Annotated in this window: 43 protein-coding genes (1 of these 43 cut by a window edge); 24 read left to right on the top strand and 19 right to left on the bottom strand. The window is 46.8% G+C overall.

Annotated elements, in window-relative coordinates; translation table 11 throughout:
- Nucleotides 1-12: 12 nt before the first annotated feature.
- A complete protein-coding gene (locus GO620_RS02860; protein WP_157522166.1) occupies nucleotides 13-2,535 on the bottom strand; it encodes a hypothetical protein in 2,523 nt (840 codons plus the stop codon).
- Nucleotides 2,536-2,801: 266 nt separating this feature from the next.
- Between GO620_RS02860 and GO620_RS02855 the strand changes: the two genes are divergently transcribed.
- The 4 genes from GO620_RS02855 to msrA all read left to right on the top strand — a co-directional run bounded on the left by GO620_RS02855 (nucleotide 2,802) and on the right by msrA (nucleotide 13,329).
- Nucleotides 2,802-9,776, top strand: coding sequence for a gliding motility-associated C-terminal domain-containing protein (locus tag GO620_RS02855; RefSeq protein ID WP_200230588.1), 6,975 nt, complete (start codon nucleotides 2,802-2,804; stop codon nucleotides 9,774-9,776).
- Nucleotides 9,773-10,765 carry a PorP/SprF family type IX secretion system membrane protein gene (locus GO620_RS02850; RefSeq protein ID WP_157522173.1) on the top strand — a complete coding sequence of 331 codons (993 nt, stop codon included), beginning with the start codon at nucleotides 9,773-9,775 and terminating at the stop codon, nucleotides 10,763-10,765. Before GO620_RS02855 ends, GO620_RS02850 begins: the two co-directional genes overlap by 4 nt.
- 11 nt (nucleotides 10,766-10,776) lie before the next feature.
- The gene (locus tag GO620_RS02845) at nucleotides 10,777-12,729 is read left to right on the top strand and encodes an OmpA family protein (RefSeq protein ID WP_157522176.1); all 1,953 of its coding nucleotides are present in this window, start codon (nucleotides 10,777-10,779) and stop codon (nucleotides 12,727-12,729) included.
- A gap of 108 nt (nucleotides 12,730-12,837) precedes the next feature.
- Nucleotides 12,838-13,329: a peptide-methionine (S)-S-oxide reductase MsrA gene (gene msrA, locus GO620_RS02840; RefSeq protein WP_157522179.1), complete on the top strand. Its 492-nt coding sequence runs from the start codon at nucleotides 12,838-12,840 to the stop codon at nucleotides 13,327-13,329.
- Nucleotides 13,330-13,352: 23 nt separating this feature from the next.
- Here msrA and GO620_RS02835 read toward each other — a convergent pair whose 3' ends face one another.
- A complete protein-coding gene (locus tag GO620_RS02835; protein ID WP_157522183.1) occupies nucleotides 13,353-13,793 on the bottom strand; it encodes a DUF2147 domain-containing protein in 441 nt (146 codons plus the stop codon).
- Nucleotides 13,794-13,962: 169 nt separating this feature from the next.
- Between GO620_RS02835 and GO620_RS02830 the strand changes: the two genes are divergently transcribed.
- A complete protein-coding gene (locus GO620_RS02830) occupies nucleotides 13,963-15,210 on the top strand; it encodes an OmpP1/FadL family transporter (RefSeq protein ID WP_157522186.1) in 1,248 nt (415 codons plus the stop codon).
- A 12-nt stretch (nucleotides 15,211-15,222) separates the two neighbouring features.
- On the top strand, nucleotides 15,223-16,557 hold the full coding sequence (locus tag GO620_RS02825; protein WP_157522189.1) for a G-D-S-L family lipolytic protein: 1,335 nt from the start codon (nucleotides 15,223-15,225) through the stop codon (nucleotides 16,555-16,557).
- A 55-nt stretch (nucleotides 16,558-16,612) separates the two neighbouring features.
- On the opposite strand, the gene GO620_RS02820 is transcribed toward GO620_RS02825, so the two are convergent.
- From GO620_RS02820 to GO620_RS02810, 3 genes are all read right to left on the bottom strand, one after another.
- The gene (locus tag GO620_RS02820; protein WP_157522192.1) at nucleotides 16,613-17,473 is read right to left on the bottom strand and encodes a TIGR02757 family protein; all 861 of its coding nucleotides are present in this window, start codon (nucleotides 17,471-17,473) and stop codon (nucleotides 16,613-16,615) included.
- 3 nt (nucleotides 17,474-17,476) lie between these two features.
- Nucleotides 17,477-20,497, bottom strand: coding sequence for a GH92 family glycosyl hydrolase (locus GO620_RS02815; RefSeq protein ID WP_200230566.1), 3,021 nt, complete (start codon nucleotides 20,495-20,497; stop codon nucleotides 17,477-17,479).
- Between the two features lie 100 nt (nucleotides 20,498-20,597).
- A complete protein-coding gene (locus tag GO620_RS02810) occupies nucleotides 20,598-20,948 on the bottom strand; it encodes a GIY-YIG nuclease family protein (protein WP_157522198.1) in 351 nt (116 codons plus the stop codon).
- An 86-nt stretch (nucleotides 20,949-21,034) separates the two neighbouring features.
- On the opposite strand from GO620_RS02810, the gene GO620_RS02805 reads away from it, so the two are divergent.
- The 6 genes from GO620_RS02805 to GO620_RS02780 all read left to right on the top strand — a co-directional run bounded on the left by GO620_RS02805 (nucleotide 21,035) and on the right by GO620_RS02780 (nucleotide 25,337).
- Entirely contained in the window at nucleotides 21,035-21,805 is a 771-nt protein-coding gene (locus tag GO620_RS02805) for an XRE family transcriptional regulator (RefSeq protein ID WP_157522201.1), read from the top strand.
- 62 nt (nucleotides 21,806-21,867) lie between these two features.
- On the top strand, nucleotides 21,868-22,248 hold the full coding sequence (locus tag GO620_RS02800) for a hypothetical protein (protein WP_157522204.1): 381 nt from the start codon (nucleotides 21,868-21,870) through the stop codon (nucleotides 22,246-22,248).
- 75 nt (nucleotides 22,249-22,323) lie between these two features.
- Nucleotides 22,324-23,433 carry an aminotransferase class I/II-fold pyridoxal phosphate-dependent enzyme gene (locus tag GO620_RS02795; protein ID WP_157522207.1) on the top strand — a complete coding sequence of 370 codons (1,110 nt, stop codon included), beginning with the start codon at nucleotides 22,324-22,326 and terminating at the stop codon, nucleotides 23,431-23,433.
- 5 nt (nucleotides 23,434-23,438) lie between these two features.
- Entirely contained in the window at nucleotides 23,439-24,050 is a 612-nt protein-coding gene (bioD, locus tag GO620_RS02790; RefSeq protein ID WP_157522209.1) for a dethiobiotin synthase, read from the top strand.
- 49 nt (nucleotides 24,051-24,099) lie between these two features.
- Nucleotides 24,100-24,993 (top strand): 3-hydroxyacyl-CoA dehydrogenase family protein, encoded by an 894-nt coding sequence (locus GO620_RS02785; RefSeq protein ID WP_157522212.1) that lies wholly within the window; start codon nucleotides 24,100-24,102, stop codon nucleotides 24,991-24,993.
- Nucleotides 24,994-25,040: 47 nt separating this feature from the next.
- Nucleotides 25,041-25,337: a YXWGXW repeat-containing protein gene (locus tag GO620_RS02780; RefSeq protein ID WP_157522215.1), complete on the top strand. Its 297-nt coding sequence runs from the start codon at nucleotides 25,041-25,043 to the stop codon at nucleotides 25,335-25,337.
- Between the two features lie 331 nt (nucleotides 25,338-25,668).
- On the opposite strand, the gene clpB is transcribed toward GO620_RS02780, so the two are convergent.
- Nucleotides 25,669-28,260, bottom strand: coding sequence for an ATP-dependent chaperone ClpB (gene clpB / locus GO620_RS02775; protein WP_157522218.1), 2,592 nt, complete (start codon nucleotides 28,258-28,260; stop codon nucleotides 25,669-25,671).
- Between the two features lie 1,094 nt (nucleotides 28,261-29,354).
- A complete protein-coding gene (locus GO620_RS02770) occupies nucleotides 29,355-30,776 on the bottom strand; it encodes an ATP-dependent DNA helicase (protein ID WP_157522221.1) in 1,422 nt (473 codons plus the stop codon).
- A gap of 134 nt (nucleotides 30,777-30,910) precedes the next feature.
- Between GO620_RS02770 and GO620_RS02765 the strand changes: the two genes are divergently transcribed.
- From GO620_RS02765 to coaD, 3 genes are all read left to right on the top strand, one after another.
- Nucleotides 30,911-31,714 carry a DUF3822 family protein gene (locus tag GO620_RS02765; protein WP_157522224.1) on the top strand — a complete coding sequence of 268 codons (804 nt, stop codon included), beginning with the start codon at nucleotides 30,911-30,913 and terminating at the stop codon, nucleotides 31,712-31,714.
- Nucleotides 31,705-32,244 carry a 16S rRNA (guanine(966)-N(2))-methyltransferase RsmD gene (rsmD, locus tag GO620_RS02760; protein WP_157522227.1) on the top strand — a complete coding sequence of 180 codons (540 nt, stop codon included), beginning with the start codon at nucleotides 31,705-31,707 and terminating at the stop codon, nucleotides 32,242-32,244. Before GO620_RS02765 ends, rsmD begins: the two co-directional genes overlap by 10 nt.
- Before the next feature lie 268 nt (nucleotides 32,245-32,512).
- A complete protein-coding gene (coaD, locus tag GO620_RS02755; protein ID WP_157522230.1) occupies nucleotides 32,513-32,974 on the top strand; it encodes a pantetheine-phosphate adenylyltransferase in 462 nt (153 codons plus the stop codon).
- Here the strand turns inward: coaD and GO620_RS02750 are convergent.
- Nucleotides 32,943-33,581: an NUDIX hydrolase gene (locus GO620_RS02750; protein WP_157522233.1), complete on the bottom strand. Its 639-nt coding sequence runs from the start codon at nucleotides 33,579-33,581 to the stop codon at nucleotides 32,943-32,945. The genes coaD and GO620_RS02750 overlap by 32 nt on opposite strands.
- Here GO620_RS02750 and pyrE point away from each other — a divergent pair.
- From pyrE to GO620_RS02725, 5 genes are all read left to right on the top strand, one after another.
- A complete protein-coding gene (gene pyrE / locus GO620_RS02745) occupies nucleotides 33,580-34,221 on the top strand; it encodes an orotate phosphoribosyltransferase (RefSeq protein WP_157522237.1) in 642 nt (213 codons plus the stop codon). The genes GO620_RS02750 and pyrE overlap by 2 nt on opposite strands.
- Nucleotides 34,222-34,573: 352 nt before the next feature.
- Nucleotides 34,574-36,196, top strand: a complete 1,623-nt coding sequence (locus tag GO620_RS02740; RefSeq protein WP_157522240.1) for an ABC-F family ATP-binding cassette domain-containing protein — start codon at nucleotides 34,574-34,576, stop codon at nucleotides 36,194-36,196.
- A 180-nt stretch (nucleotides 36,197-36,376) separates the two neighbouring features.
- A complete protein-coding gene (locus GO620_RS02735) occupies nucleotides 36,377-36,802 on the top strand; it encodes a hypothetical protein (RefSeq protein WP_157522243.1) in 426 nt (141 codons plus the stop codon).
- A gap of 108 nt (nucleotides 36,803-36,910) precedes the next feature.
- Nucleotides 36,911-37,408 (top strand): DUF3347 domain-containing protein, encoded by a 498-nt coding sequence (locus GO620_RS02730; RefSeq protein WP_157522246.1) that lies wholly within the window; start codon nucleotides 36,911-36,913, stop codon nucleotides 37,406-37,408.
- 36 nt (nucleotides 37,409-37,444) lie between these two features.
- A complete protein-coding gene (locus tag GO620_RS02725) occupies nucleotides 37,445-39,691 on the top strand; it encodes a multicopper oxidase domain-containing protein (protein ID WP_198173460.1) in 2,247 nt (748 codons plus the stop codon).
- Nucleotides 39,692-39,695: 4 nt separating this feature from the next.
- Here GO620_RS02725 and GO620_RS02720 read toward each other — a convergent pair whose 3' ends face one another.
- On the bottom strand, nucleotides 39,696-41,381 hold the full coding sequence (locus tag GO620_RS02720) for a sodium:solute symporter family transporter (protein ID WP_157522249.1): 1,686 nt from the start codon (nucleotides 41,379-41,381) through the stop codon (nucleotides 39,696-39,698).
- A gap of 106 nt (nucleotides 41,382-41,487) precedes the next feature.
- A complete protein-coding gene (locus GO620_RS02715; protein ID WP_157522252.1) occupies nucleotides 41,488-42,477 on the bottom strand; it encodes a hypothetical protein in 990 nt (329 codons plus the stop codon).
- Nucleotides 42,478-42,583: 106 nt separating this feature from the next.
- Here GO620_RS02715 and GO620_RS02710 point away from each other — a divergent pair, with 106 nt between their 5' ends.
- Nucleotides 42,584-44,245: a ribulokinase gene (locus tag GO620_RS02710; RefSeq protein ID WP_157522255.1), complete on the top strand. Its 1,662-nt coding sequence runs from the start codon at nucleotides 42,584-42,586 to the stop codon at nucleotides 44,243-44,245.
- On the opposite strand, the gene GO620_RS02705 is transcribed toward GO620_RS02710, so the two are convergent.
- The 3 genes from GO620_RS02705 to GO620_RS02695 form a co-directional block, all read right to left on the bottom strand.
- Nucleotides 44,242-46,563 (bottom strand): hybrid sensor histidine kinase/response regulator, encoded by a 2,322-nt coding sequence (locus tag GO620_RS02705; protein ID WP_157522258.1) that lies wholly within the window; start codon nucleotides 46,561-46,563, stop codon nucleotides 44,242-44,244. The genes GO620_RS02710 and GO620_RS02705 overlap by 4 nt on opposite strands.
- Nucleotides 46,564-46,810: 247 nt before the next feature.
- Entirely contained in the window at nucleotides 46,811-48,082 is a 1,272-nt protein-coding gene (locus tag GO620_RS02700; RefSeq protein ID WP_157522261.1) for a DUF1501 domain-containing protein, read from the bottom strand.
- A 67-nt stretch (nucleotides 48,083-48,149) separates the two neighbouring features.
- On the bottom strand, nucleotides 48,150-50,123 hold the full coding sequence (locus GO620_RS02695; protein WP_157522264.1) for a DUF1800 domain-containing protein: 1,974 nt from the start codon (nucleotides 50,121-50,123) through the stop codon (nucleotides 48,150-48,152).
- A gap of 158 nt (nucleotides 50,124-50,281) precedes the next feature.
- Between GO620_RS02695 and GO620_RS02690 the strand changes: the two genes are divergently transcribed.
- Both GO620_RS02690 and GO620_RS02685 read left to right on the top strand, forming a co-directional pair.
- On the top strand, nucleotides 50,282-50,671 hold the full coding sequence (locus GO620_RS02690; RefSeq protein ID WP_157522267.1) for a hypothetical protein: 390 nt from the start codon (nucleotides 50,282-50,284) through the stop codon (nucleotides 50,669-50,671).
- Nucleotides 50,672-50,752: 81 nt separating this feature from the next.
- Nucleotides 50,753-51,049, top strand: a complete 297-nt coding sequence (locus GO620_RS02685; RefSeq protein WP_157522270.1) for a YXWGXW repeat-containing protein — start codon at nucleotides 50,753-50,755, stop codon at nucleotides 51,047-51,049.
- A gap of 81 nt (nucleotides 51,050-51,130) precedes the next feature.
- Here GO620_RS02685 and GO620_RS02680 read toward each other — a convergent pair whose 3' ends face one another.
- The 5 genes from GO620_RS02680 to GO620_RS02660 form a co-directional block, all read right to left on the bottom strand.
- Entirely contained in the window at nucleotides 51,131-52,369 is a 1,239-nt protein-coding gene (locus tag GO620_RS02680; RefSeq protein WP_157522273.1) for an SAM-dependent methyltransferase, read from the bottom strand.
- A gap of 76 nt (nucleotides 52,370-52,445) precedes the next feature.
- The gene (locus GO620_RS02675; RefSeq protein WP_157522276.1) at nucleotides 52,446-53,264 is read right to left on the bottom strand and encodes a DUF1365 domain-containing protein; all 819 of its coding nucleotides are present in this window, start codon (nucleotides 53,262-53,264) and stop codon (nucleotides 52,446-52,448) included.
- A 217-nt stretch (nucleotides 53,265-53,481) separates the two neighbouring features.
- Nucleotides 53,482-54,849, bottom strand: coding sequence for an NAD(P)/FAD-dependent oxidoreductase (locus GO620_RS02670; protein WP_157522280.1), 1,368 nt, complete (start codon nucleotides 54,847-54,849; stop codon nucleotides 53,482-53,484).
- Between the two features lie 57 nt (nucleotides 54,850-54,906).
- On the bottom strand, nucleotides 54,907-56,037 hold the full coding sequence (locus GO620_RS02665) for an alpha/beta hydrolase (RefSeq protein WP_157522283.1): 1,131 nt from the start codon (nucleotides 56,035-56,037) through the stop codon (nucleotides 54,907-54,909).
- Nucleotides 56,034-57,068: an SAM-dependent methyltransferase gene (locus GO620_RS02660; RefSeq protein WP_157522286.1), complete on the bottom strand. Its 1,035-nt coding sequence runs from the start codon at nucleotides 57,066-57,068 to the stop codon at nucleotides 56,034-56,036. The genes GO620_RS02665 and GO620_RS02660 overlap by 4 nt, the downstream gene beginning before the upstream one ends.
- 150 nt (nucleotides 57,069-57,218) lie before the next feature.
- Here GO620_RS02660 and GO620_RS02655 point away from each other — a divergent pair, with 150 nt between their 5' ends.
- Nucleotides 57,219-57,572, top strand: coding sequence for a helix-turn-helix domain-containing protein (locus GO620_RS02655; RefSeq protein ID WP_157522289.1), 354 nt, complete (start codon nucleotides 57,219-57,221; stop codon nucleotides 57,570-57,572).
- Here GO620_RS02655 and GO620_RS02650 read toward each other — a convergent pair.
- Nucleotides 57,569-57,671, bottom strand: partial view of a DUF1295 domain-containing protein gene (locus GO620_RS02650; protein ID WP_157522292.1) — the end only. 692 nt of this gene lie beyond the right edge of the window; 103 of the gene's 795 nt are visible here — the last part of the coding sequence; its start codon lies off the right edge, out of view — the gene reads right to left on this strand; its stop codon occupies nucleotides 57,569-57,571. The two genes, GO620_RS02655 and GO620_RS02650, sit on opposite strands and share 4 nt — an antisense overlap.

The raw sequence follows: 57,671 nt of genomic DNA, 5'->3' as shown, positions 1-57,671 counted from the left end.
AGCCAATCTTACTCAATGTATTTTTGCTTCATAGAAAGACTCTGTGCGGCAACCCGCAGACCTTGCTGTGCGCACCATGTCAAAATAAAAATGTTCCAACACGTCGCCGGTAGTATTTGGCCCGTTGTTAAGTTCTGTCAGCACAAACGCAAGCGTGGTAACTTTCACCAGCTTGTATGAATATTCGTCGCACATTTTAATCAGCGCCCTTATCTGTTGCATCAAAGCCGGCTCGTCAGGTTCCAATGCCTTAATTCTTACCTTCAGGGCCTTAAAACAAACTTTCATCAATGCGGTAAAGCCAATCTGGCGTTCCTCAAACCTCACAGACAACTGCTCATAAATGTTCCTGGCCTCTTCTTTTCTACCGGCTGCAAGCAAAGCCTCTACATTGCTTATCTCCAATAAAAATTGATAAGCTTCTGATCCTGACGGATAAATACGCTTCAGCGTTCTGATGAATCGCAGCGTTTTCAGCGCGCCTTTACAAATAGTTACCGTATGTGTAGCCAGCATAAATAAAACTTCGTTGAAGCTGTTCTTTCTGGTCCCAAATGCGGCAGCCGGCGGATTAAAGTAAAATTTAGTGATCTCTGAGAAGCCCTCACGTTTTACGATGCCGTATTTAAGATGATAATAAACGGTATCGATACATACCAGTGGATCTATCACAAAATCGCTAAAGTCTTCGGGCGAATAGTTCTTCAGGTCTTCCATTAACTTTTCCAGCTTGTTCACGTCAAGTTCTAATATCGCGATAACGCACAGGCTACATTTAAGCAATATTTGTTCTTTAGTTGTAAGCCTGAATTTAAGGATAGTACGAAGCGCCTGTTCATAGTTGACGTTGGCATATTCTAAACCTACAAAGTATTCTGATATCTTACCCTCAAACTTGTTATCAAAAGCAGGGCTCTGCTCATCCGTCAGCCGCTTAAGTAGTTTACTAACGAACGATATCAGGTCAGACTTTCGCGACAGCGTAGTTTCAAAGCCCGCCAGAATGTTAAAGTCTATATGCCTATGGGCGCTGATCGTTTTATAGATACACCATTTCAGCACTGTTATCCTGCGGCACTCCTCGATCATGTTAGTATTAATACTCGTGACAAGTTGCTCATTGAACATTTCGCCGTTATCATAATACAGCTTTTCTGCTACCGAATGATCTAACCAGCGCGAAGAACTGAACCTCACATAATTGTTAAGCTGCGCGTCACAGCTTGCATCTAAATTCTCGAGATACCCTATGTTTACCAGTTCATCATACGCTTGCGGATAACCTTTAATCAAATGTTGAATACGCAATTTACTCACTCCTTCCGCCAGGTTGCTTTGGTCTATAAAACCCAGAAACTCCCTTACGAAAGTGATCATATCGATGCTATGCTTAGATTTATAGACCTTATTTAGCACGTAGGAAGTGATCACATCAAATTCGTTAGCCTCATCGAACTCGGATAGGTTATGGCTTGTATCTGTTTTCTTAAAGTAGTACTGGGTAAGCAACGGCAATCCCAATGTTTTCACCGCACGCTCTGATACATGGTCTTTGACATCAGGATTTAGGTTTTTGGCAAGCTTCAATATCTCATTTACGTCCATTAGCGGAACATTAATGCAATTATTGCTTTCCATTACAAAGCCTTTAAACCAGTGCTGCTTACTTAAAATGTAATGTTCATTGTTGCACCAGGTTGCAGACCGCATTGTAATAACAATTTTGAGCCGCCGCTCTGTGTTATGCAGGGCGATGATGTCGTTCAGCTGTTCAAAAATATTAGCGAAGTGAAAGCCTTTATAATGCACTTCGTCCAGACCGTCAATGATCAGGTAAAATTTGCCGTCGAAACCCGATCCTTCAATAAACATATCGTTTAAGAAATTATCAGCATCGAGGCCTAAAAGCGCCAGCAGCCAATTGTTAAGATTGTGGCCCGTTTCGTAAGCGTTGATCAGTGCCGAACCGCTAAAGAATAATATTACATCGCGCTGGTTAGGAAAATGTGTAAACTTCATCAGGTCCTCTACCCAGTGGCAAAGTGCAATTGTTTTACCATATCCCGATGGTGCCAGCAACGCGGTAGCAATAGCATCTTCGTTAAAAAATGCCTGGAAATGATCATGCATAAAATCGCGGCTTATCGTACGCTCGTAAGGGATGCCGCATTTGTTTTTTAGTATCTGAAGGGTAGTCCAGGTAATGTCATTTGCGCGCTCTATAGTCTGGCGGCATTGCACTTCATTGCCTTGCTGGCTGTTGTTAACAGATACATCTTTCTGAAAAGCATGCCAGCTGTCATAACCGCAATATTCTGCCAGCGCGTTTATGGTAAACGATGATGGCTTAAACTCGGCAAAGGCAAAACCAAAAACTCTTTTTAGCGTAGTTTCGCTTATTCCTTTGTGTACTTTATTAAAGATAGTAAGTGATAAGTACTTGCAATCTGATGGTACGATATCCTTTATGTCTGCTTCTTGTAATACTCTTTTTTTTAGTAAATAATAATGTCTGGGGTCAAAGTGGGGGGTCATAAAGCGATAGATTAGGTAAATGTTAGGACGTGTTGAGCATATACTTTTTCTTATAAAAAGAATTTGTTTCGCCAATTTGGGATATTATTTCAATTTATAAAAACCCTGAACAAAATGAACAAAAATTGTTACAATGAACACTGGTAATAACATGAAGATTTGATGAACAAATTTGTCCTTAAGACAATAAACTGAACTAAATGATGCTTTAAAAGCCGCATACAGCAGGATTAATTTTACGGTACATCCCCTAAAATTTCCTGCTTATGAAAAATTTATCCTTTTATGTTTTATTGCTATGCCTATGCTTTTTCTTCAAATTTAATGATGCATCAGCACAAAGGATTTATGGCAGCAGCCAGCAAACCGGTACATCCGGTACGCTCTGCGTAAACTGTATCGTAAACAATCCTGCGAACGCGGCAGATGGCAATCCGCAGACTTATTCGCAGATCAACGTAGTGCTGGGCGTCGGTCTCTCGGGCACAGGTGTCCAAACCTACCAGGATATAATTTTCTCACCTCCGGCAGTCGCGGCAGGAAAACCTGTACACATTAAGTTGGGAACCGGCGATGACCTCCTTAGTCTGAGTGTTCTTGGCAGTATAATTTTAAGACCTTATAACGGCGCTACAGCAGCCGGTCCGGCAGTGGGCGCTGCAACGCTGGTGACCGCTTTGAGCAATAACAACCAGGTTGAACTTACGCTTACTCCGACACAGGCATATGACCGGGTGCGGGTTACACTCGACGGCGGCCTTGTTGGCGCTTTATCCAGTATCTATTTATATGACGCCTGGTACGAGGGCCCCGGCCCTGTGGCATGCAACACTGCAATAGACGAGTTGCATGGTATATCTTCTGCTATATTAGGCTTAGGTGTCAACGTAGGGGGCGTAGCAAATCCTCAATTAGCGATCGATGGCAACCTCAACACTGCCTCTACGCTTAACGCCGGAATATCAGCGCTAGGCGCCTATGCACAGCAAACCGTGATATATAGTTCGCCGTCTGTTGTGGGCGATTCGGTAAAACTGACCTTGTCTATCCCCCAATCATTGATAGACGCCCAGGTGTTCAATGTAATTGCAGTTTCAACGGCAAACGGCAACACCGATAATAATGATGCGCGGTTTCTAAATTCATCCCTGCTGACAGTTCGCTTGCTTGATCTAACCAATAACCGCAGAAAGGTTACGGTGACTTTTGTCCCTACAAAAGTTTTTGACCGGGTGCAGCTTAGATTAGGCGGTGTGGCTAACGTGCTTAGTTCCCTTGATTTTTACGAAGCGCAGCGGATACTCCCGCAGCCGGTTGTAACATACAATGGTGGCAGCACGGCTAACATTCAGGTGTGTGCAGGTACAACTGCAACATTAAATGTAACAGCCGCGGCCAATACTACTTATAGTTGGTATACCGCGCCTACCGGAGGTACACTTGTAGCTACAGGCACATCATTTACAACGCCAGCGCTTACAGCAACAACAACCTATTATGTTGCAGCAATGCGCAATGGTTGTACCGACGCATCGGCACGTACTCCTGTTACCATCAACGTGCTACCTGCGCCGGCAGCACCTGTCATTGCAACCACCTCGGCAACGGTTTGCGCAGGGCAAACCGCAACATTTACCGCGGCAACCGTAGCGGGTATAACCACTAAATGGTATACAGCGGCTACCGGCGGTACAGCAATTTTTACTGGCAATACATTCACTACCCCTGCGCTTTCACAAACAACAAGTTATTATGCCGAATCTGACAACGCTACCGGTTGTACAAGTTTAACGCGTATTGCGGTAACCGCAACTGTACAGCCTGCTCCGGCTACACCGACAATTACTTTGGCAACACCGGCAATAAATCCGGGGCAAACAAATACACTTACTATTACCAATCCGCAAGCGGGCGTTACTTACACCTGGTATGACGCCGCAACAGGCGGCAACCTGGTATTCACCGGCTTATCATTTACTACACCAGCGCTAAACGCCACCACTACCTATTATGTTATGGCCACAGAGGGCGGATGTAGTTTGCCGGCACGCGCCAGCGTAACGGTAACCGTAAACGCTGCACCTTCTGTTACAGTAACGCCGCCAACACAAACCATCAATAGCGGACAAACAGCCACGCTTACTGCATCGTCAACCACGCCAAATGCTACATTTAATTGGTATACGCAGCCAACAGGTGGCACATCGATCTTCACAGGCGCAACATTTACAACACCTCCTCTCACTACTAATACCACTTATTATGCAGAGGCTGTTGACCCTGTTTCAGGAGCGGTGTCAACCTCACGCGCCAGTGGTGCCGTCATTATTGGCAACTCGCCAACTGTGACTGTTACCCCGCCAACGCAAACGATAAACAGCGGGCAAACAGCCACATTCACAGCGTCTTCGCCTACTGCAGGCGCAACCTTTAATTGGTACACAACACCTACCGGCGGTACACCAATTTTTACAGGCTCAACCTTTACAAGCCCTGCGCTTACTGCAAATACTACTTATTATGCAGAAGCGGTCGATCCGGTAACAAACATCCCATCTGCCACAAGGGCAACAGGTACTGTTACTATCGGCAACGCGCCATCAGTAACTGTCACTCCGCCAACCCAGGCGATTACCAGCGGGCAAACCGCAACGTTTACGGCGTCGTCCACAACACCTAACGCCACCTTTAAGTGGTATTCACAGCCAACAGGCGGCGCACCGATCTTTACCGGACCAACATTTACAACTCCGCCGCTAACGGCTAACACCACCTACTATGCCGAGGCTGTGGACCCGGTAACAAACGCGCCATCTGCTACCCGCGCAACCGGAACGGTAACCATAGCTGCCACACCAACAATAACAGTTACGCCACCGGCACAAACCATTGCCAGCGGGCAAACTGCTACTTTCACAGCTTCATCTACAACACCGAATGCTACCTTCAACTGGTACACAACGCCTACAGGCGGTACACCTGTATTTACCGGTGCAATGTTTACTACGCCTCCGTTAACCGCTAATACAACCTATTATGCCGAAGCGGTAGACCCGGCCACCAACATCGCGTCTTCTCCGAGGGCTACCGGTACGATAACGATCGGCACTACGCCGGATATCACAGTAACTCCGCCGACACAAGCTATCCAAAGCGGGCAAACGGCTACGTTCACAGCATCATCTACTACGCCTAATGCAACCTTTAACTGGTATACGACACCAACCGGCGGCGCGCCTGTATTTACAGGTGCAACTTTTACCACGCCTGCACTTACCGCAAACACAACTTACTATGCGGAAGCAGTAGACCCGGCAACCAATATAGCGTCATCGCCCCGTGCAAGCGGTACAGTAACCATTGGTGCGCAACCGAGTATCGCGGTTACTCCGCCGACACAAGCTATCCAAAGCGGGCAAACGGCTACGTTCACAGCATCATCTACTACGCCTAATGCAACCTTTAACTGGTATACAACACCAACCGGCGGCGCGCCTGTATTTACAGGTGCAACTTTTACCACGCCTGCACTTACCGCAAACACAACTTACTATGCGGAAGCAGTAGACCCGGCAACCAATATAGCGTCATCGCCCCGTGCAAGCGGTACAGTAACCATTGGTGCGCAACCGAGTATCGCGGTTACTCCGCCGACACAAACCATAGCCAGTGGTGAAACAGCAACTTTCACTGCTTCCTCAACCACATCTGACGCCGTGTTCAACTGGTATACGCAACCTACTGGCGGCACACCTGTATTTACCGGTCCAACATTTACAACCCCGCCGCTTACGTCTAACACAACTTACTATGCGGAAGCGGTTGACCCAACAACTCATATTGCGTCATCGCCGCGGGCAACAGGAACAGTGACTATTGGAGCTCAGCCTAACGTAACCGTTACGCCACCTACGCAAACAGTTATGAGCGGGCAAACTGCAACATTTACAGCCAGCTCGCCTACCGCGAATGCTACCTTCAATTGGTATACCCAACCAACAGGCGGTACACCAATATTTACAGGCGCTACGTTTACAACGCCACTGCTGACCGCAGATATTACTTATTATGCAGAAGCTGTTGATCCTGCAACCAATCTGGCATCGGCAACCCGCGCCACCGGAACAGTTACTGTTACCACACCACCAAGCATTACGGTAACACCACCAAGCCAGGCAGTCAACAGCGGCCAGACAGCGACATTTACAGCTTCGTCCACCACGCCAAACGCAACATTCAACTGGTATACGCAGCCAACAGGTGGTAATGCTATCTACACAGGCACTACCTTCACCACTCCGGCATTAACCGCTAACACTACTTATTATGTTGAAGCTGTCGATCCTGCCACCGGCGCTCCATCAACCACAAGGGCAAGTGCAGCCGTGACAATAGGCAACGCGCCAAGCGTGACCGTAACGCCGCCGACTGTAACTATCCAAAGCGGACAGACCGCTACCTTTACCGCGTCATCAACTACACCGGGTGCAACCTTTAACTGGTACACTACCCCAACGGGCGGCACACCTGTGTATACCGGGGATACCTTTACAACTCCGCCGGTAACCACCAATACTACTTATTATGCCGAAGCGATAGACCCTGCCACCAACATTCCTTCCGGGACAAGGGCCACAGGCACCATAACTATCGCTAATGCGCCGGATATAACAGTAACCCCGCCATCGCGCACCATTAACAGCGGGCAAACCACCACATTCACTGCCTCATCTTCGACTGCGAACGCAACCTTTAACTGGTATACTACTCCTACAGGCGGCACGCCAGTATTTACCGGCGCCACATTCACTACGCCTGCACTGACAGCTAATACCACTTATTATGCAGAAGCGGTGGATCCTGCCACAAACATCCCATCAGGGAGCAGGGCAACAGCTACGGTTACAATCGGCAACGCGCCATCAGTAGCGGTTAACCCACCGGCACAATCTGTAAACAGCGGACAGACAGCCACCTTCACAGCTACGTCTACAGATCCGGCCGCTATCTTTAACTGGTATACCACACCAACAGGCGGCACACCGGTATTCACAGGATCAACGTTTACAACGCCGCCGTTAACAACCAATACCACTTATTACGCAGAGGCGGTTGACCCTAACACGAATATCCCGTCTTCTACAAGGGCGTCGGCTACCATTACCATAAATAATGCACCGTCGATTACTGTAAATCCGCCATCGGCAACTATCGCCAGCGGGCAAACAGCAACATTTACGGCATCATCAAACACACCAAATGCCACCTTCAATTGGTACACCAGCCCTACAGGCGGTAACCCGGTTGCAACAGGTGCAACATTTACAACCCCGCCACTGACCAATAATACTACCTATTATGCAGAGGCGGTTGATCCGGCTACAGGTGCGCCATCCGCGTCAAGGGCTACCGCGACTGTCGCCATCGGTAATTCGCCCAGCGTAACAGTTACGCCGCCAACCCAGACAGTTGCCAGCGGACAAACAGCCACGTTCACAGCTACCTCTACCGACCCCGGCGCAACCTTTAATTGGTATACAACCCCAACGGGAGGCACTCCTATCGCTACAGGCAGCACCTTTACCAGCCCGCCTGTAACCGGTGACGTAACGTATTATGCCGAAGCAGTGGATCCGACAACACACATTCCATCCGGAACCAGGGCAAGCGGAACAATTGTGGTTGGTAATGCGCCAAGTGTAGCGGTTACACCGCCGTCGCGGACAATTAACAGCGGCCAAACTGCGACCTTTACCGCATCTTCTAATACTCCAAACGCGATCTTCAACTGGTACACCACACCAACAGGCGGCACACCGGTATTCACCGGCGCAACGTTTACTACACCTGCAATTACGGCCAATACAACCTATTATGCGGAAGCGGTTGACCCTACCACCAACATACCATCGGGTACCAGGGCAACAGCGACAGTAACCATAGGTAATGCACCAAGCATATCCGTTAACCCGCCGGTGCAAACTGTGAGTGCCAGCCAGACAGCTACATTTACCGGTAGCTCAACAGACCCGGGTGCAACATTTAATTGGTATACAACGCCAACGGGCGGCACCCCTATTTTCACAGGCCCTGTGTTTACCACGCCGCCAGTAACGGGCAACGTAACTTATTATGCAGAAGCGGTAGACCCTGCTACCAACATTCCGTCAGCTACGCGTGCACCGGGCGTGGTAAACCTTGCGCCATCTATAAGCGTTGTCCCACCTACTCAAAGCGTTGCAAGCGGGCAGACTGCTACGATTACCGCAAGTTCTTCAACCCCGGGTGCGGCATTTAACTGGTACACCACACCAACAGGCGGTACGCCAATATTCACCGGCCCTGTGTTTACAACACCGCCGGTAACAGGCAACGTTACCTACTACGCCGCGGCCGTTGATCCTACAACAGGTGCGATATCAGATAACCGGGCTAAAGCGGTGATCAATATCGAACCAAATGTAACTGTGACACCACCAACCGTAACCATCAATGCCGGGCAGCCCGCAACTTTTACGGCAACGTCTACCACACCCAATGCTACATTTAACTGGTACACCACGCCAACAGGCGGAACGCCGGTATTTACAGGCGCAACCTTTAAAACCCCTGCAATTACTGCAGCCACCGTTTACTACGCCGAGGCAGTTGACCCTGCAAGCGGCGCTAAAACAACTACGAGGGCCACTGCTACAGTCGCGCTTAATCCTGCGCCTGATCTTACCGTCAACCCAACAACCGTGACTATCGAAGCCGGCAATACCGCCACGTTTACGGCATCCTCAACGGTGGCAAGTGCTGTGTTCAACTGGTACAGCTCGCCGGGCATGGAGTCGCCGATGTTTACCGGTCCGGTATTTACAACACCACAGCTCAATGCCAATGCTACCTATTGGGTACAAGCGGTGAACCCCGTAACAGGTGCGGTATCTGCCGTGGTAACAACATCTGTGGTGGTCACTACCAACGAGCGGGTTTTTGTACCAAATGCTTTCTCGCCAAACGGTGACGGCCGCAATGATACCTTCAATGTATACGGCGCGTCCATCAGCGCGGTAAGCATGTATGTGTACAACCAATGGGGGCAATTACTCTTCCGCACAGACAATCCAACCCAAGGCTGGGACGGCACCTATAAGGGCGTAGCCCAACCGGTTGGCGTTTATGTGTACTTCGTAAAAGCCACTCTTACAGACAACACAACTATCTCTAAAAAAGGAACTATAACACTCATCCGATGAAAAACTTAAGACTGATAATTTTCTTACTGCTGCAGGTTTGCAGCAGTAAGCTATTGCTTGCACAAGTAGATGCCCATTTCTCTCAATACTATGCTAACCCTCTTTGGCTTAATCCCGCGCTTACAGGGGTCATCAACGGCAATGCAAGGCTAACCGCGCAGTATAAAAACCAGTGGGCCAGCATCAACAACGCCTACCAAACGGGTGGCCTTACCGGCGATTTCCGTGCCGACGACCACATTGGCTTGGGTATCAACGTGCTGGACCAGTCTGCAGGCAGTAATTCATATAATTACTTTACCGGCTACGGCTCTTTTAGTTATGGTTTTGCCATTTCTAATGATGGTAACCATCGAATCAGTTTCGGATTGCAGGCGGGCATCGTTAACCGTACGTTCAATATGAACAACCTGCAATTTGGTAACCAATTTAATGGCGTTGGCTATGACCCGTCGCTCAACAACTTCGAAACATTTACTAATACCGTTACTACTGTTTTTGACAGCAACGCTGGTGTGTTTTATTACGATGGTACGCCTGATAAGTCTGCAAATGTTTTTGGCGGGGTAAGCGTAGGCCACCTTAATCGCCCCAAAGACCCTTTCAGTAACGCACTTGATGCCAGGATACCGCTTCGCTACACTTTCCACGGCGGTGTGCGGATTAAAGCAGGTTACAGCCTTGACCTTACGCCAAACTTCCTGTACGTTCAACAGCAAAAGGCCTCGATAAAAGCGGCAGGCTTATATTCTGAGTTTAAGATAGACAATGACAAGGGTTTGATTCTTGGCGCACTATACCGTGTTAACGACGCCGCCGTTGCCAACGTAGGTTTTAGGGTAAATAGCCTCATCATCGGCACCAGCTACGATTTTAATACTTCATCACTTAACCAGGCAACAGGCGGCCGCGGCGGGCTGGAGTTATCTGTAAGTTATGTATTCCTGAAACATCTATCGCTACCGGAACCAATTTGCCCAAGGCTTTAAACCAGGTTGCCATGAAAAAATACCTACTTATCTTATTGATGGGCCTCATCGCCTGTTCGGCGTCGGCCCAGTATGAAAATAATGTAAAACAGCTGGCAGATAAAGCTTTTGCCACGGGCAAATATTATGAGGCTGCCTATTATTACAAAAAATTAGCCGACGGCCTTAAGATCACCGGCATGGGCGAGATTCCTTATGAAGGCTCGAACAAGTCGAAGCCAAACAAAAAAAATGCCGGGGAGCGGTTGTATGTAATGTTCCGGCTGGCAGAGTCATACCGGCTTTATCAAAACTTCCTTGAGGCAGAGGGCTGGTACCTGAAACTGCTAAATCAGCCTGACAATAGTGCTTACCCATTGGCAAGGTTGTGGTATGGCGTGTGCCTTCGTGCCAACCAGCATTTCGAGGAAGCGATAAAGCAATTACAAATGTTTGATAGCGCTTACACCGGCGATAAGCAGTACAGCAACCTGGCGAAACACGAAATTGCTAATTGCCGTTTTGCATTGGAGCAAATGCAGTTTCCGGGCTTGTATTTGCCTGCTAAACTTAAGAGCCAGTTCAACAGCGATGGTTCTAACTATGCTTTAACCGCCTATGGCGATCAGTATTTATTTACTTCTTCAAGATCGGTTGGCAATGATAAGCGGCATTTAAATAAAGTATACACCGTTGCGCGCGCCGAAGGATCGCAGCCTGCAATTTTGCCACTTACTATTGATGATGGTAAAAAGAACGTTGAGTTGGGTACGCCATCATTAAACGGTGCCGGCAACCGCTTGTACTTTACGCGCTGGTATACCGAAGGGAACAAAACGCACCACATTATTTACATAAGCGAAAAGAATGGCAGCAGTTGGAGTACCCGTCGCCCATTAAATAAAAACGTTAATGCCGATGGCTTTGACGCTATACAACCTTTCGCTACCGCTGATGGCAAAAAGATTTTCTACGCAAGCAATAAACCGGGCGGTCATGGCGGATATGATATCTGGATGAGTGAGCTGGACCCCTCGGGCAATTCCATAAACTCTTTCAATCTTGGAAGCGTGATAAATACCGAAGCCGACGAGCAGGCGCCTTTTATGAGTGGCAACAAGCTTATTTATAGCTCAAAAGGTTTTACAGGCTTAGGCGGGTTCGATCTCTTTGAAACTTACAGCCAAAACGGTAAATGGCAGACGCCGTTGAATATGGGATCGCCTGTTAATTCTGCTAAAGACGACCTCTATTATTTTCCTAACCCCGCGGATGCGAGAAAATTCTTTATCAGTTCGGACAGGGAATCTGATTGCTGCCTGGACTTGTTTACCGTTGCAGATCAGAGTTTCTCCGTGGCCGGAAACGTGGTGGACTGCGAGACAGGGAAACCCATTACCGGCGTGAAAGTATCGCTAAAAGATTCGCTGACGAAAAATGTGATCAGTGTGATGAGCCTCGAAAAAGTTAGCAGCTATACATTTAAGATCCGCGTTAAGCGGCCAATGGTTATTAGCTTTGAGAAGCCCGGCTATTTCGCGGGGACATTCCCGGTTCTGGCCAATGGCACAGACACCCTGCGCAAGCTGGATGCCTGCATGCAAAGCTTTGTGGTAGGCAAACCTATCGCGTTAAAGAACATTTTGTTTGATTTCGGCCACGCGGATCTGCGGCCCGAGTCTGAGAAAGAGCTTAACCATTTGGTCGGCATTATGAAAGACAACCCGGCTTTAAAAGTTGAATTGAGCGCACACACAGATTCTATTGGCAGCGACGCCTACAATTTGAAGTTGTCGCAAGACCGCGCGCAAAGCTGTGTAAACTATATCACATCAAAAGGGATAGACGAGTCGCGGATCTTCGCCCGTGGTTATGGCCGCAGTCGCCCTGTCGCGCCTAACAGTTTGCCGAATGGCGCAGATAATCCTGAAGGACGGCAAAAGAACCGCAGGTTAGAGTTTACAGCGTTGAAAGAAAATCGATGATTGGTGATGACCCCTTGAGTGAACCTCCGGCCGAAATATTGCATTGGCCATATAAACCTTTCTGTATAATTGTGGGTTATCACGTATACTTGGAACCACAATAATATTATGAATACAGAAAAGGCAATTTTGGCCGGAGGCTGCTTTTGGGGAGTAGAAGAATTGGTTAGACAGCAACCCGGCGTAATATCAACAGTAGTTGGTTACACAGGCGGCGATGTTCCAAACGCTACCTATCGCAACCACGGCACACACGCCGAAGGCATAGAGATCGTTTTTGACCCCGAGAAACTATCATACCGTAAGTTGTTGGAATACTTCTTTATGATACATGACCCAACAACACGCAACCGCCAGGGAAATGACCTGGGCACTTCTTACCGCTCGGCTATATTTTATCTAACAGATGAACAAAAGGCCACTGCCGAAGCGCTGATACAGGAGATGGAAACATCGGGTAAATGGCCCGGTAAAATAGTTACCGAAGTTGTGCCTGCCGGCGATTTCTGGAACGCCGAAGAAGAGCACCAGGACTACCTGCAAAAACACCCTTACGGGTATACCTGCCACTACGAACGCCCGGAGTGGACGTTAAGCTAGATAATGATCAGGAGCAGGATCTGTTAAGATTCTGCTCTTGACCATACCGTTGTACGCCCGAATAGCGATATACCAATGTACCCGCGTATATCAAGCGTTTTGCCTTTATAAGTTATTTTGCAGCTATAGGTCTTACCATTAAGCGGATCATAGATTGTTCCGTTGGTGTATTTATTTTCACCGTCTTTTTCAAATCCTGACAATACCTGTAATCCTAAACGCGGGCGGGTGCGCAATGCTGGGTCGCTGTTCATATCATCTAATTTTGGCTTGCCATCTTTAAGCGGTTCTTTAAGCCAAACCACCTTTCCGTAAAACTTGCCGTCGTGGCCTTTAAATATTTCTATCTTACCGCTCTTAACGTCGTTGTACCATAAGCCTTCGATCTTATCGGCCTGGGCCATCGCTGTAGTTGTAATAAAAATAGTGCTGAACAATATCAGCGCAAAAAATAATTTTTTCATTTTTCAAGTTTGTAAATAATTGGTTTCGAGCACTTTACCAACACACATCATTGTTGAAAGCAGACATAATTGTCAGTAAGTTTTTAAAGATAATTGATTTTATTTTTATAACGTTGTACCCGTGTTTTAAAACCAATTATAACACGCGACCCAATACTTAATTTTATATATGAGAAAACTATTACTTATGCTGCTGGCATTTGCGCCGGCAATGGTGTTAGCGCAGGGTTTCCAGGTCAACGTGGCCGGCCAAAAACAAATTGGCATGGGCCATACAGGTACCGGCTTGGTGCAAGACGGCGCGTCTATCTTTTTTAACCCCGGCGCGGTAGCCATGCTGCCCGAGAATTCTATCCAGGCAGGCATCAGCCCATTATTTTTTAAACCCGCTTTCCAGGCAGCAGGCTCTGTAAACGTTGCACAAAGCGCTGATAAAGTGGCTACCCCTTTTTCAGCATACGCTGTATTCGGGCCGAAAAATTCATGGTGGAAAGCAGGCCTTGGTGTTTATACCCCATTTGGTGGTTTGGTAGATTGGGGCAACAACTGGACAGGTAAATATGTACTGGAAAGCCTTGACCTTAAAGCGATATATTTTCAGCCTACGGTTAGTATCCGCCTGGCAAAATGGATAAGCGTTGGCGGTGGTTTTGTTTACAACCATGGTACCGTGAACCTCACCCGTGCTATCCCATTGGCCAACAGCACAGGATCAGACGGGCAGGCCCAGTTAAAAGGCAGCGGCCATGGCACAGGTTTCAATTTGGGCGTTTACTTAAAACCTACTGATAAGTTCAGCATCGGTGTTGATTACCGCTCTAAAGTTTCGACCACTATCAATAACGGCGACGCGATATTTACCGTTCCGGCTTCGGTTCAGGCCAACTTCCCGCAGCCAAATACCTTTACCGCGACTTTACCCCTTGCGGCTACAACGTCTGTTGGTTTAGGCTATATGCCAACATCGCAATGGACTATCGCCGTTGATGCGAACTTTGTTCAATGGGACGTATATAAGGCATTAGCTTTTGATTATGCCAACAATACAGCGACTTTGCAAGACACTTATTCGCCGCGCAATTATAAAAACGCGTTTAGCATACGTGGTGGTTTGCAATACGCAGGTGATGCCAAACACCCTAACACCATCCCGAAAGAGTTAGCCTTACGCATTGGTGGCGGCTATGCTTCTACCCCTGTTCAGGATGGTTATGTCAGCCCCGAAGTGCCGGATGCTAACCGCTATTTCCTGACAGCAGGTTTAGGTTACAAAGCAACTCGCAACCTAACTGTTGACGTATCTTTTGAGTACGAGCATTTGATGACACGCACCCAAACAACCATCGAAACGCAGTTGTCGGGTACATACAAAACCAACGTTTACATCCCGGGCATTTCTTTAACTTATCACTGGTAAACCGATTTGACAATGAAGAACTTTAAAAATATATTCTTATTAACCGCGGGCGTGCTTACCATTGGCGCCTGTAAACCAACTTTCCAGACACCGGTATCCACACAAGGCAATGCTGATTTTTCAAGATACATCTCTGTAGGCAATTCGCTCACCGCAGGCTATGCAGATAACGGCCTTTACCTGGAAGGGCAGCAAAACTCTTACCCATCCATCATTGCCAAACAAATGGCATCTGTCGGTGGCGGTACATTCACCCAGCCTTTATTTACAGACGCGCAGGCTAATGGCTCGGGCTACTTATCGCTTACAGGCTTTGATGCAAATGGCAGTCCGATCACGGCGCCGGTGACCACAAACCTGGCTGTATCGGGTGTAACAGCAATCCCCGGTTTTGGAAACGTTACCACATACACTAAATATAGCGGTACAGATTTTAATAACTACGGCGTACCGGGCATAAAGTTGCTGCACATTACGCTTGCATCTTACGGAAATCTTAATGGTTATTTCGAGCGACTACTTCCGGGTGCAGAAGGTACACATACGCAGACGTACCTCGATTTTGTTACCGCTAAACCGTTTACATTCTTTACCAACTGGTTAGGTAATAATGATGCTTTGGGTTATGCGACAAGCGGGGGTGCAGGCGATGTGCTGACCGACAAGGCCACCTTTACTGCTTTATACACTGCCCTGATCACTAAGATGACCGCGAGCGGCCAAAAAGGTGTTTGCGCTACCATTCCGGACGTTACCGCTATTCCGTTTTTCAACACGGTTACGCCTGCCCTTATCCTCGCATCGGTACAAAAAGCAAACCCATCTGTAACTGCTCTATATGTGAACGCGAAATCGACGACAGATAACGCCAACACAACTTACGCTGCACGCGTAGCCACAGCAAGCGACCTGATCACGCTTACCTTCCCAACATCTAAGATCGGCACTTTGGTAAGCACGCCTGCAGGGAATCTACCTTACGGTTTAACGCCGCTTACACCAATTGAAAACCAGTATGTGCTTGACGCGAATGAAGTTACCATCGTGCGCGATTATGTTACTTCTTATAACAACACCATCGCGACGGTTGCAGCATCTAAAGGCCTTGCCGTTGCAGATATGTACACTTTTTTAAATGGTGTGAAAGCAAACGGACTGGTGGTTAACGGGGTGAGCCTGAACTCTAACTTCATCAGCGGCGGACTGTTCTCCTTAGACGGTGTGCACCTAACGCCACGCGGTTACGCGGTTGTTGCAAACCAGTTCATCAAGGCCATCAATCAAACTTACAACTCAACCATTCCACTGGCAGACGTATCGCAATACAGGAGCGTAAAATTCCCGTAAATAATATTTCGATCGATGATTTTAAGCCGCTCCGGAATCCGGTGCGGCTTTTTTGTTACAGCCCAAAGCCAAATTTCTCTTCTATCCCCAATCCGAATAAGGCAAAGTCATATTTGACGGGATCGAGCGGGTCAAGCTCTCGCAGATGTGCAGTCAGTTCTACCGCGGTTTGCCAGTCGGTTTGTTTGCGGGTGATGAGTTTTAAGCTGCGGGCTACCCGGTCTACATGCAGGTCGCAGGGACAGATCAGGTCGGCAGGTTTTAGTTTTTGCCAGATACCAAAGTCTACACCGCGGTCATCATCGCGTACCATCCAGCGCAAAAACATATTCAGCCGTTTGCAGGTAGATTTTTGCATAGGCGAAGAGATATGCTTTTTGGTGCGGTGCGGATAGTCCGGCAGGGAAAAGAAATATTCACGGAAATGGTTTAGGGCGGCTTCGACCCCCCAACCCCTTGAGCCCCCCCGACCCCCTGAAGGGGGAGCATCAATATTCAACATGTTAACCTCAAAATTTGCCTCCCCCTTCAGGGGGTCGGGGGGTGCTGGGATAAATGCCTCTTCTAACGAATTGAACCTTTCATAGTGGTAACGAAAAAAACTGATAAAATACAGCGTATCAACATCGTTAAAAGTACGGTGCTTAAACTGCAATAGCTTTTGCAGGTCTGGCTCCCGGTGGTTCATGATGAAATCATAGGGCGTGCCATCCATCAGGGCTATCAGTTGTCTGCATTTGTTGATGATGGTAACACGCTGCCCCCAGGCCAGTATCGCGGCCCAGAAGCCCATGATCTCGATATCCTGCTTACCGCTAAACGAATGCGGGATAACTATCGGGTCGTTCTCGATAAACTCCGGCCGGTTATACTGATCTGCTTTAGCATCCAGGAAAGCCTTAATGTCATGTATCATCCGCTATTCGATAGTGATCTCGTCGGCAAATATGTAAGACGGCTTCCCCGCGCTCTCGTGCCATGCAGGCAACGGCCCAAACTGGTGCGCTACAACTTTGATGTATCGTGCTTTGACATTCAGTTCAGCAGTAAATTTTTGCAGCTGTATTTCAAGATTATCTATCGGCACCTTGGTAGCCTGCGTAGATACTAGCTTAAAGTTTTTGCCGTCATCTGATACAAAAAAATCAACCGACTTAGGGAAAACTATCCAGGCCCGTGTATCCTGAAGCGTACCTAACGAAACTGATTTTACTGATTTTATACTTTCCAGATCGACAACCGCTTCCAGATCATGCTCCTGGAACCCCTGCCAATTCCCCAAACGCCAGTTGGTAGTGCCATGTAAGCCATCTATCAAAGCGTTATTGCCTGATGCCGCATAACCGGGCAAATAATTCTTTACTGTTAGTTTAATATCCGAGCGGCTTTTATAAAAGGTGCCCGCGTTTACAAAACTGCTTACGCCGTTCTTTACGGCGATGGTCTTTACGGTTGTGGTAGCAGCTATCGTAATCGGATTCACATACTGCGTTGACGATACAGAGGGTGTACTGCCATCCAAAGTGTAGTAAATTTTCGCGCCTTCTTCTACGCTCATACTCAGAGCGAACGGTGCGTTAAACGTTTTTGCCGAAGTGCTGAATACCGGGTTTGAAACGATGGGATTATCCGTAATGTGCGAAGTTGGCGTTACCAATTCATCTAAAAACAACTTGTTTTGCAGCCTTCCGGTAAATACCTCAAACTCACCGCCGTTGGCTATGTCGTCATAATTCAGGAACAACTTGTTATACGGGTGCTTACTTAGGTTCATGCCTTGCAGGTAGATATTGTCGCGGCCCATACCGGCGCCTGTATTCAAGACGGTAAATTTCTTGCCATTCTCCAGGTTGATGACCGCTTTATCAAATTGTGGCAACCCTATCATAAATTGCTGCTGACCGGGCGCGATGTTGTAAAAACCCAAGGCGCTCATCACATACCAGGCCGACATCTGCCCGCAATCTTCATTTCCGGCAAGGCCGTCGGGAGCGTTGCTATATAAGCGGTTCATGATCTTGCTCAGGTACAGCTGTGTTTTATACGGATTATCGCTGAAATTGTACAGGTAAGCAATATGATGGCTGGGCTCGTTACCATGCGCGTACTGGCCTATTAGTCCAGTAATGTCATCTTGCTGACGGCCGGTTAATTTATCCGTCGTTGTAAACAGCGAATCGAGTTTATTTTCAAAGGCTTGCCTTCCGCCCATTTTCGCGGCAAGCCCTTCAACATCCTGCGGCACTAAAAAGGTGTACTGCCAGGCATTGCCTTCGGTGAAATTGTTGTTGACATCCGTCGGTTTAAAAGGAGCATACCATCCGCCGTTGGTGCGGGCATTTACAAAACCGCTCCTGGTGTCATATATGTTCTTCCAATACTGCGCGCGTTTAATGTATTCGGCATAGTCATTATCCATCTTCAACATCTTAGCCATTTGCGCAATACACCAGTCGTCATACGCGTAGTCTAGTGTTTTGGATACCGACTCGTGTTCATCGTCGGCAAGTACAACGCCGTTCTTAAGGTAAGAGTCCAGTCCAAACTGGTTGCGGTTTACCGTCGCCTTCATAGCCTCTAACGCTTTTGCGGCGTCAAAATCGGTAACGCCTTTGCTGTATGCGTCTACAATAACCGGGATCGAATGATTGCCCACCATACAGAACGTCTCCCACGAAGCCAGCGGCCAAACCGGTAAGGTTTTGCCCTGATCATACATCGCCAAAAAGCTTTTGATGAAGTCGAGCGTACGCTTCTTATCTATCAGCGTAAACAGCGGGTGTTCTGCCCTAAACGTATCCCACAGTGAAAACACGGTGTAATAATCAAACCCATCTGCCTTATGTACCTGTCCATCCATTCCGCGGTACTGCCCGTCAACATCATTGTAGATATTCGGCGCCAGCATGGTGTGGTAAAGCGCTGTATAAAATATAGTCTGTTTTTGTTTAGCATAATCAACCGGTGATTGCTTTGCAACGTTGGGCCTGCGCCGCGGATACCCGTAAGCGTCTGTAGTTTGCGGCTGCGGCAGGGTCGCGGCCGAACCGCCCTCCACCTCTATCTTTGCCAATGCATTTATCCAGGTAGTTTTAGCGGCCTTTTGAACACGCTTAAAATCAAAGTCGGGCACTTCGGCATCCAGATTTTTCAAGGCGCCATCAACGCTTACTGCTGAAATACTCACTTTGGCAATTACCTCGCCGGGATTGTCGAACTGTAAGAACGCTTTCACGTTTTTACCCTCAACCTTTTTCTGCCCGTTCTGCAACGCGTCATTCAGCGCAATGCCATGGGTTTTGAACGGCTTGTTAAATTTAGCGTAGAAGTATACATGCTGATCGTCGGCCCATGATTTTGATTTGCGGAAACCACGGATCTCATGGTCGTTGATTACCTCTATCCAAGAGTCGAGCACCTGGTCGCGGTGTTTCAGGTCGATGATGATATTTGCCTGCGCAGTTCCGGACGGGTATTGGTAGCGATGTACGCCCACTCTGGTTGTAGCAGTCAGTTCTGCCTGGATACCGTATTTGTCAAGGAAAGTTTTGTAGTAACCGGGCGTCGCCACCTCATTTTTTTTACTGAAGCCGGAGCGGTATTGTGTATTTAAAAATTGTGGCTCGCCGGTGGTGGGCATAAACAAGATGTCACAGTAGTCGCTGATGCCTACTCCGCTGAGGTGGGTATGAGAAAATCCGTAAACTATAGTGTCAGCATAATGATACCCAGATGCACCGTCCCAGCCTTCAAGGCGTGTGTCGGGGCTTAACTGCACCATCCCAAATGGTACTACCGCGCCCGGGTAAGTATGGCCGTGCCCGCCCGTCCCAATAAATGGGTTAACCAGAGGGGTGTAGTCCTTCTTTTTTTGCGCCTGTAAGCCCAGGCAGCATAGCAGTAGAACAGGCAGGACAAACTGCCTCCAAAAATTTATCAATTTAAAATGCATTGAATGTTGATGTGCGAAACGCTATCGCAAAATAACAAACAATGCCGACAAAAGCCGACTAAGCTTTATTGTATTCTCATCTAACCGTTTAAGCCGAAAGCCTTACAGGCTGCATAATAGATGTGCGGATGGTACGCGCCATAGCATGGTGTTCAAACTGCAGGCCTGCGGTAAGGTCAACCCAATCTGCATTTACAGAACGGATGATCTTTTCTTTTTGGGCACGGGTAAAGGTGCTCAAAAATTTGAAGCGCTCCATTGCCATATCCTCGTTGTTGATCTCTTCGAAATATACTAAACGGTTTAGCTGATTGGCGTTGTCAAAAAATAGCGTCGGCATATCAGCATAAAATTTCAGGGTTTTAACCAGGTCAGAGCAAAGGCCAACATGCAGATTTTTGCGGTTTCTGTCGGTAATAATGTAGATAAAGCGTTTCATCTTGATAATTATTTTTGGTAGTCTGATAAATACTTACTAATTTTATGAGCATAAAGTTACTAATAATTTTAGCAATACCAAATTTTATGTCAATTATTTCTTCAAATATTAAGTTCCTCCGGAAAAAAAAGGGGATCACACAACAGCAATTCGCCGATGAAATTGGCATAAAACGCTCTTTAGTAGGCGCTTATGAAGAAGACAGGGCAGATCCGAAATATGACCTGCTAAAAAAATTAGCTATTTATTTTGATGTTAGTATCGATTCTTTAATTAACGATACCATTGATGAGAAGTGGGCCCCTGCCCCGAAAGGCAACCCGGCAAACTTGCGGGTGTTGAGCATTACCGTAGATAAAGAGGATAATGAAAATATAGAACTAGTGCCCATGAAGGCCAGCGCCGGCTACCTTAATGGTTATGCGGACCCCGAGTTTGTAGGCACTCTGCCTAAGTTCTACCTGCCCATGTTTAAACAAGGTACCTTCCGCGCGTTTGAGATCAAAGGTGACTCGATGCTGCCATTACAATCGGGCAGTATAGTTATAGGCGAGTACGTAGAAAACTGGGCCGACGTAAAACCGAATGATACTTACGTGGTGATCTCCAAATCTGACGGCGTAGTATATAAACGTATCGGCAACAAATACAAAGAGAACAAGAAGCTTAAGCTGGTATCAGACAACCCGGTTTACGAGCCTTATGAAATTAATGGCGAAGACCTCTTGGAAATTTGGAAGGCCAAAGCTTATTTTTCTACCCACATGCCTGAACCTGCTCCCGAGCCTACCATGGAAAGCGTGACCAGCATGCTTACCCAAATGCAAAGGACTATTTCTAAGCTGAGCAACAATTAAGTTACACGGGTGTTGTTAAACCATTACCGTATATCTTTATCGTAACAATAAAAAAACTAATCATGAAAAAGATCTTATTAATGTGCTGCATGCTGGTAGGCTTTGCAGCAGCAACACACGCTCAGGGCGGCCGTCAGCGTATGAGCCCTGCCGACCAGGCAAAAATGATGCAGACTAACCTGAAGTTAACTGACGACCAGACTGCAAAGATCACCGCCATCCTGACTATGCAATCTACCAAAATGGATAGCGTACGTACAGCAGCAAACGGCGATCGCCAGGCAATGATGCAGGCTATGGGCCCTGTTCGTCAGGACGCGCAAACCAAAATCGCGGCTGTATTAACTGCAGACCAGGCAGCGGCTTACAAAAAAATGATGGATGACCAACGCGCACGCATGCAGCAAGGCGGCGGCGGTACCCCTCCTCCACCATCTAAATAACATTTAGATAATTATATCGAAAAGCGTCCGTTTGTAAACGGGCGCTTTTTTTATTTTAGCGCAAATCCATTTCCATTGCACCCTGCCGATAACCATCTTACTGCAAAGCTTAACGAACGGCAAACCGAGGGCAATTTGCGTAAGCTTCGTCTGCCAAAAGAAGACTTGATCGATTTTGCTTCGAATGATTATCTCGGATTTGCGCGGTCAGCCAATTTGCGGGAATTGATCGATGCCGAACTTAAAAAGTACCCATCTACAGGCAGCGGTTCTACAGGCTCAAGATTACTGACCGGCAACTCTGAATATGCAGAAGAAATTGAGCAATGGATTGCAACCTATCACGGACACGAAGCTGCATTACTTTTCAATTCGGGTTATGATGCCAACGTTGGCTTGTTCTCGTCCATAGCCCGGCGTGGTGACACGGTGATTACCGATGAACTGATCCACGCCTCCATCATTGATGGCATACGCCTGAGCAACGCAAACCGCTACACATTCGATCATAACAACCTGCAAAGCCTGGAAGACAAGCTGCAGCGCGCTAAAGGAAATATTTACGTCGTTGTCGAATCTGTTTATTCAATGGATGGCGACAGTCCGGACATATCCGCTGTTGTCGCGCTTTGCCAACAGTATAACGCCAACTTAATTGTCGACGAAGCGCATGCCATCGGTGTTTTTGGCAAAGGGATGGTATCTAATCTTGACTTGCAAAATCAAGTTTTTGCAACAATTGTCACTTATGGTAAAGCGATGGGCGTACATGGGGCGGCGATAGTGGGCAGCCAACTGCTTAGAGACTATTTGATCAATTTTGCGAGATCTTTCATCTACACAACGGCAGGGCCCTTGCATCAGTTAGTGTCCATCAGGATGGCGTATGAGTTATTAGATAGCGCCGGCGAAGTACAAAACCAACTTCACCAAAACATAAAAACGTTTAATGCGCGTTTCACAGACGACCAACTGGTGGCCCGCAGCCAAAGTGCGATACACTGTATAAAGGCTGGCAGTAATGAAGAAGCCAAACGTTTATCTAAGAAACTGGAAAATGCCGGGATAGACGTTCGGCCCATATTGAGCCCGACAGTTGCTGCCGGAACAGAACGTCTGCGCATTTGTCTGCATGCTTATAATACTGCCGATGAAATTCAATTACTGGCTGATACTTTAAAATAATACAAATGCCTCAAAGATATTTTATAACAGGGATAGGAACAGGAATCGGCAAAACAATAGTATCTGCCATTGTAACGGAAAAACTGAAGTCCGATTACTGGAAACCTGTACAGTCCGGCGATTTAGACAACAGCGACACTATGAAAGTGCAAAGCCTGGTGTCGAATAGTAAAACGGTCTTCCATCCGGAAACCTACCGTCTAACACAACCTTACTCGCCGCATAAGTCGGCCGCCATTGATGGTGTCACGATAAATCTTGACGACTTTGTCTTGCCAAACACGGATAATGTCCTTGTGATTGAGGGTGCAGGCGGGTTGATGGTGCCATTGAACGACCAACAATTAGTCATCGACCTTATAAAAAAACTGGATGCCGACGTGATACTGGTATCGCAGAATTATTTAGGAAGCATCAACCACACCATATTATCTTGGCTGGCATTAAAGAGTTATGGCATCCCTGTAAAAGGTATCATCTTCAATGGCGAACCCAACCAAAACACCGAGGACTACATATTACAGTATACGGCGCTTAATCTTATTGGCCGGATACCTCAATTAAAAGAGTTAACACCTGAAGCGATCCGTGAAGCGGGCCACCAATTAAATTTGTAGCCGTCCACAAAAGGTTTACATTACAAAGCATTTTTTACACATTTGAACTATGGAAAACATTACGGTCATCGGCTCGGGGACAATGGGCAACGGTATCGCGCACCTGTTTGCGCAGCATGGTTATAAAGTGGCATTGGCCGACATCAGTCAGCCGGCATTGGACAAAGCCATACAAACCATAACTGCCAACTTTGATCGTCAGATTAAAAAAGGTACTGCTGATGAAAACACCAAGCAGCAGGCGCTGGCAAACATTACCACCTTTACTGACGTAAAATCGGCAGTAGCAAATGCAGACCTAGTTATAGAAGCCGCTACAGAAAACAGCGACATCAAGCTGAAGCTTTTTAAAGACCTGAGCGAATGGTGCAAATCCGAAACGGTACTGGCCAGCAATACATCTTCTATATCGATTACCAAAATTGCCTCGGTAACTAACAATCCGGGTAACGTTATCGGGATGCACTTTATGAACCCGGTGCCGCTGATGAAACTGGTTGAGGTGATCCGCGGGTATGCAACTACTGATGAGGTAACAAACCGGATCATGGACCTGTCTGAAAAGCTGGGTAAAACTCCTGTCGAAGTGAACGACTATCCAGGCTTTGTGGCCAACCGCATTTTAATGCCGATGATCAACGAGGCCATCTATACTTTGTATGAAGGCGTAGCCGGCGTTTATGAAATAGATACGGTAATGAAATTGGGGATGGCCCATCCTATGGGCCCGCTGCACTTAGCCGATTTTATTGGCCTTGACGTTTGCCTGGCGATATTGAATGTTTTGCACGATGGCTTCGGTAACCCCAAATATGCGCCGTGCCCGTTGCTGGTAAATATGGTTACCGCGGGTCATAAAGGCATTAAATCGGGCGAAGGGTTTTACCAATATACCGCAGGCAGTAAAGACCTGGTTGTTGCGCCTAAATTTGCCCGCGGTTAAACTTTCTAAAAAGTTGCTTGTCGTATATAGATACAACAACAACTATTATGAAAACATTATCAAAAGTATTTTTGGGCTTAGGCATTGCCTGCACCATGTCTTTAGCGGCATGCAGCGGCTCTTACTATGTGGCCGACCGCCCTGTTGAACCTGTTTACGCACGACCTGCCGCTCCATACGCTGATGCCTATTGGGTCCCTGGTGAATGGAACTGGAATGGCGGCCGGTATGTATACACCAACGGGTATTACGTACACAGGCGTGTAGGTTACACTTACGCACCGGGCTACTGGCGCCAGGGCCCGCGCGGCCATGTTTGGGTTCGCGGCAGATGGCGCAGGTAGGGCCTAACCCCTTCTTCTCTAAACGAGAGCGCTTATAAACAAGCAAAGGCTTATCTTTCGATAAGCCTTTGCTTGTTATTTCTTCACGTCTTTGCGAGGCGCGCCGATAGCTATCGGGGCAACGAAGCAATCTCTAAATTAACCAACTGCTCTGTAGCTCGGGGATTGCCGCGCCGCTTTTCGCGGCTCGCAATGACGCTTTGGTTTTAAGCCCCTCTCCTTCGGAGAGGGGTTGGGGTGAGGCAAATCTCCGCAATGACGCATTTCAAGTAGCCCCTCTCCTTCGGAGAGGGGTTGGGGAGAGGTCTTTTGCATGCCAGTGTTATAGCGCTCACTCATTCAAAAACACAAATTGGTTGTCAAACATATCCAGCTTAATCTTGCTGTCTTTGTCAACTTTACCGGCAAGTATCTGCTTGGACAGTTCGTTGAGGATCTTTTTCTGGATCACACGTTTCAACGGCCTCGCGCCAAATTGCGGGTCATAACCCAGTTGGGCCAGCCAATCCAAAGCTTCTTCTGATGCTTCCATACTGATGCCCATCTCGGCTAAAGTATCCTGCAACTGGCTGAACTGTAGTTTAACGATTTCGCCAATTTCATTCCGGCCCAGCGGAGTAAACATGATGATCTCGTCGATACGGTTCAAAAACTCGGGGCGAATGGTCTTCTTCAACAGATCAAACAACTGATTTTTTGTCTTCGCGATCACTTCATCCTTATCGCTCTCTTCAAAGTTCTCGAAGTTCTCCTGGATGAGGTGCGCGCCGATGTTCGAAGTCATGATCACGATGGTATTTTTAAAGTTCACCACGCGGCCTTTATTATCGGTCAGGCGGCCATCGTCCAGTACTTGCAGCAATATGTTGAACACATCCGGGTGTGCCTTTTCTATTTCATCAAGCAAGATCACACTGTATGGTTTGCGTCGAACGGCCTCTGTCAATTGGCCGCCTTCATCATAACCTACATATCCCGGGGGCGCGCCTATCAGCCTCGAGACCGCATGGCGTTCCTGGTATTCTGACATGTCGATGCGGATCATCGAACCCTCATCATTAAAGAGGTACTCAGCCAGCGCCTTTGCCAATTCAGTTTTACCCACACCGGTGGTCCCTAAAAATATGAACGACCCTATAGGTTTGCGCTTGTCCTGCAAGCCTGCGCGGCTGCGGCGAATGGCATCACTGATGGCTTCTATCGCTTCTTCCTGGCCCGCCACACGCTTGTGCAGCTCATCCTCAAGGTGCAATAACTTCTCGCGCTCGCTCTGTACCATTTTAGAAACCGGGATACCCGTCCAGCGCGAAACCACACCGGCAATATCATCAGCGGTAACCTCTTCTTTCAGCATGCGGCTGTCGTCCTGGTTCTCTAAAAGCGCCGCTTTAAGTTTTGCCACTTCTTCTTCGGCTTCTTTAATACGGCCATAGCGAATCTCTGCTACTTTGCCATAATCGCCGGCACGTTCGGCCTGCTCGGCTTCCAGTTTCAGGCTTTCGATCTGCTCAACCTTCAGGTTCACGCCATCGACCAGGTCCTTTTCTCCCTGCCATTTGGCACGTAAAGAGTCCCTTTCAGACGACAGGTTGGCAATCACTTCACTTAGTTCTTTTACTTTACGGTCGTCATTTTCACGCTTGATCGCCTCGCGCTCAATTTCCAATTGCATAATGCGGCGTTCAAGCTCGTCAACCGCTTCGGGAACAGAATCCATCTCCAGGCGAAGCTTCGATGCAGCCTCGTCCATCAGGTCAATGGCTTTGTCAGGTAAAAAACGATCGGCAATATATCGCTGCGACATTTCTACCGAAGCAATGATCGCCTCATCCAATATGCGCACCTTGTGGTGTGTTTCGTAACGTTCCTTCAAACCGCGAAGGATCGAGATCGCGTCGGCAGCGTCCGGCTCGTCCACATTTACCTTTTGAAAACGGCGTTCGAGCGCCTTATCTTTTTCTATATACTTTTGGTACTCGTTTAGGGTAGTCGCTCCTATCGCGCGCAGTTCGCCACGGGCCAAAGCAGGCTTCAGAATGTTGGCCGCGTCCATAGCACCCTCGCCCCCACCGGCACCAACCAAAGTGTGTATCTCATCAATAAACAAAATGATCTCATTGTCGCTTTGGGTAACTTCTTTGATAACCGCTTTTAAGCGTTCCTCAAACTCGCCTTTGTATTTCGCACCGGCAACCAGCGCACCCATGTCCAGCGAGTAAACAGTTTTGGTCTTCAGGTTCTCCGGCGCGTCGCCTTTAATAATCCGGAACGCGATACCTTCGGCAATAGCGGTTTTACCCACACCCGGCTCGCCCACCAAAACAGGATTGTTTTTGGTACGGCGCGACAGGATCTGTATGACACGGCGAATTTCTTCGTCGCGGCCGATCACCGGGTCCAGTTTGCCCGACTCGGCATATTCATTAAGATTACGTGCATATTTGTTCAACGCGTTATAAGTAGCCTCGGCGTTTTGGTCGGTCACCTTGTTATCGCCGCGTAATTCTATGATGGCTTTCTTTAAGTCTTTTTCGTTTACGCCGGCGTCTTTCAAAGCGCTGCCTGCGGGATCGCTCACTGCAAGAATGCCAAGAAGTATATGCTCGACAGAGATAAATTCATCCTTAAACTCCTTTAAATAGCCCTGCGCTTTTTGCAAGGCAGAGTTGGTATTTGATGACAGGTAGATATTGCTACCGCTCACCTTTGGGTAAGACGCGATCTGCTTATCCAGCACCTCATTAAGACGGGTAATATTTACGTTTAGTTTTTTTAACAGGTAGCTAATTACATTTTCATCAACCATTAACAAACCCTTTAGCAGGTGGGCATTTTCTATCGCCTGCTGCTGATTGGCTGTTGCAATCTCGGTTGCCTTTTGTACGGCTTCCTGCGCTTTTATAGTATAGTTGTTAAAATTCATACAACCATTAAATCAATACTTAAGCCAATGGTTTGCAGCCTGTTAAAAAGTCAGGAGAAATTAACTTGGGGTGACGATTTGACGGGTGTGTTGAATAATCCATCGCTTCGTCGCTGCACTCCTCGCAATGACAACGCGGTAAGAAGCCCTTCTCCTTTGGAGAGGGGTTGGGGTGAGGCGAAAACAGAGCGGTGGCCAACGCAATAAAGGCGGATGCCGCTACTACATCCGAACCAAAATTTCCAGGATTTAAGAATTAACAGAATGTACAACAACGGGAAACGCCCCTCTCCTTTGGAAAAGGTTGAAGTGAGGCGAAAACAGAGCGGTGACTAGAGCAAAAAAGGCGGGCTAACGTTAAGTCTTAACCGGAATTTTTGGATTTAAAAATTAAAAAATCTGCGGCAATGGGAAACGCCCCTCTTCTTCGGAGAGGGTCTCCATAGCTATCGGGAGAGTAGTGGTCCTATTCCTTAAGATTGCTTCGTCGCTGTGCTCCTCGCAATGACAACGCGGAAAAGAAGCCCCTCTCCTTCGTAGAGGGGTTTTGGGTGAGGCGAAAACAGAGCGGTGGCCAACGCAATAAAGGCGGATGCCGCTACTACATCCGAACCAAAATTTCCAGGATTAAAGAATTAACAGAATGTACAGCAAGGGGAACGCCCCTCTCCTTTGGAGAGGGGTTGGGGGTGAGGCGAAAACAGAGCGGTGGCCAGGGCACAAAATAACGAGCCCTCCGCGGCGAATGAGCGGTGCTCAAACAATGTCATCCTGAGGCTGTCGCAGGATCGTGGTGAGGCAAAAACCCACTGCTGACACCAATTTGCCGGTGTAACACCTGCAAAAAATGTGTGACACTTTTCGGTGAAAAATCGCTAACGTGAAACGCTGACATAATTATGCCTTATTGATTTACAACAACTTATAACTCTGACAAAATCTTGTCAAATACTAATAAGTCAGTATCCAGGGGAAAAGTGTAACATGTTACACTCGCATAAATGAGTCAGTGTTTTGGCTTTTTTGCTCTGTCAAATCGCTGCGATGTTGATACCCACAACTTACCACTCACAACGCAAAACTCGCTTATTAACTTATTCGCTTACCTCAGCAAAAAACTGCTTGCCAAAATTCACCAGGAACAACTCCTGCCGGGCGCGGGTGCAGGCGGTATAAAGCCAGCGCAGGAAATCGGTGTTTAACATCTCATCCGTCAGGTACCCTTGGTCAACAAAAACCGCGTCCCACTGACCGCCCTGCGCTTTGTGGCAGGTAACGGCGTAAGAGAATTTTATCTGCAAGGCGTTATAATAAGGGTTGAGCTTTAATTCGTTCATCTGCTGGCGCCGGTTAGGAATATGCGCGTAATCCTTCATCACCTCGGCATAAAACTCCTTTTGCGCGGCGGATGACATGGCCGGCGTCTCGGAGGTTAGCGTATCCAGCATCACCTTGCACTCGATGGTCTTTTCTTCGGCCAGGTCTGATAGCTGCAGCAGTACATCTGCAAAACGGTGGCCATACATTTCTTCCGTGCGGCGTACACGGGTAATCACGCCCATATCACCGTTGGCGATAAAGTCGGTACTGTCGCCCTCGCCGCTTTGCAGCCAGAAATAATTGTTTTTCACCACCATTACGCGGTCGCCGCCGGTTAATTCTTCCTCACGGTACAGTAGGCGGCTGCGTATCTGCTGATTGTACATGTTGGCATTCTTGTTAGAGCGGCAAACGATCAGCGTGTTCTCGAAACCGAATTTGTTGTAGGTATATTCAAGTCCCTCCTGCAGCCGCTCGCCGGTCATCCTGTAAACGTCCTTATAACCTTTGGTAATTATCTGCGGTGCATACTCTTCCCCCTCGCGAATGATGTTGCGGATACCCGTTACATTGAACAATATCCCCGATTCCTTTTGCTGACGCAGCACGTCGGTCAGCTCGTAGCTTTTTACCTCCAGCCCGAAATTGTCTGTCAGCAACTTGGCATCCAGCGCCGGACTAAACTCGCTGCCTACAGGCGGCAGCTGGGCGGTATCGCCCACCAAAAGCAACTTGCAGTTCTTGTCGTTATATACATAGGTGACCAGGTCGGCAAGTAAGGTATCACGCGTAAAGCCGGTGCCTTCATCAGAGATCATTGAAGCCTCATCAACTACGAAAATGGTGTCCTCGGCCAGGTTTATGGCGTTTGCAAAACCTGTATCCATGCCCATGGCCTGGCGTTTACGGTAGATCTTTTTGTGAATGGTAAATGCCTTTTTGCCCGAGTAACCGCTGATCACTTTGGCCGCCCTCCCGGTAGGCGCCAGTAACACCGACTTTAATCCATAATGCCTCAAAGCCTTAACCAATGCACTAACAATGGTTGTTTTGCCTGTGCCCGCGTAGCCCTTTAGAATAAAACAGGCATAACCGCTTTGGTCCATAATGAAGGTATGCAGCTTTTGAAAAAGCCCGGCCTGCTGCGGCGTAGGCTCATGCGGAAATGCTTTCTCTAAATACTGAATGGTTGACAAATTACCCCCTAACCCCCTGAAGGGGGAATGAAAACACAAAGATACTTTTTAGATTAGGGTATCAAACGTCTCAACAAAATTCCCCCTTTAGGGGGCAGAGGGGGTTAAATTTTTATATTACATTTGCTTAGTACATGATCAGCCCGTTAACACCTTACCTAAGCGGAGACTACAATCCCGAAAGCGCGCAGAACTATAATTTGCTGTTAGGCATCAGCGAAAATGAATTCTGCTACCTGGTGACTGAGAATGATACCTTACTGGCATTCGGCGTGAAATTACCGATTAGCCAATTAGCTACACCACTTACGCTTAAAGGTGCCCACCCGGTAAATTACAAACAGGTGATAGCAGGCGTAATGCCCCGCGACTTTTCGATCATCCCTAATGAATTGTTCGACCCGGCTAAGGCGCACGAGTTTGCCAAGTATCTGAAAATAGAAGAAGGCGATAAAATATTCAGTCAGCATGTAGACTCGGGCAACCAGATCGTCTTCTCCTGCAGCAAAAATATCGAAGATCGGCTATCCCAAACCTTCTCAGCTGTAAAGATCAACTTCTTGTATAAAGGCTGGCTGCAAGCCATTGCCCGCAAGCAGCCGTTTAATAACAGTCTTTACATTAACATACAGGATAACCTGATACGCATTGCCAACTTTACAGACGAGAAGCTGAGATTCTACAACCGCTATGCCATATCAGACAACAACGACATAGTATACTATATCGCTCTGGTAGCAGCCGAATTAGGTATAACCCAGTCCGACGCGTCATTAGTGCTAAGCGGTGCTGTTTCTGCTAATGATGATATAGTAGATTCGCTTAAAGAGTTCTTTCGCCAGGTAGAGATCAGCAAGATATCATTGTTATCACATATCCCGGCCGAGGTTGAGCCGCAACACGTTTTGGTATTGTCTGCATTGCAGCTATGCGTATAATTGGCGGCAAGTTAAAAGGCCTGCGGCTTAATCCGCCTGCCAATCTTCCCGTGAGGCCGACGACTGATCTGGCCAAAGAAGCGCTGTTCAATATCCTGCAGAACCAAATAGAGTTAGAAGGCATAACCGTTTTGGATCTCTTCAGCGGCACGGGGAATGTGGCGTTAGAGTTTGCATCAAGGTATGCTGAATCTGTGCTATGTATAGACCGCGCGTTTGGTTGCGTAAAATATGTGACTGAAGTAGCCGCGCAGCATAAACTCGACCAGCTGACAACCCGCAAATCAGACGTTTTTAAATATCTGGCACAGCAAACAGATAAGTACGACCTGATATTCGCCGACCCACCTTACGACCTAAGCCGTATCCCGGAAATTGCCAAAATTGTTTTCGACCGCGATTTTTTGAACCCTGATGGTTTACTGATCATCGAGCACCAGTCTATGCAGAACCTAAGCAACCATCCCGCGTTTGTGGAACAGCGCAGGTACGGGCACTCGTCATTCTCGTTTTTTAGAAATGGCAATTGAGCCGCAATTGCAATGACAAGCAGGACAGTTTGCGTTAGGGACAGAAGCGGCATCTGCGCAGCAGACATAGCGAATGGCCCGACCCGAGCGAAACGAGGGTAACGCCCGAAATAAAGTTTGCAACTTTCATCAAGAACAACCGCTCAGTTATAGTCCTGGCAGTAGGATACCGATTTCATGCTGGGATTGCTTCGTGCCTCGCAATGACAAGGTTTTGTTCTTAAACACTGATAACTATTTATTAATGCCGAAACACTAACTTTATAAAATGAAGATTGCCCTGTTTCCCGGCTCGTTCGATCCTGTAACCAAAGCACATGTTGATATCGTAGAACGCTCTATCGGCTTGTTCGACAAGATCTATATTGGGATTGGTGCCAACAGTACTAAACAAGGGTTCCTGTCAGTAGGCAAACGCGAGGAAATGCTGAGGGCTGTATTTGCGCATGAGCCTAAAATCCACATCGCAGCTTACGAAGGATTAACCATAGATTTTTGCCGAAGCATAAACGCCGCGTACATGATCAGGGGTATACGTACCGTTTCTGATTTTGAATATGAAAAGGCTATCGCTCAAATGAACCATGCCCTTGCGCCGGAGATTGAAAGCATCTTCATTGTAAGCAAGCCGGGCTACTCTTCCATAAGTTCGACCATTGTACGCGAGATATTGAAATACAATGGCGATGTAAGCCAGTTTATTCCGAAGGCGGCGCTAAGTTTTCTTTAATCATCCCCGACTCTTTCATCACTTCCACAATAGACGGAAAAGTGTTGGCCAATATCTCGGAGGTATTGTCTTTGTCAAACCAGCGTACTTCGGTGATGCCCTCCTCCAGTTGGGGTTTCAGTTTACCTTTGCCGGTATATTTCATTTTATACCAGTGGGTCTTTTTCAGCACCACTTCGCCTTTTGATATGTAGGCATGGTATGTTTTGCAGATCTTTTTTCCGCTACTTTCAATTTCGATACCGCACTCCTCTTCTACCTCACGTACACCGCCTTCGCGTGTGGTTTCATCTTTTTCAAGCTTGCCTTTAGGCAGGTCCCAGCTATCGTTACGGTAGATAAACAGGTACTCGCCTTTTTTATTTTTTACCATCCCGCCCGATGCCTCAATGAGCGTAATATTTTTAATTATTTTTTTGAGGAATGCTTTCGGATCTTCTGTAACTACCAAAAATGTATCTCCCTGCCTTCTAAGCACATCTAGGTAAACCTGCCCGAAATCAAACGGCTTTTCAGACATCTTTTGTGCCTTTTTTAATCCCAGAGGAGCACTTTCGGCAATGATGAGCGTCTTATGGTTGATATAAATTTTGTAGTTTCGGGCCATGTTTAACAAAACTGAAATTGAACAGCAAGTAGCAGAATTTTTGCTGCAAATTAAAGCAATAAAACTGCAACCTGCTAATCCTTTTACATGGGCATCGGGATGGAAGTCACCCATTTATTGCGACAACCGCGTAACCCTTTCGCACCATAACATCCGCACCTACATAAGGCAGCAATTATCAGCTTTGATAACAGAAGAATTTGGCACCGTAAACGCTATTGCAGGTGTGGCAACGGCTGGCATTCCACAGGGTGTGCTGGTTGCGCAAGAGCTCGGCCTGCCATTCATATATGTGCGCTCTAAACCTAAAGAACATGGCACTGCTAAGATGATAGAGGGCGAAATCGTTCCCGGACAACGTGTGGCCGTAGTTGAAGATCTAATTTCTACCGGAAAAAGCAGTCTGGCAGCTGTTGAGGCATTGCGCGACGCAGGTTATACCGTAGCCGGACTTGCCGCGATCTTCACTTATGGTTTTACCGCCGCCGAAGACAACTTTAAAGCAGCTAAATGCCGCTTTGCAACGCTATCAAATTATACTGCTTTACTTAAATACGCCGAACAGCATGGTGACATCCAACCTAAAGACCTGGACATCCTAGGCAAATGGCGCGAAGACCCTGCTAATTGGGGTAAGTAGGATTTTATTTTTCGAACGTTCATATCGGTGTATCTACACCGAATTTGTTCTGTGGCTGTCTAGCGTTAGCGATTGCAGCGTAAAGCCCACATCCCGTACCGATAGCTATCGGGATCGGGAGAGGACTTGTAGCGTAAAGCGCGACCCGACGAAGGAGGGTAACGCCCAGAAATCATTACCAATAATGCTTTCCTTTGAGATTCCGAATCAATCCCGATAAATTATTGGGACGGCATGACTTTCCTTTTTGTTCTTTGAACACATTTTTCGCCTTTACCTTTCGCCTTTGACCGTTCCGCCATTTACCTTAATATTTGTACCTTTGCACCTCACAAAATCTTAAGGGTAATAAATGATCACGATATCAAACTTATCGTTGCGTTATGGTAAACGTACACTGTTCGAAGATGTAAACCTAAAGTTTACGCAGGGCAACTGTTATGGCATTATTGGTGCTAACGGTGCCGGTAAGTCTACGTTTCTGAAAATCTTATCGGGCGAGATAGACCCAACCACAGGTTCTGTGAGCTTTACCCCCGGCGAGCGTATGGCGGTGCTTACGCAAAATCACTACGCTTTCGACGAATTTCCGGTAATAGAAACCGTGATGATGGGCCATAAGGAAATGTACAGCGTAATGAAAGAGAAAGACGCTATCTACCTTAAAGAAGATTTTAGCGATGCCGATGGCGAGCGTGCCGGCGAACTGGAAAACCTTTTCGCTGAAATGGATGGCTGGAACGCCGAAAGTAACGCTGCCACATTGCTGAGCAACCTGGGGATAACTGAAGATTTGCATTACAAACTATTGCAGGAACTTGATGGTAACCAAAAGGTACGCGTTTTATTGGCGCAGGCACTTTTTGGCAAACCGGATATTTTGTTACTGGATGAGCCTACCAACGATTTGGACATTAAAACTATTGCCTGGTTAGAAGATTTCCTTGCCGGTTATGAGGCCATCGTGATCGTGGTATCGCACGACAGGCACTTCCTGGATACTGTTTGTACCCATGTGGTAGATATCGACTTCGGTAAGATGACCATCTACACAGGTAACTACTCATTCTGGTATCAAAGCAGCCAATTGGCTTTGAAACAACGTAGTGACCAGAATAAGAAAATGGAAGATAAGGTGAAAGAACTTCAGGAGTTTATCCGCCGTTTCAGTGCCAATGCTTCTAAGTCTAAACAAGCTACGAGTCGTAAAAAAGCGCTTGATAAGATCAACATCGATGAGATCAAAGCAAGTAACCGTAAGTACCCGGCCATTATGTTTAACCAGATGGCGCGCGAAGCCGGCGACCAGATCTTAACCATCGAGAAAATGGGCAAGACCGCCAATGGCGAAGTACTGTTTGATAACATCAACCTGCATGTTAATAAAGGCGATAAGATAGCTGTACTATCTAACAATAGTTTGGCGACCTCTGCCTTCTACGATATTTTGAGCGGTAACGATACCGACTTCCGCGGGTCGTTCAAATGGGGTGTAACCATCAACCCGGCCGAGATTCCTATTGATAATTCTGAATTTTTTGACGGTAAAGATGAGAACCTGATCGATTGGCTGCGCGAATTTTCACCGGGTGAGAAAGACGACCAATTTATCCGCAGCTTTTTGGGCCGGATGCTATTCAGCGGCGAAGAGGTATTGAAAAAATGTAGCGTGCTTAGCGGTGGCGAAAAAATGCGCTGCATGTTTAGCCGCATGATGCTGCAGCAAGGTAACGTGCTGCTATTTGATGAGCCGACCAACCACCTTGACCTGGAATCTATCGAAGCGTTAAACAATGGCATGAAAGATTTTAAAGGCTCCATGCTGTTCACCTGCCGCGACCACGAATTGACAGAAACCGTTGCAACCCGCGTGATCGAATTAACGCCGCACGGCATCATTGACAAGCTGATGACTTACGACGAATATATCAATAGCGACGTAGTCGCCAAACAACGCGAAGAGTTATACGCGTAACGTAACTTAGATTTGTCGCCCTGAGCTTGTCGAAGGGTTGAAATGATAAACGCCCCGCTCAATGAGCGGGGCGTTTTTATTGACGAACATGTTTGGTGAAATTCGGACGATAAACAAATTTTATAATAGGAAGACATTATCATTTATACCCAATCATCAAAGTGCGTACCTTTGCAATAGATGAGAAAGGCAGCCATCTTGACATTAACGGCTTTCTATCTGTTGCTTTCGACAGGTATGTATGTTTGTGCAATGCACTGCGCTGCGGCGGACGTTGTTAGCGCTTCTGCCATCAAGCCCGTTCAAGAGGGAAATAAAATGGGTATGGCAGATATGGAGTGCTGCCATAAAACGTCAAAAAAGCCTGCATCTAAAGAAAATAAAGACTGTGGCAAGCATGCCAGCTTTTCGGTTACAGAAAATCTAAAACCCGTCTCAGAATCAATTTCGTTCGTTCCGGGTGAGGTGTCGTTATTTGATAGCAAAATTTTCGATCTTCAAAAAGTTACCGCGTTAATTCCTGATGTGCAAAGCACACGCGGCCCTGCCCCGCCGTTAATATCCGGTCGGGACTATCTTATTAAAATTCGTACGCTGCTTATCTGAGAAAATGCTTCGGGCTGACCTTGTATAGGTAGCTTAAGACTTCTATCTGCCGACCTGCACCTGCACGTCGTCAAAAATTCTATTTTAATTTTTTAACAAATACCGATCATGAAATATCTTTTCATCGCCCTTTTATTATTTGCCGGCATAAGCCGCACAAATGCGCAGCAACCAGCAGATGCTGCCAACAAAATGCTTACTGCTTATTATGGTCTAAAAAACGCCTTGGTTGCCGACAATACCGCCGAGGCGAAAACTCAGGCCAAAGAATTGCTTGCGAATATAAGCACCTTCCCGGCGGATAAACTTGATGCCGCTCAACTAAAGAATTGGAACACCTATAAAGAAAAGCTGGAGTTTGACAGCCGCCACATCAGCGAGACAGCGGCCATCGCTCATCAGCGCGAACACTTCGAAAGTTTGTCAAAAAACATGTACCAGGTAGTTTCTGCTTTGAAACTCAACAACGCAGCAGTCTATTACCAATTTTGTCCTATGAAAAAGGCAACCTGGCTAAGCGAGACAGCGGCCATTAAAAATCCCTATTTCGGTAAGCAAATGTTAACCTGCGGAAAAACCACAGAAACCATTCCTGCTAAAAAATAACCCCGCGGGCGGCGCCTTCGCGCCGCCCTTGTGAAAATGAAAAGACTGCTTTTTATCATTCTATTATTTTGGAGTGGTGTTGCGTTTGCGCAACACCACATGGCCGGCATGGCGTATCATAACATGTCGAGGGCAGAGATGCGCCTGCCATTTTTTGAGCAAAAGGGCAACCATGCCATCTATCATATTTACCTGAATGATACTACCGTTAATTACAATGGCAAAGCTCGCCCGGCCATGGCTATTAATGGCAGCATACCCGCGCCAACGCTTAATTTTACAGAAGGTGATACCGCGGAAATTTATGTGCATAATGAGATGATGATGGAAACATCGCTGCACTGGCACGGGCTTATTTTGCCCAACAATCAGGATGGCGTTTCGTATTTGACCACTACGCCGATAATGCCGGGCAAAACCTATCATTTTAAGTTTCCGCTTGTACAGCACGGTACTTACTGGTACCACTCGCACACTATGACGCAGGAACAAAGCGGTTTGTATGGCGCATTCATTATCCGCGAACGCGAAAAAACTGCAATTAAGGATTATACCCTGGTGCTAAGTGACTGGACTGATGAAAACCCGGATAATGTTGAACGCATGCTGCACAACGCCAACGACTGGTTTGCAATTAAAAAAAGCAGCACTCAAAATTATGCAGAAGCAATCCGCACTGGGCATTTAAAAACCAAGTTGACCAATGAATGGAAGGGCATGCTGGCCATGGATGTAAGCGATGTGTATTATGATAATTTTTTCGCCAATGGTAAAGTTGAAGATCGGGCACCGCAATTTAAGGCAGGCGATAAAGTGCGCCTGCGTATAGTCAACGGTGCATCGTCCACTTACTTCTGGCTCACATACGCCGGTGGCAAAATAGAGGTCGTAGCCAATGACGGTGCCGACGTGCAGCCTGTTGCTGTCGACCGCTTGATTATTGCCGCTGCCGAAACTTATGATGTTGTTGTAACCATCCCGAAAGATGGCAGTTATGAGTTTTTGGCTACGCCGGAAGATCGCACCAAGCATACCTCGCTTTGGCTGGGCCCGGGTGAAAAACATGCCGCCGTGCACTTGCCGAAACTCAAATATTTTGAGGGCATGAAAATGATGAACGGCATGATGGATATGCACGGCAACATGAAAAACATGGGTATGGACATGGCCAACCAGGTGATGGATATGAACACCGTTATGTACCCCGAGATCAGTGGTGCTGAAAATGCTGCAAGAGACACGTCGGGTATGAACATGCCGGGTATGCCGATGGGCGATCTGGTAACGCTTAATTACGGCATGCTGAAGTCTCCTGTTAAAACCACTTTGCCTACAGGCCATGTGAAAGACCTGTATTTTGAACTTACCGGCAACATGAACCGTTATGTGTGGACCATCAATAACAAGACGGTGTCCGAGGCTGACAAAATTCTGATCAAAAAAGGTGAAAATGTGCGCGTCATCTTATACAACAATACCATGATGCGGCACCCAATGCACCTCCACGGACATTTCTTTAGGGTGTTGAACGGGCAAGGCGAATATTCGCCGATGAAAAATACGCTGGACATTATGCCGATGGAACGCGATACCATAGAGTTTCGCGCTACTGAAAGCGGCGACTGGTTTTTTCACTGCCACATACTCTATCACATGATGAGTGGCATGGGGCGGATATTTAGTTATGAGAATTCGCCACCTAATCCGGATATCCCCGATCCTGCATCATCCATAAAGAAAGTCTACGCTGATGACCGCCGTTTTTACGCCTCGGCCCGGTTGGGTTTAGAGAGCAATGGCAGCGACGCTACCGCTTCGCTGGCTAATACCAGATGGAAGTTCTCAACGCTATGGCACCTGGGTTTGAACGACCGCAGCGGTTACGAAAGCGAAACGATGGCCGGCAGATATTTTGGCCGCATGCAATGGCTGCATGGTTATGTAGGTTTCGATTATCATTATCAAAAGATTTCGGCGCCCGAGAAAACATTACTTGGGCAGGTAAGCAATAAAAATAACAGGCACACGGTTATTGCGGGCTTGGCTTATACCCTGCCTATGCTTTTTGTTGCTGACGCCCGCATAGATGGTAACGGTAAAGTACGCTTACAGCTAGGCCGCGAAGATATTCCGGTAACCAGCCGGCTGCGTTTAAACCTGGTAGGCAACACAGACCGGGAATATACTGCCGGGCTGCTATACATTGTCACCAAAAGCTTTTCTTTCTCTGCCCACTATGACAGCGATATGGGCCTTGGCGGTGGCTTAACGCTGACTTACTAAGCTGCTACCAGAAGATAGAATACAACGCGACGATCAGCCCGCCGACGATAAGGGCACCTGCTGTAAATGCGCGGTTGGTCTTAAACATGCTGCTGTCTACCTCTAGTCCGTTTGTTTTAACGCCTTTGAATGTTTCGACAACCGAGATGATCCACATGCCTATAACGCAGATAAGGAACACAAAACCCATGCGGTCTATAAAGGGTATTTCGTAAACACCCTTGTCGTTCTGTTTAGAGAAACCCGTTGAAGCCAAAAATTGCAGGTTAACCAGCTGCGGTAAAAACTTAAAGAAGCACGAAAGTATAAATCCGCCTACGGCGCCGAATACGGCTGCTGACGAAGTTGTCCTCTTCCAGAAGAAACCCAGGATGAACATGGCAAATATACCCGGCGACACAAAGCCTGTATATTCCTGGATGTATTGAAAGCCTTGCTTGCCCTCGCCCATTAAACTTTCGCCGATAATTAAAGAAAGCACTACGCCAAGCAGCATGGCAATTACCACAGCGACTTTGCCCAGGTTTACCAGTTGCCTGTCTGTAGCGTCCGGCTTGATTGCTTTTTTATAAATGTCCAAAGTGAATATGGTGGCGATAGAATTTGCCTTGCCAGCCAGTGAAGCCACGATTGCCGCTGTCAATGCAGCGAACGACAAACCTTTTAACCCGGCAGGTAAAAGTGTGATGATCGAAGGATAAGCTTTGTTGGGATCCATTACGCCTCTGGAACTCATCATCTCTTGATGGAACATACCCTTTTGGTAAAGATAATACGCCGCGATACCGGGCAGCACTACAATGATAGGCATCAACAATTTCAAAAATGCAGCAAACAGCAAACCGCCACGTGCTGTCTGCAGGTTTGCGCCTAACGCGCGCTGCGTAATATATTGATTACAACCCCAATAGTTAAGGTTCACTATAAGCATGCCGCCTATCAAAACACTAAGTCCGGGTAGGTCCATATAGTTAGGATTGTCCCTTTTCAATATCATGTGGAAGTGGTCGCCGGCGTCGTTGTGTAACGTCTTTAACCCGGCCAGCCAGCCTGTAGTGCCGGTTAACTCGCTAATGCGGTTTAAAGCCAGGTAAGTAGCCACAACCCCGCCTATGATCAATACCAAAACCTGTATCACATCGGTGTACCCAATCACCTTCATGCCGCCCAGGGTGATGATAATGGCAAATAGCGCCAGGAAAGCGATGCACAGGTACAAGTCTAATCCGGAGATATTACTAATAGCGACAGCTCCCAGATAAAGAATAGACATCAGGTTCACTACGATGTACAGCAACAACCAGAATATCGCCATGATCATGGCTACCGTGCCGTTGTAACGCTCGCTCAGGAATTGCGGCATAGTGAAGATCTTATTCTTCAGATAAACCGGAATGAAGAAAATAGCTACCACCACTAGTGAAAACGCGGCCATCCACTCGTATGTAGCTATGGCCAGCCCTTCTTTAAATGCCGACCCGCTGGTGCCAATAAACTGCTCGGCAGAGATATTTGACGCAATAAGCGAAGCGCCAATGGCCCACCAGGTTAAAGAACCTTCTGCCAGAAAATAATCTTTAGAGGTGGCATCGGCGTTGTGTTTGCGCTTATAGATCCAATAGCCGTACGCAGAAACTAAGACAAAATAGATCAGAAAGACAATGTAATCGCCATTGGTGAGCTTACTCATTAGTATAAATTATAACTGGTTGAATTGGGCCGGCGAGTCCGGCAAACAATTATACCGATATAATGCCGCTTTAGCAATGACGGTACCAATAATCTGTCAGCAAAGCTTACTGCAACTTATCTGTGATGTCGAAGCTGTAAGAGTTGGTGTAACTGTTTGGCTTTTCGTTGTAGATGTAGTAGACCAAGTATTTTTTGTCTTTATCTATGCCCTTCAACACATTACCTATTATTTTTTTCACGGCATTATTTTGCTCCCTTACGGCGGCGGTGTCTTTAATGCTGATCTTTGATAAGTAGGAAATTGTTGGATAAGTACCGTCCTTCATTTCTATGGTGCCTATTCTAAAAATGACAGGTTTGCCGGGCACATTATTAAGTACAAGCGGAAATTTGTACTTATCGTTAGCCTGGTTAACGATGATGCCATAAAGCGCGGATGTTTTTGAGTGATCGGGCGGTAGTAGTTCTTCGCTTGGTGTAGCGCATTCGATTGCGCCCGTCATACTGTTAACAGCGTCAACCAAGTAGCCGCGTGCATACTGCGATCTGGCCCTGTCAAAGAGCTCTTTGGCAGCCCTGCCGTTTTTGGTGTATGGCGCCAATTCTATCTTATCCAGCCGCCATCCATAGTTAAACTTACCATAAACCAGGCTTATCATTTTTTGATTGGCACTTTCTTTCGGAATATAAAGGGCGATGTAAGTTTCCCTGGCGACGGAATCCAGGCGCAAACCCAGACTATCGGCCTTAGCATTTAAGAATTTGTCATCGCCGGGTTTGGGGACAATGTAATAATCATCAAACAGCGAATATTTATTCGCTTTCAATTGATTGGCGACCAACTCACGCGTTCGTTTGTTGGCGTTATTGTCCATCAGATCGCGCGAGATCATACTTTCAATAGCGCCCTCCCTACCCGCTTTCAGGAAGGCGAATAAACTATCAGTTAGATTATGAAATTCATTACGTTTTGCAGAAGGAATGCCGGCGTCTTTATAAATGCCCGGCGCAGGGGATGAAGAGTTGCAAGAATAAAGGTAGCCTGATGCGATGATTAGCAAGGCAGTTTTGAAGTAGCGATAAGGTATTGTCATGTTTTAGGTTAAGAACAAATATATCTTATCGCAACCAATAAAATAAGGGGACAGCGCTTTTGTATATTTAAATTCCCTATAATCGCTTAACGCAATTTAAGAAGCAATGGAACAATATGTGATCGGGGTAGATTATGGCACCGACTCGGTACGCACAGTAATTATCAATGCCGAGGATGGCAGTGAGATGGCTTCTTCCGTTTTTAATTATCCGCGCTGGCAAAAAGGATTGTATTGCGATGCCCGCGCTAGCCAATTCCGTCAGCATCCGTTAGACTACATTGAAGGTTTGGAAACCACAATTATCAATTGCGTAAAACAAGCCGGGCCCAACGTAGCCGCGAAAATTAAAGCTATTTCCATAGATGCGACGGGCTCTACGCCTGTCGCGGTAGATATAAGCGGCACACCCTTAGCCTTGCTGCCTGGCTTTGAGGAAAACCCTGATGCGATGTTCATCTTGTGGAAAGACCACGCCGCGGTTGAGGAAGCAGCTAAGATAAACGGGCACGCGAAGGACTATGACGCTGATTATTTAAAATATATCGGTGGCATTTACTCGTCAGAGTGGTTTTGGGCTAAACTGATGCACGTCATGAATAATGACGAGGCCGTTGCCGACAAGTTATATACCTGGCTTGAACATACCGACTGGATGCCGTTTTTGCTGACCGGCGGTACGAATGCTAATGACATAAAACGCAACCGATGCGCGGCCGGCCACAAAGGTTTATGGGCCGAAGAGTTTGACGGGTTACCGCCCAAAGAATTCTTTATGTCACTTGATCCGAAACTGGATAAGGTTTATGCCACGTTTGCTAAAGATACTTACACCGCCGATAAAGCTGCCGGAACCATCAGCACTGAATGGGCTGACAAGCTGGGCCTGCCTACCGATGTACTGATAGGTATTGGCGCCATAGACGCGCACATGGGCGCGGTTGGCGGAGAAATTGAGCCATATTATTTAAGCAAGGTAATGGGCACCTCAACCTGCGACATGCTGGTGATCCCGGTCGATGAGATCAAAGCCGAACCTGTTGCAGGAATTTGCGGACAAGTAAATGGCTCCATCATTCCGGGCATGATAGGCCTCGAGGCAGGGCAATCAGCCTTTGGTGATGTTTATGCCTGGTTTAAAAATTTGATCTCGTGGCCTATTGACCAACTGCTGCCGCGAACCAAATTAATCAGTGCGGAACTTGCTTCACAATTGCGGGACGAATTGGAAGGGAAGATATTAAATGAACTAAGCGCCACGGCGGCACAGCTACCGCTGGCCGATGACGACGAGTTAGCGATAGAATGGCTTAATGGCCGCCGCACACCTGATGCTAACCCATTGGTTAAGGGTGCAGTTACGGGCCTCGATCTGGGTACAGACGCGCCACGGATGTTTCGTGCGCTGGCGGAGGCAACTTGCTTTGGTGCTAAAAGTATTGTTGACAGGTTTATAGCCGAGGGAGTGCCGGTTAAAGGGATTATTGGCATCGGCGGGGTGGCAAAAAAATCGCCCTATATAATGCAAATGATGGCCGATGTATTAGGAATGTCCATTAAAGTCCATCGCTACGAACATACCTGTGCTTTAGGTGCGGCTATGTTTGCAAGTGTTGTTGCAGGCATCTTCCCAAATGTTGAAGGTGCTAGGCAGGCAATGGGTGGTGGTTTTGATAAAATTTACCAACCAAATGACGAGGTCAAAGATCATTACCTTTCCCGCTACGCGAAATACAAACGCCTTGGTGATTTTATAGAAGGTGCTTAACCGGCGGCAAGCAAACCTCTTGATTTTTGCACGTAGTAAGTGATCTTATCGTAAAGGTCAATATAGTTGAATGGCTTGCCCACGCAGTCGTTCATGCCGGCCTCGGCAGTTTTTTGCTTAATGTCGTCTATCATCGACGCGGTTAAGGCAATGATGGGCACAGTTTTATAATAGTCGCCGTTCAGTTCCCGTATCGCTTTTGTTGCCTCATACCCATCCATTTCGGGCATCTGCAAGTCCATCAACACAATATCAAAAATAAGGTTGCGCATCATATCGATAGCCATTTGGCCATTCTCCGCCACCTCGCATTCGACACCCCACTGCGCCAGATATTTTTTCAACAGCAAAACATTCAGCGGATTATCTTCCGCGATTAAAAGAGAAACACCTTTTAATGACATGGCGTCGCCCTGGAAAACTTGCTTAGGCTCCGCCTTTACAACAGGCGCTTCGGCTTCAACCTTCTTCATTTTCAAAACGAATGAGAATGCCGAGCCTTCGCCCATTTTACTGCGAACCTTTATATTGCCGCCCATTAGCTCCACCAGGCGTTTACAAATAGCGAGACCTAAGCCCGTGCCACCAAAGTGTCGGGTTGTAGAGCTGCTGGCCTGGGTAAATATTTCGAATATATAATCCTGCTTGTCATCTGGTATACCGATACCTGTATCAGAAACCTCAAAATAAACCGACGTAGTATCAGGCTTATCGTCAACCTTTTTAAGCGTAATAGTTACCGCGCCTTGTTTAGTAAACTTAATAGCATTGTTTACCAGGTTGATAATGATCTGCCCTAATCGCACAGGGTCGCCTAAAACTTTTACATCCGCCATGGTATCGGCGCTTACGTTTAAACCGATCTTTTTGGTGATAGCAAATTGTTTATTAGACAAGTAGATGTTCTGTACAAGCTCTGCAGGGCTAAAAGGCACCTCCTCGAAGCTCACCATACCTTCTTCCAGCTTGCTAAGACTAAGAATGTCATTAATGATCACCATCAGGTTATCCGCAGAAAACTTAAGCGGGCGCAGGCTTTCTAACTGATCTTCGCGAGGGTTTTCTAACAATATTTCTGTAAAGCCGATAACCGCGTTCATTGGTGTACGTATCTCGTGGCTCATAACAGACAGGAACCTCGATTTAGCAATCACTGCCTCTTCTGCTTCCTCTTTGGCTTTGATCAGTTCCTGCTGGGCCAGCACCCTGTCGGTGATCAGCTCGGTAAACATAATAACACCGCCAATTTTATCAGCGCTTTCATACCATGGACGAATGTCCCAGCGTATCCATTCTTCCTTCCCATCGCGACGTACAAAATGATCTTTTTCTTTGGTGAAGCTTTCACCGTTCAGGCATCGCTTAAGATAGTCGCGCCACTCATCGGGTATTTCAGAGAAAACCTCGAAATGGCTTTTGCCAATGATAGAATTTACATCGATGTTATAAGAGGCCATCCATATCTGGCTGGCTGCGATGTAGTTCATGTTGGTATCGAACATGGCGATAGAGACCGGCGCAGAACTGATGAATTTTTCCATCAGGTCTTTCTTCATCAGGGCCTCTTCTTCGTGTTTCTTCCGCTCGGTGATATCCTGGAACACACCGTAAAGTCTTACGCAAACACCATTCTCAAACTCGGGCTGGCCGATAGTGCGTGTCCAGACCTCTTTGCCCTGGGCGTTCACGATCTGCAATTCCAGATCATACGGAATGTTTTTACCTACAGCGTCATGAAAAGCGGCTACTAACGTATCGCGGTCTTTGCCTTCTTTAAAAAACGTTGACGCGCTGCCCCGTACAGGCACATAATCCATCCCAACGCCAAATATTTTTTTAGTAACCGGTGACCAGGTCACCTTCTCTGTAGCCATGTCCAATTCCCAGCCACCAACGCGCGCCACCTCATTAGTTTTGTCCAGAAAATCTTTCATCACCAAAAAATCGCGGTGCAGTTCTTTACGCGGCGTGGTATCCATAAAAATACCGTTCATTAGCTTTGGCTGGTTCAGCGCATCTAGCTTGGTAATGCCGCCTGTAAACATGAAGTATTTTATCTTATCAGGGAATCTGAACCTCACCTCTTGCACAAAGGGTTTTGAACCTTTGGCGGCAATGTGTTCACTTATCTTTTCATGAAACTTTATACGGTCTTCGTCTACAAGTTTCCCTGCTGAAAATGGCTGGTTAAGAAGTGCATCAGACGGGTAACCCAGTTGCGCTAACAAGCCCGGGTCGTCAAAAGGAGTGTCTCCTTTCATGTCCCATATCCAATATCCGGTACTCAGGTCTTCACTTAACAGGTTACGTTCTTCCATTCTTTAAAAGGGGTCAAGACAGAATAAGCGCAATGATAAACAAGAGAAAGTGCGTATACAAACACTTATCGTGACGATAAGACCCTTTTTGTGTCATTTTTGTTTGTGATTGAACAAAATGGCAAGCCTTCCAACTAATGGTTAATCATTACTAAGGTTATATACGCAAAGCCGCGGGAACGGTTGCATACTAACTGCAGATATTGAAAATTAACCGTAGTTTAAGCGTTGAGGTATTCCCCTAACTCTAAGCGCGCATCAGGTTCAAAGGTGTACCGTTCCAGTCCGGGAAGAGCACTTTGTTATTGCTGATGAGCAACTGCTTATCTGCAATATTGCTAAATACACTGCGGAAATCTGTAGTTACAGGCAAGTCGCGGCCATCTTCGAGGTTTTCTGCAGACATCGGTTTTACGTCGCCATAAACCATACCGCCTGCTATATTATTGCTCAAGATAAAGTTGCAAGAAGCACGGCCATGGTCTGTGCCACCTGTTCCGTTCTGGTGAACAGTGCGACCAAACTCTGTCATGGTCATTATGGTAACATCATCCTGATGCGTTTCCAGATCGTTCCAAAAAGCCATCATGCTATTGCTCAGGTCGGCAACGTTGCGGGCAAAAATACCGGTGTCTGTCCCCTGATTAAAATGTGTATCCCAACCGTTCGATTCTGCAAACGCAACTTCGAGGCCGACATCCATTTTGATTAGCTGAGCGATCTGTTTTAGTGAGTTGCCCAAAGCCGTGTTTGGGTAAACCACACCATTAGCCGGGCGGTAATTTTTTACATCTGTTTTTTGCAGCATCTTCATGGCATCAAAGCTTTCCTTACCTGTGTCCTTTAACAGGCCCGAAGAAGTTTGGTCGTAAAGGTCTTCAAAGCTTTTTGCAGCCATGCTGGCGCCCTGTTGGTTGCCTCGCATTTGGATTGTAAAATCGTCCAGATTGTTGATCGCTACAGACGGGTTGTCGCCATATAATGATCTCGGCAATGCCGATGTGATGCTCACAGCCGTAAAGGGCGTCATTGCATCGTGACCTAGCAAGCCCACTGCCCTGTTTAACCACCCGCTTGCCGTGCCTTTGTTAAAAGGCGTGCCCGATTCCATATAGTCTTGCGCAGCAAAGTGCGAACGGGTATTATTTGGCGAACCAATGCCATGTACTATTGCAAGGCGCTTGTCGCGAAACATGGGCTCAAAGGCTTTCATGGATGGGTGCAGTCCAAACTTACCGTCGAGGTCTATCAGCGATTGCCCGCTCCCCGCCTTTGCCGCGGACATGAATAACGTTGGCCTTGCCGCTTTTAAATACTGGTCTGTAAACGGTGTTACCGCCATCAATCCATCCATTGCCCCACGCTGGAAAATGCAAACCAGCGTTTTTTTCTTCTTATAGATCGGCGTATTTTTAACGCTGGCTGCAACTTCTGCGATAAAACCAGGTATGCCACCCATAAGGCCAACGCCAAACAGCGCCAACCCGCCGGACTTAATGAATCCTCTTCTTGATAACATGACTATATTGTTTTAATAGGGTTTCTAAAATATTTTCCTCCCACTCTTGAGAGGGGTTAGCTGTGTGTCACCTTCGCTGGTACTCCGGCGAACCAATTATTACCCCTACTACCTGCGCCAGCATGGTGTTACTTGTTGGTGTCAGCACAGCTTTGGCATAAATGAGATCTTTAGTTTTAGGAGGTGCTAACATGGCATCACTGCCACTTTGCATTGCTGTGGCAGGCTTGATATTCGTATCTGTGTTAGGCGTTGTCTTATTGCTTGCGGCGCTGACTTTGTTCACCAGCTCGGGGTCTGTAAGCATTGGTGTCAAACGTTTTACCGTTTGCGTCAGGTCCCGGCCTGGCAACAGCATTTTACCATATATGGTCAAAGCGGCCTGCGCGCTTTCCGGCTCATGGTTCTGATTCAGCGCCGCCAGATTAACAGTTACACCGGGGATGCGGCCTGATGCGATGGCCAAACCAAAATTCATGCGGTTTAATAATGCGCCTGTATTTATCCAGTATTGGCCCCTATCCGGGAAACCGGTTGGCGCGATGTAGTAATACATCTTTTCGCCCATCTTATTGATCCAATTGAACAACTGGTAAGGCTGCTTTATGTTAGCATTTAATGCCCTTACCGCTCCGATGGTCAGCTCCATAGGCGATTTTGTTTTCTCGCGCACAGACGCAGCACTCCAAAACTCCGGCGATGAAACCATCGTGATCAATACCTGCTTTATGTCGCCATCCTGAGTCAGGAAGGTTTTGGCCATTTTATCTATCAGTTTTTGCGGCGGATTATCACTCACAAAACGTGTTGCCAGTTTCTTACTTATAAATTTCGCGGTAGCCTCTTTATGTGCCAACATTTCCAGCATATCTACACCATCGGGGTAACCGCCGTTAGGGCCGTATGTTTTTCCAAGCACAGTTACCTCTGCACTTTCATGACGGTTAGGGTTGAACATGAAGTCGCCTTCATGAACAAAACCCCGCGCTGCTAATTGTTCAGGCGTAAAACGGCTAAGCAAATTTTGTACAGCGTTACCGTACGTGCCTATAGGATATATTGTCCACCCGGTTAATACCTTTGCCGCGTTAGTAACGTCCTGCTGCGTGTAGCCGCCATCAACCCCAAGGGTATGGAGCTCCATCACCTCGCGGGCATAATTTTCATTCAGCCCCTGCGTTTTACGCGCCTGGTTTGCTTTGTTTATGGCTGCCATCGCCCTTGTGGTATCCTGCATATTGTTCTGCAGGTTACGTATCACATTCTGGCGCACAGCATTAGCCGCCGCGGCTGCCCTTGCCGGGTTTGCCGGCGTGCCGCTACTATTAAAATTGTCTAAATAGTACAGCATAGCCGGCGACTTAGCAGTAGCCAGCAACAGATCGCCAAATTTACCCAAAGCATTCGGCCTGATGACATCTCGCTCATAGGCAGGAATAAATTGCGCACAATCGTTTTTGGTGATAGACACGTTAAAGTGGTTAAACCAAAAGCTGGTCATCACCTCCTGCAGCTGGTTATTGCTGTAGGCTGCCCTTAATATCTTTTGATTGATGAATTGCCTGAACAGTTCCTGCTCGGGGCGCAGGCCGTTTTGTTTCATGTAGGCCTGTATGCGGTCTTTGTACTCCTTCCTGTCAGAGCGTAAAGAATCTTTGTTGATAGCGCTATCGCGCACAGCCATTCTAAGCACCTGCGCGGGTTTAGGGAATTGTTCTGCAACCTGCGAGTTGGTAAACTGCAATGCGTCGTAGTTTCTCAATAGATTGTTAAGAGAATCATCAGGTAACTTGGCATCCAATTGCTGTTGAAACCAGTTTTCCAATCCTTGTTTTGCAACCGCTTGTACCTCGCCCGGTGTTGGCCCGTAAGTAAACCGACTTAGCAAGTGAGCAGCTGCTTGTTCCCGCGTTAAACCCGCCTGCTTATACGGAAATTTAAAGGTATAGCGGTTGTGCGCGTCATTGAAATAAGACGAAAGCGTAACAGCGCTAATTAAGGCAATACAAAGTGTCAGGATATATTTAAACGGGGTTTTCATAGACATGAACGTATGTACAAATAATCTGACTGTGAACGGCTTAAGAGGTTTAATAAAGATAACGCTATTTTATCTCTGGGTATGAGTTGTAGTCTCTTAATCTTCCGATCGCATTAAACCTTCAAATTAAAAAGCCCTCCTACAACAAAATAGAAATTATGAAAAAAGCATTTTTAATTATAACCCTCATCGCCGGATTTGGCGCTGCCACATTCGCGCAGGACAAGGCCAAAACCCCTGAGCAACGGGCTGATCATCTCACCAAAGCATTGCAAAAAAGGCTGAACCTCACTGCCGATCAGGCCGGGAAAGTACATACTATTATGTTTGAGCGTGCCACCCGTGTGGATAGTCTTAAACTTAACGGTGCGGGCGGCGACAAGAAAATGAACCGCATGGTAAGGCGTGACATCAAATATACAACTGATCAAAAATTGACTGCGGTACTAAACGCCGACCAATTAAAGGCCTTCAAGGATTGGAAAGCAACGCATAAAAACAAACACGGTAATAAACCCGCAGCGCAAACTGATGTCAAACAAGGGTAATTAAACAAACCACCCGCCTATGTGGCTAATTTAAAACCATTTACCACGGCGGGTGTATTTATTAATCAACAATCAAATACCATGAAAATTCCAAAAGTTCTGTTAATCGCAGGTTTATTGTCATTATCGGCAGCAGCTTCGCAAGCGCAGGTTATTGTAAGAGTTAGGCCTGTTGCACCGCGTGTAGTGGTGACCCGCCCGGTTGCACCATCTCCACGCCATGTTTGGGTTAATGAAGAGTGGCGCCCTGTACGCGGCCGCTACGTTTATAGCGGTGGTTATTGGGCAGCACCACCAAGGGCAGGTGCAAGATTTATTCCCGGCCACTGGCGCGCCACCCGTCGCGGCTCTGTTTGGATCCCGGGTCACTGGATGTAAATACAAAAAAACCTCCTTCAAATTTGAAGGAGGTTTTTTTTATACCATAACCAGCCCTCACCTGCAGGGAGGGCTTCTAATTTATCTTTCTGTGTTATTCGGCCTGCTGTAAGTAAGCTGCATCACGTTGATGTTGCGCATGGCAAAGGCCGCCTCGCAATAGCATAAATAGTAGTTCCATTTGCGAATAAAACGATCATCAAAACCCAGGGCCTTTACTTCTTTGAGGCTTGCGTTAAATTTATTGTACCACAGCTTTAAGGTGTGCGCATAATCGAGGCCCATATCTTTAAGATCAACCATGGTCATGTCGCCGCTGCGGTTTACGGCGGCGTTAATTGCTGCAACGGATGGCAGCAGCGACCCCGGGAATATATGTTTCTGTATCCAATCGACCCCCTTACGGATAGCATCGTATCGGGAATCCGGACTGGTGATCACCTGCAAGGCCAAAATGCCTGTTGGCTTCAGCATCTCATGGCACCGGCGAAAATATTCTCCGAGGTACTTATGCCCAACCGCCTCTAACATCTCTACAGAGACTATCTTATCATAAACGCCTTCCATGTGGCGATAATCTTTCATTAATATTTCGACGCGGCTTTCGAGACCTTCTTCTTTTACCCGTTCGCGGGCCATTTTAAGCTGCTCTTCTGATATGGTAAGTGAGGTTACTTTGCAGCCATAATTTTTGGCCATGTAAATAGCATTGCCGCCCCATCCGCTGCCGATCTCTAAAACGTGGTCGGTAGGCTTTAAATGCAGCTGCCTGGCCAGCCTTTCGTATTTTGCATATTGCGATTCTTCGAGCGACATTTCATCTGTACAAAAGTATCCGGCTGAGTAAGTCATTGTAGGATCGAGAAACGTGGCGAAAAAATCATTGTTGAGATCGTAATGCTCAGCGATATTTTTGCGGGACCCGTCTACGGTATTTTCACGCTTTGCGTGGTATAGTTTATTAAACCATTTGAGCATATTTAGTGCTATGGACCTGGCCTTGCTGCCGGACACAAGCGGCATTGCATCCATGTTGAGCAATACCCACTTGATGACGTTGGTAATGTTGTCCGTATCCCACAATCCATCAACGTAAGCTTCACCAAACCCTATATCTCCGTAAAAAATGATGCTTTTAAAAAACTCGTCACTGATAACATCTATCCGGGCGGTAATGATGCCTTCGCCGTTGCCAAATGCTATAGTTTCGCCATTCGGCAGGGTAAAATACATGCGGCCTTTGGTCATGGCTGATAAAACTTCAATTACCGCGTTTTGATAGAAACTGCGTTTTTTGTCGAGAGTAAGTGTATGGGACATAACTAAATAAGTACTGCAACGTTTCCGTTTTTTTAATGTACGGATAATTGCAGTTACAAAGTTTTAGCTACACTACTTATTTTGGCTTATAAGCTCTGTAGACTCCTTTTTGAAGTTCTTTTTGTGCCTCTTTTTTGTGAAACGGAATTTTTTTAATCCATAGTTTAAGGGCTTGCCAATGGATCATCGCCATCACCTTTAGTGTAATGAGCGGGAAGCTTAGGAAGTATAATAACAGGCGGGCATCGGTAAGTGCCGTACGGTTACCGTTAAGTGTACTGATGAAAAACCGGTTACCCTCCTTGTCAAAATCATCGATGCGGATATTCAGTTTTTCATCCGGAACATCGAGGCTAAAATCAAAGTTAGTGTCCATATCAATGAATGGCGACACATAGAAATACTTTGTTGTGTTAAGATGAAAGGTGTTACCCGTCCGCGTATCACTTCCTAAAAAATAAGGTTTCATTTCACGAAAGGTGTTGCACACCTCAACCACACTGCACACAGGTTCACCCGCCTCATTGTAACAGAAATAAAAACTTACAGGGTTAAACTGGTAGCCAAGTGTGGCCAGGTTAGTAAGTAGCATTATGCGGCCATTGCCGATATGTACACCTTGGGTTGCCAGATAATTTTTGATCTGTTCGCGTACCTGCTTTGACGTATCCGGATTGCCGGCAGGCAGCTGCAAATGATCTTTATCCCTGAAGTTAAAAAGATTGAAGCGATTTCGGCTCATTAATTTCAGCCGCTTAGAAAGGCTGTCTATCTCGTCAAGATCAAGATAGAACATAAACACATTGTAATGAAAGCTATGCTTTTTTGGCGCCAACCTATGGTGCATAACCTTAGCCTTGTACAGGCAGGAGTTTATGTTGGCGGTTGGTTGCATGTGAATATCTTGGTAAGGTTTTTTATCTAATATAAAAGAACGCGTTAGGGATAGCAGCGAAAAGCCCGCATCCCGTCTCGATAGTTATCGGGACGGGAGAGGACTTGCAGCGTATAGCCCGACCCCGATTTATCGGGGTAACGCCCTAATTTAAATTTATTAACCAAATAATTATTTAATCTTAATTGGAAGAAGATTTAAACATTTTAAAATTCTCCTACACCGCCGGCTGCACAACGGTATCGTCATACATTAGCTTGCCCATTAGTTGCGAACACAATTGCACCGCACTGGCAAAGGCATCTTCATGGAAACCATATTTAAAATAACTACCACAAAAATAAATTGGCCCCTGCGCATTTAACTGATGCAATTTTGCCTGCGCGTTAATGGCCGGTACATCAAACAATGGGTGCTCATAATCCAGTTCTTTTATAATCTTCTTTTCGTCGAGCCCGCTATGCGGGTTTATCGATACAAAATAGTTCTTCTTGTCAGACACACCCTGTAACCGGTTCATCCAGTAAATGGTGCTGGGCTCAAGCTTGCCGTTTTGCTCCTCGATACGGTAATTCCAGCTGGCCCAGGCCAGTTTCGTTTTCGGCATCATGGATTCATCGGTATGCAAAACTGCTTTGTTATATTGATACTTAAAGTTTGATAACAGTTGTTGTTCCAGCGCTGTTGGTTCGGCTAATAACTGTAAAGCCTGGTCGCCGTGTGTGGCAATGATCACCCTGTCAAACTCTTGTTGACTACCATCGGCAGCGTGAACGACCGACTTCCCTTCGACGGTCCGCGACACCTTTACCGCTTTACGGTTTACATGAATTTTGTCTTTAAATGGATTGATCAATATCTCGCGATAGGCCTGGCTTCCATTTTCAAGAGTGTACCATTGGTGCTGTGTGTCAAGTCCTAAAAAGCCATGGTTTAAGAAAAAGCGTATCAGTGTTACCGCGGGGAAATCGAGCATCTGTTCCATCGGCGTGCTCCAAACAGCTGAGCTCATCGGAACTAAATATTTCCAAAGCATCTCGTCGCCAAAGTTGAACTCGCGGATATATTGGCCTATAGAGTAGTTGGCATATTTAGGATCATCAAGTATCTTGATACTTTTCTTATTAAACCGCCCTATCTGCATCAGCATTTTAATGTACTTCGGGCTGAAAATATTTTTTCTCTGGGCAAAGAGATGATTAACGCTCGACCCGCTATATTCCAATCCGCTGGGTACATGCTGTACACTAAAAGACATATCTGTCTTTTTAACGGGCGCGTTTATCCCGGCAAATAGTTTGGTAAGGTTTGGGTAGGTTTTATAATTGAAAACCATAAAGCCGGTGTCAACATAAACGGGCTTTCCGTCCTCATCAACCGTTACAGTGTTGGTATGCCCGCCCACGTAATCGTTCTGTTCATAGATGGTTAGGTCGGTTTCCCTATGCAAAAAATGGCCGCAGCCCATACCGGCTATACCCGTACCAATGATGGCGGTTTTGCCCACAAGGTTTGCCCCCTCCGCCCCCTGGAGGACGGGATACCCCCCACCCGCCTGAAGGGGGAACTTAGTATCATTATCCATTTTTTAATTTTATCATTTGCACATCTGCATATTGTCGCATTTGCACATTACAGCCCTTTAGGGCTGTGTTATTGTATTTATGAAAGTTTGCACCGCATAAGTAGACAACTGCCCGCCGGGTCCGTTGAGGCTATAATCAAACCCGTGAGTGCCCCATGGCAGATATAAGTAAAAAGCCGGGACCCGGGCCTTTTTCAGTTTAGCTAACAGCTTGTCGCTATGGATCGGTGACACTAAAACATCTGTGCCGCCGTGAATGATGAGCGTAGCCGGAGATGTCTTTTTAACAAACTCTACCGGCGAACTATTAAAATAGTGCTGAGGCACTTCTTTGTATGAGCCCCCCAGGTAATTGCCCATTACTTTGCGCGAATCCATGATTAACGGATTTGAAGGAATAGAATATCCCCAAACCATATCGGCAGGGCCATAAAAATCGACAACACCAATTATAGACGGGTCATTTATCGTATATGCCGCGGCTAAGGCTATCTGCGCACCGGCAGAACGGCCGATGAGGATGAACTTTGTTGTATCAATATTTAAATTATCTGCATGTTCCCGCAAATATTTGAGGCAGTTTTTCACGTCCTCGACAGGTGCCGGGCTTTGGTATTTTGGCGCCAACCGATAGTTGATCGCTGCTACGTTGTAGCCGCTTTTGACCAATACGGGGTTCAGTTCCGGTAATTCTTTGCTGTTACCCCCTCCCCATGATCCGCCATGGATCATCACTACGCAGGGCCGCTTGCCGGGGATACCGGCGCGATAATAATCCAGTTTTAAAGATGTATCGGCGTACTTTACATAAGTAATGTCGTTAGACTGAGTACCGTTCGCGGCGGAGAATAATTTTAAAAAACTAAAAGGTTGCTGAGGCGGATAAATGGTTTTGTGGGGCGCGTTAAAAATGCTGCTCATCTCCTTTTTCAGGTCCGCGCCAACAAAGTAAGCACGCGCTATGGGCGATAGGCAGAGTATAAAAGTGATGATGCCTAAAACGGTTCCAAAAGTTTGATAAGCCTTTATCCAAAAACCGGAAACCGTCAGCAACAGTGCCGCTCCGCTAAAGATCAAGGGATAGCCGGTCACTAATATTGCCGCAATCCATAAGTAATATGCAGGCGCACGGAATACGGCAAGCAAGGAAACCAGGAACAGCAGGACAATCAGTATCAGCCTTATCATTTTTGTGTTTTATGGAAAAGGTAATGGCTTACCAACCATTCATTGCCACCATTGAACGACCATAACTCGGCGCAAGCCATGTAAAACAACCGCCAATATACCCACCATTTGGTTGCCTGGTCTTTACCGTAAGTTTTTTCGAACAACGGAATGATCTCTTTTTTATGTGCATCCATGTTTGCCAGCCATGCTTCAGATGTTTTACCATAGTGCGACCCGCTTATATGCCAGTGCTTTTCTACAACAAGATCATCATTAAAATAGAACATCAGGTCATCGCTTGGCATAATACCCCCTGTAAAAAAGTATTTGCTCATCCAATCGGTTTCATCTATCACCTCAAAAAGGTACGCATACTCTTTGTGCGTGAAGATATGGATCCATAGTTTACCGTCGGGTTTCAGAAATGAAGCTACCTTAGCCAGCAACAACTCGTAGTTGCGCATATGCTCGAACATTTCTACAGATACCACCCTATCAAATTGCTCGTCGATAGTAAAAGTATTCATGTCCGCAGTGATAACAGTTAAGTTTGTTATCCCTCTTAAGCGTGCCTGCTCATCTATATGCGCTTTTTGCGTACGCGAATTCGATACCACTTTAAACGTGCTGCCCGGAAACCTGGCTGCCATGTACAACGACAGCGATCCCCAGCCACAGCCCAGTTCCAAAACATGCTGACCATCTGCCAACTCCGCGCGCCTGCAGGTAAGTTCCAACATGTCATCTTCGGACTGGTTGATATCAGTTACACCCGGTTTCCAATAGCCGGAAGAATATTTTAAGTTCTTACCAAGACAGTACTGATAAAATTCTGTGGGTACTTCGTAGTGTTGCTCATTGGCGTCGGAAGTATTGACAGCGATTGGAGACGCCTTTAACTGACTGATGATATCCATCAAATGTGCTTGCTGCTCCTCTACTCCGCCTTTATTTTCGTCGCGCAGGCGCTGCCTTAATAATCTGCGGATGGCTTGTCTTAAGAGCACATCGGGCACCCTATCATTTTCTAGTAATTTATCGTACCACATAGTTTAAGTTGGCGGTCTTTCACTGGCCGCTATCTTCTGTTTGGTAAGTTTACGTGTTTTAGGAGTAGACGGATTGAGGGTGAAGAAATAAATAGGAAAAAGGCTTAAACGAAACGTTAAATCATTAATTTTATATTATTAGAGAGTAAAATGGCAAGTTTTAAAATTCTGAAAAACGAGAGCGATTACAATGAGGCTGTAAATAGAGCTATTGAAATATTTGATGCTGAACCAGGTAACCCCCATTTTGATGAGTTGGAGATTCTGGGACTTCTGATAAAGGATTATGAAGATAAGCATCATCCGATTCCGATACCCAATCCGGTTGAAGTTATCAAATATAAGCTGAATGAAAAGGGTTTAAAAAACAAAGACCTTATCCCACTAATGGGTTCAGAAGGGCACGTTTCCGCAATATTAAGCGGGAAGAGGAGATTAACTCTGGATATGGTCAAAGATCTGGTAGGATTTTTAGATATTCCCGCTGATAAGTTATTGGGTTAACCCTTCTTAAACCAGGGGACGAACACGCTGGTGGTTTGCTGGTATTTTTTAAATGCCTCGGGTTTTGAGCGAAGGGACTGCGCCTCTGTCGCGGGGATG

The sequence above is a fragment of the Mucilaginibacter ginkgonis genome (assembly GCF_009754905.2).
In the GTDB taxonomy this organism is placed as follows: domain Bacteria; phylum Bacteroidota; class Bacteroidia; order Sphingobacteriales; family Sphingobacteriaceae; genus Mucilaginibacter; species Mucilaginibacter ginkgonis.
Note: the sequence above shows the minus strand (reverse complement) of the source record. Positions and strands in the feature narration are given on the sequence as shown.

Coding starts and splice junctions, on each gene's coding strand:
- GO620_RS02780 (WP_157522215.1), top strand. CDS start 25,041: ATGAAAACATTATCAAAAGTATTTTTGGGCTTAGGCATTGCCTGCACC.
- GO620_RS02820 (WP_157522192.1), bottom strand. CDS start 17,473: ATGATACATGACATTAAGGCTTTCCTGGATGCTAAAGCAGATCAGTAT.
- pyrE (WP_157522237.1), top strand. CDS start 33,580: ATGTTTAACAAAACTGAAATTGAACAGCAAGTAGCAGAATTTTTGCTG.
- GO620_RS02860 (WP_157522166.1), bottom strand. CDS start 2,535: ATGACCCCCCACTTTGACCCCAGACATTATTATTTACTAAAAAAAAGA.
- GO620_RS02750 (WP_157522233.1), bottom strand. CDS start 33,581: ATGGCCCGAAACTACAAAATTTATATCAACCATAAGACGCTCATCATT.
- GO620_RS02700 (WP_157522261.1), bottom strand. CDS start 48,082: ATGTTATCAAGAAGAGGATTCATTAAGTCCGGCGGGTTGGCGCTGTTT.
- GO620_RS02740 (WP_157522240.1), top strand. CDS start 34,574: ATGATCACGATATCAAACTTATCGTTGCGTTATGGTAAACGTACACTG.
- GO620_RS02710 (WP_157522255.1), top strand. CDS start 42,584: ATGGAACAATATGTGATCGGGGTAGATTATGGCACCGACTCGGTACGC.
- GO620_RS02730 (WP_157522246.1), top strand. CDS start 36,911: ATGAAATATCTTTTCATCGCCCTTTTATTATTTGCCGGCATAAGCCGC.
- rsmD (WP_157522227.1), top strand. CDS start 31,705: ATGCGTATAATTGGCGGCAAGTTAAAAGGCCTGCGGCTTAATCCGCCT.
- GO620_RS02785 (WP_157522212.1), top strand. CDS start 24,100: ATGGAAAACATTACGGTCATCGGCTCGGGGACAATGGGCAACGGTATC.
- GO620_RS02680 (WP_157522273.1), bottom strand. CDS start 52,369: ATGTCCCATACACTTACTCTCGACAAAAAACGCAGTTTCTATCAAAAC.
- bioD (WP_157522209.1), top strand. CDS start 23,439: ATGCCTCAAAGATATTTTATAACAGGGATAGGAACAGGAATCGGCAAA.
- GO620_RS02845 (WP_157522176.1), top strand. CDS start 10,777: ATGAAAAAATACCTACTTATCTTATTGATGGGCCTCATCGCCTGTTCG.
- GO620_RS02675 (WP_157522276.1), bottom strand. CDS start 53,264: ATGCAACCAACCGCCAACATAAACTCCTGCCTGTACAAGGCTAAGGTT.
- GO620_RS02715 (WP_157522252.1), bottom strand. CDS start 42,477: ATGACAATACCTTATCGCTACTTCAAAACTGCCTTGCTAATCATCGCA.
- GO620_RS02850 (WP_157522173.1), top strand. CDS start 9,773: ATGAAAAACTTAAGACTGATAATTTTCTTACTGCTGCAGGTTTGCAGC.
- GO620_RS02765 (WP_157522224.1), top strand. CDS start 30,911: ATGATCAGCCCGTTAACACCTTACCTAAGCGGAGACTACAATCCCGAA.
- GO620_RS02665 (WP_157522283.1), bottom strand. CDS start 56,037: ATGATAAGGCTGATACTGATTGTCCTGCTGTTCCTGGTTTCCTTGCTT.
- GO620_RS02800 (WP_157522204.1), top strand. CDS start 21,868: ATGAAAAAGATCTTATTAATGTGCTGCATGCTGGTAGGCTTTGCAGCA.
- GO620_RS02685 (WP_157522270.1), top strand. CDS start 50,753: ATGAAAATTCCAAAAGTTCTGTTAATCGCAGGTTTATTGTCATTATCG.
- GO620_RS02725 (WP_198173460.1), top strand. CDS start 37,445: ATGAAAAGACTGCTTTTTATCATTCTATTATTTTGGAGTGGTGTTGCG.
- GO620_RS02825 (WP_157522189.1), top strand. CDS start 15,223: ATGAAGAACTTTAAAAATATATTCTTATTAACCGCGGGCGTGCTTACC.
- GO620_RS02810 (WP_157522198.1), bottom strand. CDS start 20,948: ATGAAACGCTTTATCTACATTATTACCGACAGAAACCGCAAAAATCTG.
- GO620_RS02805 (WP_157522201.1), top strand. CDS start 21,035: ATGTCAATTATTTCTTCAAATATTAAGTTCCTCCGGAAAAAAAAGGGG.
- coaD (WP_157522230.1), top strand. CDS start 32,513: ATGAAGATTGCCCTGTTTCCCGGCTCGTTCGATCCTGTAACCAAAGCA.
- GO620_RS02705 (WP_157522258.1), bottom strand. CDS start 46,563: ATGGAAGAACGTAACCTGTTAAGTGAAGACCTGAGTACCGGATATTGG.
- GO620_RS02835 (WP_157522183.1), bottom strand. CDS start 13,793: ATGAAAAAATTATTTTTTGCGCTGATATTGTTCAGCACTATTTTTATT.
- GO620_RS02830 (WP_157522186.1), top strand. CDS start 13,963: ATGAGAAAACTATTACTTATGCTGCTGGCATTTGCGCCGGCAATGGTG.
- GO620_RS02670 (WP_157522280.1), bottom strand. CDS start 54,849: ATGGATAATGATACTAAGTTCCCCCTTCAGGCGGGTGGGGGGTATCCC.
- GO620_RS02660 (WP_157522286.1), bottom strand. CDS start 57,068: ATGTGGTACGATAAATTACTAGAAAATGATAGGGTGCCCGATGTGCTC.
- GO620_RS02735 (WP_157522243.1), top strand. CDS start 36,377: ATGAGAAAGGCAGCCATCTTGACATTAACGGCTTTCTATCTGTTGCTT.
- GO620_RS02655 (WP_157522289.1), top strand. CDS start 57,219: ATGGCAAGTTTTAAAATTCTGAAAAACGAGAGCGATTACAATGAGGCT.
- clpB (WP_157522218.1), bottom strand. CDS start 28,260: ATGAATTTTAACAACTATACTATAAAAGCGCAGGAAGCCGTACAAAAG.
- GO620_RS02720 (WP_157522249.1), bottom strand. CDS start 41,381: ATGAGTAAGCTCACCAATGGCGATTACATTGTCTTTCTGATCTATTTT.
- GO620_RS02690 (WP_157522267.1), top strand. CDS start 50,282: ATGAAAAAAGCATTTTTAATTATAACCCTCATCGCCGGATTTGGCGCT.
- GO620_RS02695 (WP_157522264.1), bottom strand. CDS start 50,123: ATGAAAACCCCGTTTAAATATATCCTGACACTTTGTATTGCCTTAATT.
- msrA (WP_157522179.1), top strand. CDS start 12,838: ATGAATACAGAAAAGGCAATTTTGGCCGGAGGCTGCTTTTGGGGAGTA.
- GO620_RS02855 (WP_200230588.1), top strand. CDS start 2,802: ATGAAAAATTTATCCTTTTATGTTTTATTGCTATGCCTATGCTTTTTC.